Source organism: Streptomyces sp. NPDC042336 (assembly GCF_055581985.1).
Genome location: NZ_JBVJEA010000018.1, coordinates 55,046 through 111,594 on the forward strand (window position 1 = coordinate 55,046; position 56,549 = coordinate 111,594).

At 73.1% G+C, this 56,549-nt stretch carries 51 protein-coding genes (2 of these 51 running past the window's edge); 26 read left to right on the forward strand and 25 right to left on the reverse strand.

Translation table 11 applies throughout. The features are described from left to right. The 6 genes in view from ACZ6IM_RS30395 to cobI are tightly spaced (each overlapping or abutting the next) and all read left to right on the forward strand, a layout consistent with a single transcriptional unit that may run on beyond the window. Positions 1-1,213 carry the 3' portion of a cobyric acid synthase gene (locus ACZ6IM_RS30395; protein ID WP_469560797.1) on the forward strand. 332 nt of this gene lie to the left of the window's left edge, so only the last 1,213 of its 1,545 coding nucleotides appear in the window; its start codon lies beyond the left edge, outside the window; it ends in the stop codon at positions 1,211-1,213. Then, a complete protein-coding gene (cobN, locus tag ACZ6IM_RS30400) occupies positions 1,210-4,863 on the forward strand; it encodes a cobaltochelatase subunit CobN (RefSeq protein ID WP_052841830.1) in 3,654 nt (1,217 codons plus the stop codon). Before ACZ6IM_RS30395 ends, cobN begins: the two co-directional genes overlap by 4 nt. After that, the gene (locus ACZ6IM_RS30405) at positions 4,860-6,869 is read left to right on the forward strand and encodes a putative cobaltochelatase (RefSeq protein WP_469560801.1); all 2,010 of its coding nucleotides are present in this window, start codon (positions 4,860-4,862) and stop codon (positions 6,867-6,869) included. Before cobN ends, ACZ6IM_RS30405 begins: the two co-directional genes overlap by 4 nt. Next, complete coding sequence (gene cobO / locus ACZ6IM_RS30410; protein ID WP_052841832.1) at positions 6,869-7,468, forward strand: cob(I)yrinic acid a,c-diamide adenosyltransferase; 600 nt, start codon at positions 6,869-6,871, stop codon at positions 7,466-7,468. Before ACZ6IM_RS30405 ends, cobO begins: the two co-directional genes overlap by 1 nt. Then, the gene (locus ACZ6IM_RS30415; protein WP_469560804.1) at positions 7,465-8,919 is read left to right on the forward strand and encodes a cobyrinate a,c-diamide synthase; all 1,455 of its coding nucleotides are present in this window, start codon (positions 7,465-7,467) and stop codon (positions 8,917-8,919) included. The genes cobO and ACZ6IM_RS30415 overlap by 4 nt, the downstream gene beginning before the upstream one ends. Further along, positions 8,916-9,647, forward strand: a complete 732-nt coding sequence (gene cobI, locus ACZ6IM_RS30420; RefSeq protein ID WP_052841916.1) for a precorrin-2 C(20)-methyltransferase — start codon at positions 8,916-8,918, stop codon at positions 9,645-9,647. Before ACZ6IM_RS30415 ends, cobI begins: the two co-directional genes overlap by 4 nt. A 23-nt stretch (positions 9,648-9,670) precedes the next feature. Here cobI and ACZ6IM_RS30425 read toward each other — a convergent pair whose 3' ends face one another. Next, entirely contained in the window at positions 9,671-10,399 is a 729-nt protein-coding gene (locus ACZ6IM_RS30425) for a ZIP family metal transporter (protein WP_052841833.1), read from the reverse strand. A 95-nt stretch (positions 10,400-10,494) separates the two neighbouring features. Between ACZ6IM_RS30425 and cobM the strand changes: the two genes are divergently transcribed. The 5 genes from cobM to cobC are packed head-to-tail and all read left to right on the forward strand — an operon-like array spanning position 10,495 to position 16,291. Next, positions 10,495-11,307 (forward strand): precorrin-4 C(11)-methyltransferase, encoded by an 813-nt coding sequence (gene cobM / locus ACZ6IM_RS30430; RefSeq protein WP_052841834.1) that lies wholly within the window; start codon positions 10,495-10,497, stop codon positions 11,305-11,307. Then, positions 11,304-12,539, forward strand: a complete 1,236-nt coding sequence (gene cbiE, locus ACZ6IM_RS30435) for a precorrin-6y C5,15-methyltransferase (decarboxylating) subunit CbiE (protein WP_469560809.1) — start codon at positions 11,304-11,306, stop codon at positions 12,537-12,539. The genes cobM and cbiE overlap by 4 nt, the downstream gene beginning before the upstream one ends. Beyond that, positions 12,536-14,296, forward strand: a complete 1,761-nt coding sequence (gene cobJ, locus ACZ6IM_RS30440; RefSeq protein ID WP_052841836.1) for a precorrin-3B C(17)-methyltransferase — start codon at positions 12,536-12,538, stop codon at positions 14,294-14,296. Before cbiE ends, cobJ begins: the two co-directional genes overlap by 4 nt. Further along, complete coding sequence (locus ACZ6IM_RS30445) at positions 14,293-15,210, forward strand: sirohydrochlorin chelatase (protein ID WP_052841837.1); 918 nt, start codon at positions 14,293-14,295, stop codon at positions 15,208-15,210. The genes cobJ and ACZ6IM_RS30445 overlap by 4 nt, the downstream gene beginning before the upstream one ends. Further along, on the forward strand, positions 15,182-16,291 hold the full coding sequence (gene cobC, locus ACZ6IM_RS30450) for an Rv2231c family pyridoxal phosphate-dependent protein CobC (protein ID WP_469560814.1): 1,110 nt from the start codon (positions 15,182-15,184) through the stop codon (positions 16,289-16,291). Before ACZ6IM_RS30445 ends, cobC begins: the two co-directional genes overlap by 29 nt. Before the next feature lie 323 nt (positions 16,292-16,614). Here cobC and ACZ6IM_RS30455 read toward each other — a convergent pair whose 3' ends face one another. From ACZ6IM_RS30455 to ACZ6IM_RS30465, 3 genes are all read right to left on the reverse strand, one after another. After that, positions 16,615-17,571 carry an SCO1860 family LAETG-anchored protein gene (locus tag ACZ6IM_RS30455; protein ID WP_052841839.1) on the reverse strand — a complete coding sequence of 319 codons (957 nt, stop codon included), beginning with the start codon at positions 17,569-17,571 and terminating at the stop codon, positions 16,615-16,617. A 197-nt stretch (positions 17,572-17,768) separates the two neighbouring features. Continuing rightward, positions 17,769-18,860: an amidohydrolase family protein gene (locus ACZ6IM_RS30460; RefSeq protein ID WP_052841840.1), complete on the reverse strand. Its 1,092-nt coding sequence runs from the start codon at positions 18,858-18,860 to the stop codon at positions 17,769-17,771. Positions 18,861-18,903: 43 nt separating this feature from the next. Continuing rightward, positions 18,904-19,386 (reverse strand): hypothetical protein, encoded by a 483-nt coding sequence (locus ACZ6IM_RS30465; RefSeq protein ID WP_469560817.1) that lies wholly within the window; start codon positions 19,384-19,386, stop codon positions 18,904-18,906. Positions 19,387-19,563: 177 nt separating this feature from the next. Between ACZ6IM_RS30465 and ACZ6IM_RS30470 the strand changes: the two genes are divergently transcribed. The 5 genes from ACZ6IM_RS30470 to thpD all read left to right on the forward strand — a co-directional run bounded on the left by ACZ6IM_RS30470 (position 19,564) and on the right by thpD (position 24,367). Further along, positions 19,564-20,691, forward strand: coding sequence for a pyridoxal-phosphate-dependent aminotransferase family protein (locus tag ACZ6IM_RS30470; RefSeq protein ID WP_469560820.1), 1,128 nt, complete (start codon positions 19,564-19,566; stop codon positions 20,689-20,691). Between the two features lie 329 nt (positions 20,692-21,020). Continuing rightward, positions 21,021-21,533 carry a diaminobutyrate acetyltransferase gene (ectA, locus tag ACZ6IM_RS30475; protein ID WP_052841843.1) on the forward strand — a complete coding sequence of 171 codons (513 nt, stop codon included), beginning with the start codon at positions 21,021-21,023 and terminating at the stop codon, positions 21,531-21,533. A gap of 126 nt (positions 21,534-21,659) precedes the next feature. Beyond that, on the forward strand, positions 21,660-22,931 hold the full coding sequence (gene ectB / locus ACZ6IM_RS30480; protein ID WP_052841844.1) for a diaminobutyrate--2-oxoglutarate transaminase: 1,272 nt from the start codon (positions 21,660-21,662) through the stop codon (positions 22,929-22,931). Between the two features lie 131 nt (positions 22,932-23,062). Continuing rightward, positions 23,063-23,461 (forward strand): ectoine synthase, encoded by a 399-nt coding sequence (locus ACZ6IM_RS30485; RefSeq protein ID WP_030184764.1) that lies wholly within the window; start codon positions 23,063-23,065, stop codon positions 23,459-23,461. A 6-nt stretch (positions 23,462-23,467) separates the two neighbouring features. Continuing rightward, the gene (gene thpD / locus ACZ6IM_RS30490) at positions 23,468-24,367 is read left to right on the forward strand and encodes an ectoine hydroxylase (protein ID WP_052841845.1); all 900 of its coding nucleotides are present in this window, start codon (positions 23,468-23,470) and stop codon (positions 24,365-24,367) included. A 105-nt stretch (positions 24,368-24,472) separates the two neighbouring features. Here thpD and ACZ6IM_RS30495 read toward each other — a convergent pair whose 3' ends face one another. The 4 genes from ACZ6IM_RS30495 to ACZ6IM_RS30510 all read right to left on the reverse strand — a co-directional run bounded on the left by ACZ6IM_RS30495 (position 24,473) and on the right by ACZ6IM_RS30510 (position 28,682). Then, positions 24,473-25,567, reverse strand: a complete 1,095-nt coding sequence (locus ACZ6IM_RS30495) for an aminotransferase class V-fold PLP-dependent enzyme (protein WP_469560824.1) — start codon at positions 25,565-25,567, stop codon at positions 24,473-24,475. A 71-nt stretch (positions 25,568-25,638) separates the two neighbouring features. Next, the gene (locus tag ACZ6IM_RS30500; protein ID WP_052841847.1) at positions 25,639-26,352 is read right to left on the reverse strand and encodes a DsbA family oxidoreductase; all 714 of its coding nucleotides are present in this window, start codon (positions 26,350-26,352) and stop codon (positions 25,639-25,641) included. 86 nt (positions 26,353-26,438) lie between these two features. Continuing rightward, on the reverse strand, positions 26,439-27,047 hold the full coding sequence (locus tag ACZ6IM_RS30505) for a DUF1349 domain-containing protein (protein ID WP_052841848.1): 609 nt from the start codon (positions 27,045-27,047) through the stop codon (positions 26,439-26,441). A 105-nt stretch (positions 27,048-27,152) separates the two neighbouring features. Next, entirely contained in the window at positions 27,153-28,682 is a 1,530-nt protein-coding gene (locus ACZ6IM_RS30510; RefSeq protein WP_469560828.1) for an aldehyde dehydrogenase (NADP(+)), read from the reverse strand. A 122-nt stretch (positions 28,683-28,804) separates the two neighbouring features. On the opposite strand from ACZ6IM_RS30510, the gene ACZ6IM_RS30515 reads away from it, so the two are divergent. The 5 genes from ACZ6IM_RS30515 (at position 28,805) to ACZ6IM_RS30535 (ending at position 32,978) form a co-directional block, all read left to right on the forward strand. Beyond that, positions 28,805-29,578: an IclR family transcriptional regulator gene (locus tag ACZ6IM_RS30515; protein WP_052841850.1), complete on the forward strand. Its 774-nt coding sequence runs from the start codon at positions 28,805-28,807 to the stop codon at positions 29,576-29,578. A 3-nt stretch (positions 29,579-29,581) separates the two neighbouring features. Further along, complete coding sequence (locus ACZ6IM_RS30520) at positions 29,582-30,052, forward strand: GNAT family N-acetyltransferase (protein WP_469560831.1); 471 nt, start codon at positions 29,582-29,584, stop codon at positions 30,050-30,052. 128 nt (positions 30,053-30,180) lie between these two features. Next, positions 30,181-31,635 (forward strand): peptidoglycan D,D-transpeptidase FtsI family protein, encoded by a 1,455-nt coding sequence (locus ACZ6IM_RS30525; RefSeq protein ID WP_052841852.1) that lies wholly within the window; start codon positions 30,181-30,183, stop codon positions 31,633-31,635. 93 nt (positions 31,636-31,728) lie between these two features. Then, entirely contained in the window at positions 31,729-32,304 is a 576-nt protein-coding gene (locus ACZ6IM_RS30530; RefSeq protein WP_469560834.1) for a SigE family RNA polymerase sigma factor, read from the forward strand. Then, positions 32,301-32,978 carry a hypothetical protein gene (locus tag ACZ6IM_RS30535; RefSeq protein WP_052841854.1) on the forward strand — a complete coding sequence of 226 codons (678 nt, stop codon included), beginning with the start codon at positions 32,301-32,303 and terminating at the stop codon, positions 32,976-32,978. The genes ACZ6IM_RS30530 and ACZ6IM_RS30535 overlap by 4 nt, the downstream gene beginning before the upstream one ends. A gap of 12 nt (positions 32,979-32,990) precedes the next feature. Here ACZ6IM_RS30535 and ACZ6IM_RS30540 read toward each other — a convergent pair whose 3' ends face one another. The 14 genes from ACZ6IM_RS30540 to ACZ6IM_RS30605 form a co-directional block, all read right to left on the reverse strand. Then, a complete protein-coding gene (locus ACZ6IM_RS30540) occupies positions 32,991-33,788 on the reverse strand; it encodes an HAD family acid phosphatase (RefSeq protein ID WP_469560838.1) in 798 nt (265 codons plus the stop codon). 129 nt (positions 33,789-33,917) lie between these two features. Next, positions 33,918-35,054: a pectinesterase family protein gene (locus ACZ6IM_RS30545; RefSeq protein ID WP_469560841.1), complete on the reverse strand. Its 1,137-nt coding sequence runs from the start codon at positions 35,052-35,054 to the stop codon at positions 33,918-33,920. A gap of 72 nt (positions 35,055-35,126) precedes the next feature. Next, positions 35,127-36,458 (reverse strand): pectate lyase family protein, encoded by a 1,332-nt coding sequence (locus ACZ6IM_RS30550; RefSeq protein WP_469560844.1) that lies wholly within the window; start codon positions 36,456-36,458, stop codon positions 35,127-35,129. Between the two features lie 41 nt (positions 36,459-36,499). Continuing rightward, positions 36,500-37,300, reverse strand: a complete 801-nt coding sequence (locus ACZ6IM_RS30555) for a rhamnogalacturonan acetylesterase (protein ID WP_469560847.1) — start codon at positions 37,298-37,300, stop codon at positions 36,500-36,502. Positions 37,301-37,431: 131 nt separating this feature from the next. After that, on the reverse strand, positions 37,432-38,802 hold the full coding sequence (locus ACZ6IM_RS30560; RefSeq protein WP_052841859.1) for an ABC transporter substrate-binding protein: 1,371 nt from the start codon (positions 38,800-38,802) through the stop codon (positions 37,432-37,434). Positions 38,803-38,873: 71 nt separating this feature from the next. After that, positions 38,874-40,421, reverse strand: a complete 1,548-nt coding sequence (locus ACZ6IM_RS30565) for a glycoside hydrolase family 43 protein (RefSeq protein ID WP_469560850.1) — start codon at positions 40,419-40,421, stop codon at positions 38,874-38,876. Continuing rightward, the gene (locus ACZ6IM_RS30570) at positions 40,418-41,263 is read right to left on the reverse strand and encodes a DUF6807 domain-containing protein (protein ID WP_469560853.1); all 846 of its coding nucleotides are present in this window, start codon (positions 41,261-41,263) and stop codon (positions 40,418-40,420) included. The genes ACZ6IM_RS30565 and ACZ6IM_RS30570 overlap by 4 nt, the downstream gene beginning before the upstream one ends. Next, positions 41,260-42,417, reverse strand: a complete 1,158-nt coding sequence (locus ACZ6IM_RS30575; RefSeq protein ID WP_052841862.1) for a Gfo/Idh/MocA family protein — start codon at positions 42,415-42,417, stop codon at positions 41,260-41,262. The genes ACZ6IM_RS30570 and ACZ6IM_RS30575 overlap by 4 nt, the downstream gene beginning before the upstream one ends. Further along, complete coding sequence (locus ACZ6IM_RS30580; protein ID WP_052841863.1) at positions 42,414-43,310, reverse strand: carbohydrate ABC transporter permease; 897 nt, start codon at positions 43,308-43,310, stop codon at positions 42,414-42,416. Before ACZ6IM_RS30580 ends, ACZ6IM_RS30575 begins: the two co-directional genes overlap by 4 nt. Then, positions 43,307-44,242, reverse strand: a complete 936-nt coding sequence (locus tag ACZ6IM_RS30585; protein WP_052841864.1) for a carbohydrate ABC transporter permease — start codon at positions 44,240-44,242, stop codon at positions 43,307-43,309. The genes ACZ6IM_RS30580 and ACZ6IM_RS30585 overlap by 4 nt, the downstream gene beginning before the upstream one ends. 107 nt (positions 44,243-44,349) lie before the next feature. After that, on the reverse strand, positions 44,350-46,089 hold the full coding sequence (gene araD / locus ACZ6IM_RS30590) for an L-arabinonate dehydratase (RefSeq protein WP_469560858.1): 1,740 nt from the start codon (positions 46,087-46,089) through the stop codon (positions 44,350-44,352). Then, positions 46,086-46,994, reverse strand: coding sequence for a dihydrodipicolinate synthase family protein (locus tag ACZ6IM_RS30595; protein ID WP_052841866.1), 909 nt, complete (start codon positions 46,992-46,994; stop codon positions 46,086-46,088). Before ACZ6IM_RS30595 ends, araD begins: the two co-directional genes overlap by 4 nt. Beyond that, positions 46,991-47,659 (reverse strand): GntR family transcriptional regulator, encoded by a 669-nt coding sequence (locus ACZ6IM_RS30600; RefSeq protein WP_052841867.1) that lies wholly within the window; start codon positions 47,657-47,659, stop codon positions 46,991-46,993. Before ACZ6IM_RS30600 ends, ACZ6IM_RS30595 begins: the two co-directional genes overlap by 4 nt. 164 nt (positions 47,660-47,823) lie before the next feature. Continuing rightward, entirely contained in the window at positions 47,824-48,426 is a 603-nt protein-coding gene (locus ACZ6IM_RS30605) for a TIGR03086 family metal-binding protein (RefSeq protein ID WP_052841868.1), read from the reverse strand. Between the two features lie 141 nt (positions 48,427-48,567). Between ACZ6IM_RS30605 and ACZ6IM_RS30610 the strand changes: the two genes are divergently transcribed. Next, a complete protein-coding gene (locus tag ACZ6IM_RS30610; protein ID WP_469560863.1) occupies positions 48,568-49,815 on the forward strand; it encodes an MFS transporter in 1,248 nt (415 codons plus the stop codon). Here the strand turns inward: ACZ6IM_RS30610 and ACZ6IM_RS30615 are convergent. The 3 genes from ACZ6IM_RS30615 to ACZ6IM_RS30625 form a co-directional block, all read right to left on the reverse strand. Continuing rightward, complete coding sequence (locus tag ACZ6IM_RS30615; RefSeq protein ID WP_052841917.1) at positions 49,804-50,196, reverse strand: VOC family protein; 393 nt, start codon at positions 50,194-50,196, stop codon at positions 49,804-49,806. The genes ACZ6IM_RS30610 and ACZ6IM_RS30615 overlap by 12 nt on opposite strands. 79 nt (positions 50,197-50,275) lie before the next feature. After that, positions 50,276-51,448, reverse strand: coding sequence for a hypothetical protein (locus tag ACZ6IM_RS30620; RefSeq protein WP_469560867.1), 1,173 nt, complete (start codon positions 51,446-51,448; stop codon positions 50,276-50,278). Beyond that, positions 51,445-52,395 carry a 5-dehydro-4-deoxyglucarate dehydratase gene (locus tag ACZ6IM_RS30625; RefSeq protein ID WP_469560870.1) on the reverse strand — a complete coding sequence of 317 codons (951 nt, stop codon included), beginning with the start codon at positions 52,393-52,395 and terminating at the stop codon, positions 51,445-51,447. Before ACZ6IM_RS30625 ends, ACZ6IM_RS30620 begins: the two co-directional genes overlap by 4 nt. 218 nt (positions 52,396-52,613) lie before the next feature. Here ACZ6IM_RS30625 and ACZ6IM_RS30630 point away from each other — a divergent pair, with 218 nt between their 5' ends. From ACZ6IM_RS30630 to ACZ6IM_RS30645, 4 genes are all read left to right on the forward strand, one after another. Next, complete coding sequence (locus ACZ6IM_RS30630) at positions 52,614-53,423, forward strand: NAD-dependent epimerase/dehydratase family protein (RefSeq protein WP_052841872.1); 810 nt, start codon at positions 52,614-52,616, stop codon at positions 53,421-53,423. Between the two features lie 272 nt (positions 53,424-53,695). Next, positions 53,696-54,466 (forward strand): DeoR/GlpR family DNA-binding transcription regulator, encoded by a 771-nt coding sequence (locus tag ACZ6IM_RS30635; protein ID WP_052841918.1) that lies wholly within the window; start codon positions 53,696-53,698, stop codon positions 54,464-54,466. Between the two features lie 105 nt (positions 54,467-54,571). Then, on the forward strand, positions 54,572-55,942 hold the full coding sequence (locus tag ACZ6IM_RS30640; RefSeq protein ID WP_052841873.1) for an ABC transporter substrate-binding protein: 1,371 nt from the start codon (positions 54,572-54,574) through the stop codon (positions 55,940-55,942). Continuing rightward, a protein-coding gene (locus tag ACZ6IM_RS30645; RefSeq protein WP_052841874.1) for a carbohydrate ABC transporter permease crosses the window boundary here: on the forward strand, positions 55,939-56,549 show its 5' portion. It continues 334 nt past the right edge of the window; only the first 611 of its 945 coding nucleotides appear in the window; the start codon lies at positions 55,939-55,941; the stop codon falls past the right edge of the window. Before ACZ6IM_RS30640 ends, ACZ6IM_RS30645 begins: the two co-directional genes overlap by 4 nt.

Consider the following 56,549-nt stretch of genomic DNA (forward strand, 5'->3'; position numbering starts at 1 on the left):
GCTGCTCGGCACGGTGCTCGACTCGCTGGCCGAACTGCGCGGCACGTACGACGCGGTGATCTGCGAGGGGGCGGGCAGCCCGGCCGAGATCAACCTGCGCCGCACCGACATCGTGAACATGGGGATCGCCCGGGGCGCCGGACTCCCGGTCCTGGTCGTCGGCGACATCGACCGCGGGGGCGTCTTCGCGTCCTTCTTCGGCACGGTGGCGCTGCTGGCGCCCGAGGACCAGGCGCTGGTCGCCGGGTTCCTGGTGAACAAGTTCCGCGGCGACGTGTCGCTGCTGGAGCCGGGTCTGGAGATGCTGCACGGGCTCACCGGACGACGTACGTACGGCGTGCTGCCGTTCCGGCACGGGCTCGGCATCGACGAGGAGGACGGGATGGGGGTCCCCCCGCGCGAGCGAAGCCGAGCGTGGGGGAGCGTCTCCCTGCGCGGGACCGTACGGGAGTCGGTCGTCGCGCCGCCGGTCGGCGAGGACGTGCTGCGGGTCGCGGTCTGCGCGGTCCCCCTCATGTCCAACTTCACTGACGTGGACGCGCTGGCCGCCGAACCCGGTGTCGTGGTGCGGTTCGTGGACCGGCCGGAGGAGCTGGCCGACGCCGACCTGATGATCGTGCCGGGGACGCGCGGGACGGTACGGGCGCTTCAGTGGCTGCGGGAGCGGGGCCTGGCGGACGCGATCGCCCGCAGGGCCGCCGACGGCCGCCCGGTGCTCGGGATCTGCGGCGGCTTCCAGCTCCTCGGCGAGCACATCGAGGACGAGGTCGAGTCGCGCGCCGGGCACGTGGACGGGCTCGGACTGCTGCCCGTGCGGGTGCGGTTCGCCCGCGAGAAGACCCTCACCCGGCCCGTCGGCGAGGCCCTCGGCGAGCGCGTCGAGGGGTACGAGATCCACCACGGGGTCGCCGAAGTCCTGGACGGCGAGCCCTTCTTGGACGGCTGCCGGACCGGGCAGACCTGGGGCACGCACTGGCACGGCTCGCTGGAGTCGGACGGCTTCCGGCGGGCGTTCCTGCGCGAGGTGGCCGCCGCCGCGGGCCGCCGCTTCGTGCCGGCCCCCGACACATCGTTCGCCGCGCTGCGCGAGGAGCAGCTCGACCGGCTCGGCGACCTGATCGAACACCACGCGGACACCGACGCGCTGTGGCGGCTCATCGAGTCCGGCGCGCCACAAGGACTGCCCTTCATTCCACCGGGAGCGCCCGCATGAGCACAGTGCTGTTGTTGTCGACCGCCGACACGGACCTGCTGGCGGCCCGCGCGTCGGACGCCGCCTACCGGATCGGCAACCCGACCCGGGTCGACGTCCGGGACGAGCTGCCGGGCCTGGTCGAGGGCGCGGACCTCGCCGTCGTGCGCCTGCTGGGCGGCAAACGCGCCTGGGAGGACGGGCTGGCCGCGCTGAGGGCCGCCCGCATCCCGACCGTGCTGCTCGGCGGCGAGAGCGTGCCGGACGCGGAACTGATGGCCGAGTCGTCGGTCCCGGCCGGGGTGGTGGCGCAGGCGCTGCGCTACCTGGTCGAGGGCGGCCCGGACAACCTCACCCAGCTCGCCCGCTTCCTGTCGGACACGGTGCTGCTGACCGGCGAGGGCTTCGACGAGCCGCTGAAGATGCCGGAGTACGGCGTCCACGGCTCCCGGGACGTCGTGGCGGGGCGCCCGACGGTCGGCGTGCTCTTCTACCGCGCCCACCAGCTGAGCGGCAACACCGCGTTCGTCGACACGCTCTGCGACGCGATCGAGGCGCGCGGCGCCAACGCCCTGCCCGTGTACTGCGGTTCGCTGCGCGGCGCGGACCCCGGCCTGTACGAGCTGCTGGGCCGGACCGACGCCCTGATCGCCACGGTCCTCGCGGCGGGCGGCACGCACGCCTCGCAGGCCTCGGCGGGCGGTGACGAGGAGGCGTGGGACATCGGGGCGCTGGCCGACCTGGACGTGCCGGTGCTGCAAGGGCTCTGCCTCACCTCCTCCCGCGCCGCCTGGGAGGCTTCCGACGCCGCCCTCTCCCCCATGGACGCGGCGATGCAGGTCGCCATTCCGGAGTTCGACGGACGGCTGGTCACCGTGCCGTTCTCCTTCAAGGAGCAGGGGCCCGACGAGGTGCCGGTGTACGTCGCCGACCCCGAGCGGGCCGGGCGGGTCGCCGGGATCGCCGTACGGCACGCGGCGCTCGGGCACAAGGCGAACGCCGACAAGAGGCTCGCGCTGGTCTTCACGGCGTACCCGACCAAGCACTCCCGTGTCGGCAACGCGGTCGGTCTCGACACCCCGGCGTCGGCGGTGCGGGTGCTGGACGCGCTCAGGGACGCCGGGTACGGGGTCACCGGGTACCCGGCCGAGGGCGACGAGCTGATCCACCGGCTGATCGAGGCCGGCGGCCACGACGTGGAGTGGCTGACGGAGGACCAGCTCGCCGCCGCGCCCGCGCGGGTGCCGCTGGCCGACTACCGGGCCTGGTTCCAGAAGCTGGACCCGCGGCTGCGGGAGGCGATGACCGAGGCGTGGGGCGAGCCGCCGGGGTCGCTGTACGTCGACGGGGACGACATCGTGCTGGCCTCCCTCCAGTTCGGGAACGTCGTCGTCATGATCCAGCCGCCGCGCGGCTTCGGGGAGAACCCGATCGCGATCTACCACGACCCGGACATGCCGCCGTCGCACCACTACATGGCCGCCTACCGCTGGCTGGACAACACCTTCGGCGCCGACGCGATCGTGCACATGGGCAAGCACGGCACGATGGAGTGGCTGCCGGGCAAGGGACTCGGCCTGAGCGCGGGCTGCGCGCCGGACGCCGTCCTCGGCGACCTGCCGCTGATCTACCCGTTCATCGTGAACGACCCCGGCGAGGGCACCCAGGCCAAGCGGCGCGGACACGCCACCGTCGTCGATCACCTGGTGCCGCCGATGGCGCGCGCGGACACCTACGGCGACCTGGCCAAGCTGGAGCAGCTGCTCGACGAGTACGCCCTCGTCTCCGACCTCGACCCGACGAAGGCGCCCGCGGTCCGCGCGCAGATCTGGACGCTGGTCAAGGCCGCCGAGCTCCACCACGACCTGCACGTGGACGACCAGCCGGACGACGACGCGTTCGACGAGTTCGTCATGCACATCGACGGCTACCTGTGCGAGATCAAGGACGTGCAGATCCGCGACGGCCTGCACGTCCTGGGCGGCGGCCCGGTCGGCGAACCGCGGGTCAACCTCGTCCTGGCGGTGTTGCGCGCCTCGCAGGTGTGGGGCGGGCAGGCGAACGCGCTGCCGGGCCTGCGGGCCTGCCTGGCCGAGCACTTCGGCCTGGTGGAGAAGGAGCTGCTGGCCGAGCCGGGCGCCCCCGTGAAGGTGCCGGTGGAGCTGACGGAGCTGGTGGACGGTCCGGCGCGGTCGGCCGCCGACGCGATCGACCTGCTGGAGCAGCTGTGCCGGCGGTTCGCCGAGGGGATGGAGTCCCGGGCCTGGGACACGGCTGCCGTACCGGCGCTGGTGCGCGAGGTGCTGGGCGCCGGACTCCCGGACGCGGTGGCCGTGCTGGAGTTCGCCTGCACCGAGGTCGTACCGCGGCTGGCCCGCACGACGGACGAGATCGGGCACATCCTGCGTGCCCTGGACGGCGGCTACGTGCCTGCCGGACCGTCGGGCTCGCCGACCCGCGGCCTGGTCAACGTCCTGCCGACCGGCCGGAACTTCTACTCCGTCGACCCGAAGGCGATCCCGTCCCGGCTGAGCTGGGAGGTCGGTCAGTCGCTGGCGGACTCGCTGATCCAGCGGTACCTGAACGACACCGGCGAGTATCCGAAGTCGGTCGGCCTCACGGTGTGGGGCACGTCCGCGATGCGCACCCAGGGCGACGACATCGCGGAGATCCTGGCCCTGCTGGGCTGCCGTCCGGTGTGGGACGACGCCTCGCGCCGGGTGACGGGCTTCGAGGTGGTCCCGGTCGCGGAACTGGGCCGGCCGCGCGTGGACGTCACGGTGCGCATCTCCGGCTTCTTCCGGGACGCGTTCCCGCACGTGGTGGGGCTGATCGACGACGCGGTGCGGGCGGTGGCGGAGGTGGACGAGCCCGCCTCGCAGAACTTCGTCCGCGCGCACGCCGACGAGGACACCGCCGAGCACGGCGACCGGCGCCGCGCCACGTCCCGCATCTTCGGCTCCAAGCCGGGCGCGTACGGCGCGGGTCTGCTCCCGCTGATCGACGCCCGCAACTGGCGCAGCGACGCGGACCTCGCCGAGGTGTACGCGGTGTGGGGCGGCTACGCCTACGGACGCGGGCTCGACGGCCGGGCGGCGCGCGGGGACATGGAGACGGCGTTCCGGCGGATCGCGGTGGCGGCGAAGAACGTCGACACACGCGAGCACGACCTCGTCGACGCCGACGACTACTTCCAGTACCACGGCGGCATGGTCGCCATGGTGCGCCACCTGACGGGTGAGAGCCCGGAGGCGTACGTCGGCGACTCCGCCACCCCGGACCAGGTGAAGACGCGGACGTTGGGCGAGGAGACGCACCGGGTCTTCCGGGCCCGCGTGGTCAACCCGCGGTGGATGGCGGCGATGCGTCGGCACGGTTACAAGGGCGCCTTCGAGATGGCGGCCACCGTGGACTACCTCTTCGGGTACGACGCCACAGCGGGCGTGGTCGATGACTGGATGTACGAAAAGCTGTCCGCCGAGTACGTGTTCTCGCAGGAGAACCAGGACTTCATGAGGAAGTCCAACCCCTGGGCGCTGCGCGGCATCACCGAGCGGCTGCTGGAGGCCGCGGACCGGGGCCTGTGGGCCGAGCCGGACGCGGAGACGCTGGAGCGGCTGCGCGCCACCTATCTGGAGCTCGAAGGCGACTTGGAGGGCGACGACAAGTGAGTACCCCGTTCCCGTTCACGGCCGTCGTGGGTCAGGACGACCTGCGGCTCGCACTGCTGCTGAACGCCGTCTCCCCGGCCGTCGGCGGTGTGCTGGTCCGTGGTGAGAAGGGCACCGCGAAGTCCACAGCCGTGCGAGCCCTGTCGGCGCTGATGCCGGAGGTGGACGTCGTCTCCGGGTGCCGCTTCTCCTGTGACCCCGGCTCCCCCGACCCCGCCTGCCCGGACGGCCCGCACGAGCCGGGCGCCTTCGCGTCCCGGCCCGCGCGGATGGTCGAGCTGCCCGTCGGTGCGTCCGAGGACCGGCTGGTGGGCGCCCTGGACATCGAGCGGGCGCTGGCGGAGGGCGTGAAGGCCTTCGAGCCGGGGCTGCTGGCCGACGCGCACCGCGGCATCCTCTACGTCGACGAGGTCAACCTGCTCCACGACCACCTCGTGGACCTGCTGTTGGACGCAGCCGCCATGGGCGCCTCCTACGTCGAGCGCGAGGGCGTGTCCGTGCGGCACGCCTCCAAGTTCCTGCTGGTCGGGACCATGAATCCCGAAGAGGGCGAGCTGCGTCCGCAGTTGCTGGACCGGTTCGGGCTGACCGTCGAGGTCGCCGCCTCGCGGGAGCCCGACCAGCGGGTGGAGGTCGTACGGCGCCGGCTCGCCCACGACGACGACCCGGCCGCCTTCGCCGCGCGCTGGGCCGACGAGGAGGCCGCCGTACGGGCGCGGATCGTGGCGGCGCGGGAACTGCTGCCGTCGGTGCGTCTGGGCGACGGGGCGCTGCGGCAGATCGCGGCGACCTGTGCCGCCTTCGAGGTGGACGGCATGCGGGCCGACATCGTGATGGCGCGGACGGCGACGGCGCTTGCGGCGTGGGCCGGGCGCACGGAGGTGCTCGCGGAGGACGTGCGGCAGGCGGCGCTGCTGGCGCTGCCTCATCGGCGGCGGCGCAATCCCTTCGACGCGCCGGGGTTGGACGAGGACAAGCTCGACGAGACGCTGGAGGAGTTCGGCGGGTCGGACGGGGACGGAGGCGGAGACGACGATCCCGATCCGGGCCCCGGGGGCGGTCCCGGCGGGCAGCCGGAGCCCGACGACGCGCCGCAGGGCGACGGCGACACCGCCGCGCGGCCCGAGGCCGGGGAGGGCGGGGAGCCGCAGCCGTCCGGCGGTGCCGGTGAGCAGTCCCCCGTGCGGGCCGCCGAGCCGTTCCGGACCAGGGTGCTGAGCGTGCCGGGGCTCGGCGAGGGTGCCGCCGGGCGGCGTTCGCGGGCGCGGACCGAGTACGGGCGGACCATCGGGGCCCGGCGTCCCCGGGGGGCGCTGACCAAGCTGCACCTGGCGGCGACCGTGCAGGCCGCCGCCCCGCACCAGCGGGCGCGGGGGCGCAGCGGGCCGGGTCTTGTGGTGCGCCGGGACGATCTGCGGCAGGCGAGCCGCGAGGGGCGTGAGGGCAACCTCGTGCTGTTCGTCGTGGACGCCTCCGGGTCCATGGCCGCGCGGCAGCGGATGAGTGCCGTCAAGGGTGCCGTGCTGTCGCTGCTGCTGGACGCGTACCAGCGGCGGGACAAGGTGGGGCTGGTGACCTTCCGGGGTTCGGCCGCCGATGTCGCCCTGCCGCCGACCTCGTCGGTGGACGCGGCGGCGGTCCGCCTGGAGTCGCTGCCGACCGGGGGGCGTACGCCGCTGGCGGCCGGGCTGCTCAAGGCGCACGAGGTGCTGCGGGTGGAACGGTTGCGGGACCCGGCGCGGCGGGCGCTGGTCGTGGTGGTGACGGACGGGCGGGCGACCGGTGGCCCGGAGCCCGTCGCGCTGGCGGGGCGTGCGGCGCGGCTGTTCGCGGCCGAGGGAACCGCCTCGGTGGTCGTGGACTGCGAGTCGGGGCCCGTGCGGCTCGGGCTCGCCGGGCGGCTCGCGGGTGAGCTGGGCGGTACGGCGGTGACGCTGGACGAGCTGCGGGCGGACTCGATCGCCGGTCTCGTGAAGGACGTGCAGGGCAGCAGGAGGGCCGCGTAATGCCGCAGGGGAAGCCGAGTGTCGTACCGGAGGACGGACTGACGACCCGACAGCGGCGCAACCGTCCGCTGGTCGTCGTGCACACGGGCATCGGGAAGGGCAAGTCCACCGCCGCCTTCGGGCTGGCGCTGCGCGCCTGGAACCAGGGGTGGCCGATCGGGGTGTTCCAGTTCGTCAAGTCGGCCAAGTGGAAGGTCGGCGAGGAGAACGCCCTGCGGGTGCTGGGCGCCAGCGGCGAGGGCGGGTCGGTCGACTGGCACAAGATGGGCGAGGGCTGGTCCTGGGTCCAGCGCGACGCGCAGCTGGACAACGAGGAGAAGGCCCGGGAGGGCTGGGAGCAGGTCAAGCGGGATCTGGCCGCCGAGACGTACAAGCTGTACGTGCTGGACGAGTTCGCCTATCCGATGCACTGGGGGTGGGTCGACACCGACGAGGTGGTGTCCGTGCTGCGTGAGCGGCCGGGGACCCAGCACGTCGTGATCACCGGGCGGAACGCGCCCGACGCCCTCGTCGGCTTCGCCGATCTCGTCACCGACATGTCCAAGGTCAAGCATCCGATGGACGCGGGGCAGAAGGGGCAGAGGGGCATCGAGTGGTGACTTCCTCCGACTCCGTCGTGCCCCGGTTGGTCATCGCCGCGCCTTCGTCTGGCAGCGGCAAGACCACCGTCGCCACCGGGCTGATGGCCGCGCTCGCCGCGCGGGGCCTCGACGTGTCCCCGCACAAGGTCGGGCCGGACTACATCGACCCCGGGTACCACGCGCTGGCCACCGGGCGGGTGGGCCGCAACCTCGACGCCTACCTGTGCGGGCCCGAGCTGATCGGGCCGTTGTTCCTGCACGGGGCGCGCGGGTGCGACATCGCCGTGGTCGAGGGCGTGATGGGGCTGTACGACGGGGCCGCCGGGGAGGGCGAGCTGGCGTCCACCGCGCAGGTCGCGAAGCTGCTGCGGGCACCGGTGGTGCTGGTCGTGGACGCGTCGTCGCAGTCGCGGTCGGTGGCGGCGCTGGTGCACGGGTTCGTGTCCTGGGACCCGGAGGTGCGGATCGGGGGCGTGATCCTGAACAAGGTCGCGTCGGACCGGCACGAGGCGTTGGTGCGGGAGGCGGTGGACTCCGTCGGGGTGCCGGTGCTGGGGGTGTTGCGGCGGGCCGCGCCCGTGGAGACGCCTTCTCGGCATCTGGGGCTGGTGCCTGTCGCCGAGCGGCGTTCGCAGGCGGTGGAGGCGGTTGCGGCGATGGCCGAGCAGGTCGCCGACGGGTGCGATCTGGAGGCGTTGGCCGGGCTGGCGCGTAGTGCCGGTGCGTTGTCCTGTGCGGCTTGGGACGCGGGTGAGGCCTTGGCTTCCCCGCCCCCGCCGCCTCTTCCCGTCCCGTCCCTGGGGGCTGCTGCCCCCAGACCCCCGCTTCGGCCTGGACGGCCTCGTCCTCAAGCGCCGGACGGGCTGAGGGAGCGCGTCGCCGTTGCCGGTGGACCCGCCTTCACGTTCTCCTACGCCGAGCACACCGAGCTGCTCGCCGCCGCCGGGGCGGAGGTGGTCACGTTCGATCCGCTGCGGGACGAGGAGCTGCCCGAGGGGACCGCCGGACTCGTCATCGGGGGCGGGTTCCCGGAGGTGTACGCCTCGGAGCTGTCCGCCAACGAAGGGCTGCGGAAGTCCGTCGCCGAGCTGGCGCTCGGCGGTGCTCCCGTAGCCGCCGAGTGTGCGGGGCTGCTGTACCTGTGCCGCGAGCTGGACGGCTCGCCGATGTGCGGGGTGCTGGACGCCTCCGCCCGGATGTCGGAGCGCCTGACCCTGGGCTACCGGGACGCCGTGGCCGTGTCCGACAGCGCGCTGGCCGGCGCGGGGACGCGGATGCGGGGACACGAGTTCCACCGGACGGTCGTGGAGCCGGGGGCCGGGGCGGCGCCGGCGTGGGGGATGCGGGCGCCCGAGCGGCGCGTCGAGGGATTCGTGGAGCGCGGTGTGCACGCGAGCTATCTGCACACGCACTGGGCGGCCGAGCCCGGTGTCGCCCGTCGGTTCGTGGAGAGGTGCCGGACGTCATGAGCAGCAGGCTGATCGGGGTGGGGGTCGGGCCCGGGGACCCCGAACTGGTGACCGTGAAGGGCGTCAACGCGCTGCGGGACGCCGATGTCGTGGTCGTGCCCGTCATGGACACCGGGGAGCGGGGACGGGCCGAGACGACGGTGCTGCACTACGTGGGCGCCGAGAAGGTCGTACGGGTCGTGTTCGCGCTGAACGAGCGCACCGACCGGGCGCGGCGCGAGGCGGCCTGGGACGCGGCCGGGGAGCGTGTGGCCGGGCTGCTGCGGGAGCACGCGGCCGTCGCCTTCGCGACCATCGGCGATCCCAACGTGTACTCGACCTTCACCTATCTCGCGCAGACCGTGGGCGCGCTGGTGCCGGGGACCGTTGTGGAGACGGTCCCCGGGATCACCGCCATGCAGGACCTGGCGGCACGGTCGGGGGCCGTGCTGACCGAGGGCACCGAGCCGTTGACGCTGGTGCCGGTCACGGCGGGGGCCGCCGTGCTCAAGGAGGCCCTGCACGGGCCCGGCACGGTCGTCGCCTACAAGTTCGGTCGGCAGGCGGCCGAGGTGGCCGAGGCGCTGCGGGAGAGCGGGCGGCTGGACGACGCCGTGTGGGGGTCGGCGCTGGGGCTCGCGGAGGAGTCCGTACGGCCGGCCGGTGAGCTGGACGGGGCGCCGCTGCCGTATCTGTCGACGCTCATCGCGCCCGCGCGGCGCGCGGGCGGGCGGGGCGGGAAGCTGTGAGCGCGCGTGACGGCTCACGCGGTTCACTCGGCGATGCCCACGACCAGCCAGATGAACGCCGCGCCCGCGATCGTGCACAGCAGGGTCGAGCGGGCGGGGTGCTCGTGGTGGGCCTCGGGGAGGATCTCGGCCGCGGCGAGGTAGAGGAGCACACCGCCGAACAGGCCGAGATAGGCGCCGAGCGCGCCCTCCGGGATGGTGAAGAGCAGGGTGGAGGCCGCGCCGACGACGGGGGCGATCGCGTCGGCGACCAGCATCGCGATGGCGCGGCGGCGGGCGTTGCCGTACAGGCTGGTGAGTGTGTAGGTGTTGAATCCGTCCGCGAAGTCGTGGGCGATCACCGCCATCGCGACCGCGGCGCCCATGCCGCCGCCGACCTGGAAGGCGGCGCCGATCGCCACGCCGTCCATGGCGCTGTGCCCGACCATCGCGGCCGCGGCCGTCAGGCCCACCTCGGGCGCGCGGTGTCCGTGCTCGTCGGCGCCGTGTGCGGCACGGCGGGCCGCCAGCAGGCGTTCCACCAGGTGCGCCAGCAGGAATCCGGCGACGAAGAGCAGCAGCGCCGCGGGCACGCCGAACACCTCGTCGCCCGCCGCCTGAAGGGCCTCCGGCAGCAGGTCGAGGCCGACCACGCCCAGCATGAGGCCGCCGGCCAGGCCCAGGACCAGGTGGCGCCGGTCGGTCACGCGCTGTGCCGTCCAGCCGCCGGCCAGCGTCATCAGGAACGCGCCGAGCGCGACGAAGACCGCCATGGGCCCTTGGTATCCGATCACGTCGCGTTCACGCGCGTACGACAGCAGCAACCGCAGTAAATATGCGCAGGACGCACAGGAGAGGACCGAAAACGATGGATTCCGAGGCCAGGGTGACCTTCGTCGGTGCCGGTCCCGGCGCCGCCGATCTGCTGACGTTCCGGGCGGCGCGCGCCATCGCCGAGGCGGACGTGGTGATCTGGGCGGCGAGCCTCGTCCAGGCGGAGGTGCTCCAGCACGCGCGGGAGGGCGCCGAGGTGCTGGACTCGGCGGCGATGTCGCTGGAGGACGTCGTCGCCGTGTACCGGCGGGCGCGCGAGGAGGGGCTGCGGGTGGCCCGTATCCACTCCGGCGACCCGGCGTTGTGGGGCGGTACGCAGGAGCAGCTGGACCGGTGTGCGGAGATCGGCATCGCGACCGAGGTGGTGCCCGGCGTCTCGGCGTTCTCCGCCGTCGCCGCGCTCGCGCAGCGGGAGCTGACCATCCCCGAGGTCGCGCAGTCCGTGGTCCTCACCCGGCTCGGCGGGGGCAAGACGCCGATGCCGCCCGGGGAGGAGGTCCGGGAGTTCGCGAAGCACGGCACGACCATGGCGGTCTTCCTGTCGGCGGCCCGCAGCGGCCAGCTGGTGCGGGAGCTGCTGGAGGGCGGTTATCCGACCGACACCCCGGTCGTCGTCGCCTACCAGGCCACCTGGCCGGAGGAACTGGTCGTGCGGTGCACGATCGGGACGCTGGAGGAGACGGTCAAGGAGCACAAGCTCTGGAAGCACACGCTGTTCCTGGTCGGGCCGGCCCTCGACGCGCACGGCACCCGCTCGCACCTGTACCACCCGGGGCACTTCCACGGCTACCGCAGGGCCGACCCCGCGGCGCGCCGGGAACTGCGCTCGCGGGGTGCGAGCACGTGATCACCGTGGTCGGGACGGGGACCGGCGCGGTGCCCGGCGCGGAGGTCGCCGCGGGTGCGGAGCTGGTCGTCGGCGGGCGGCGACACCTGGACGCCGTACGGCTGCCGCAGGGGGCGCGGACGGTCGTTCTGGGAGCGTTGGCGCCCGCCCTGGACACGGTCGCGGAGTACGTCGCCGAGGAGCGGCCGGTGACCGTGCTGGCCTCCGGTGATCCGGGGTTCTTCGGGATCGTGCGGGCGCTGGCCGAGCGGTTCGGTCCGGAGCGGCTGGAGGTGCGGCCCGGGGTCTCCTCCGTCGCCGCGGCCTTCGCGCGGGCCGGCCTGCCGTGGGACGACGCCGTGGTGGCGAGCGCGCACGGGCGGGACCTGCGGACGGCGGTGCACCTGTGCCGGGCGCACCCGAAGGTCGCCGTGCTGACGGGGCCCGGGGCCGGTCCGGCGGAGCTGGGGGCCGCGCTCGGGTCGGACGGGCGGGTGTTGGTCGTCGCCTCCGCGCTGGGTTCGGCCGAGGAGCGGGTGGAGCGGGTGACGCCCGCCGAGGCCGCCGCCCGGGACTGGGGTACGGCGGTGAGCGTGGTGCTGTGCCTGGACGAGGCGCGGGCGCTGGGGCCGGTGCGGGCGGTCGCGGGGCCGCGGCCCGGGCCCGCCGGGTGGGCGCTGGAGGAGGACGCGTTCGCGCACCGGGACTCGATGATCACCAAGTTCGAGGTGCGGGCGCTGGCGCTGGCCCGCCTCGGGCCGCGCCCCGGAGACCTGGTGTGGGACGTCGGCGCGGGCTCCGGGTCGGTCGCCGTGGAGTGCGCGCGGCTGGGTGCCGCCGTCACCGCCGTCGAGAAGACGCCGGACGGTGTCGGGCGGGTCCGCGCCAACGCCGCCGCGCACGGTGTCGACGTGCGGGTGGTGCACGGCGTGGCGCCCGCGGTGCTGTCCGGCCTGGGCGAGGACCCGGACGCGGTGTTCGTGGGCGGTGGCGGGCGCGAACTGCCCGCGATCGTCGCCGAGTGCGCCCGTCGGGCCCGGCGCTCCGTGGTCGTCGCCGTGGCCGCGCTCGACCGGGTGCCGGCGGCCCGCGAGGCGCTGCTGGGCGCGGGCCTCGACTGCGACGGGGTGCTGCTGCAGTCCTCGCGGCTCGCGCCGCTGCCGGGGGACGTGACCCGGCTCGCGGCCACCAATCCCGTCTTCCTGCTGTGGGGCGTGAGGCCGCACAGCCGTACCGAAGGAGTTGCCCCTTGATCGGCCTCATTTCCGCCACGTCGGCGGGAGCGGCGGCGCGGGACCGGCTGGCCGCGGCCTGGCCGGACCGCACGCGGGTGTACGAGGGTCCCGTCGCGGACGCCGTGCGGTCCGCGTTCGCCGAGTGCGAGCGGCTGGTGTGCTTCCTGGCCACGGGGGCCGTGGTCCGGCTCGTGGCGCCGCTGCTGGACGACAAGCGGACCGACCCGGGTGTGGTGTGCGTCGACGAGGGCGGGCGGTTCGCCGTGTCGCTGGTCGGCGGGCACGGGGGCGGCGCGAACGAACTCGCCCGCGCGGTCGGCGAGGTGCTGGGCGCGGAGCCGGTGGTGACGACGGCGACCGACGCGGTCGGGCTGGCCGGTCTGGACACGCTCGGGCTGCCCGTGGAGGGCGATGTCGCCGGGGTGTCGCGGGCCCTGCTGGACGGCGAGCCGGTGGCGCTGCGCGCGGACGTGGCCTGGCCGCTGCCGCCGTTGCCGGCCGGCGCGGAGGGTGCCTGCGTCGTCCGGGTGACGGACCGTGCGGTGGCACCGTCGGAGGGCGAGGTCGTCCTGCGTCCGCCGTCCCTGGTCGTCGGGGTCGGCGCGTCCAGGGGGGCGCCGGTGGACGAGGTCCTCGCCCTGGTGGAGGCCGCCCTGCGCGGGGCGGGGCTGTCGGCCGCGTCGGTCGCCTTCCTGGCCACCGTGGACGCCAAGGCGGAGGAGCCCGGGATCGTCGGGGCCGCCGAGCGGCTGGGCGTACCCCTGGTGACGTACCCCGCCGACGAGTTGGCGGGCGTCGAGGTGCCCAACCCGTCCGACGCCCCGCTGGCGGCCGTGGGCACCCCGTCGGTCGCGGAGGCGGCGGCGCTGGTGCGCGGGGGCGAACTCCTCGTGCCCAAGCGGAAGTCGGCGGCGGTGCCCGCGATGGCGACCTGTGCGGTGGTACGGCGGCCGGTGCGCGGGCGGCTCGCGGTGGTCGGGCTCGGTCCCGGCGCCCGGGACCTGGTGACGCCGCGGGCGCGGGCGGAGCTGCGGCGGGCGTCGGTGCTGGTCGGGCTCGACCAGTACGTCGACCAGGTCCGCGATCTGCTGCGGCCCGGCACGCGTGTGCTGGAGTCGGGGCTCGGCGCGGAGGAGGAGCGGGCCCGGACCGCGGTCGAGGAGGCGCGGCGCGGGCACGCCGTCGCGCTGATCGGCAGCGGGGACGCCGGGGTGTACGCCATGGCCTCCCCCGCGCTGGCCGAGGCTAGCGACGACATCGACGTGGTCGGGGTGCCGGGCGTGACGGCGGCGCTGGCGGCCGGGGCGATCCTGGGCGCGCCGCTCGGCCACGACCACGTGTCCATCAGCCTGTCCGACCTGCACACGCCGTGGGAGGTCATCGAGCGCCGGGTGCGGGCGGCGGCGGAGGCGGACCTCGTCGTGACGTTCTACAACCCGCGCAGCCGGGGCCGCGACTGGCAGCTGCCCAAGGCGCTGGCCATCCTCGCGGAGCACCGGGAGCCGACGACTCCGGTGGGCGTCGTGCGCAACGCGTCGCGCGCCGACGAGTCGAGCCGCCTGTCGACGCTCGCCGCGCTCGACCCGGCGACCGTCGACATGATGACCGTCGTGACGGTGGGCAACACCGCGACCCGGGAGATCGCCGGGCGCATGGTGACACCGCGCGGCTACCGCTGGCAGGAGGACCCGGCCACCCGCCGTTCCCCCGCCGACGCCTCCCGGACGCCCGTGTCCGGGACGTCCGAATCCGAGAAACCCGAGGAGACCCTGTGACGACCCCGCCCGCCCTGCTCATCGCCGGACACGGCACCCGGGACGAGGCCGGAGCCGAGGCGTTCCGCGACTTCGTGCGCGAGCTGGGCCGACGCCACCCCGAACTGCCCGTCGCGGGCGGCTTCATCGAGCTGTCCCCGCCGCCGCTGGGCGACGCGGTCACGGAGCTGGTGGAGCGCGGGGTGCGCCGGTTCGCCGCCGTGCCGCTGATGCTGGTGTCCGCCGGGCACGCCAAGGGCGACATCCCGGCGGCGCTGTCCCGCGAGCGGGAGCGCCACCCCGGCATCTCCTACACCTACGGGCGCCCGTTGGGCCCCCACCCGGCACTGCTGCGGGTGCTGGAGCGGCGCCTCGCCGAGGCGGTCGACCCGGCCTGGGACCCGTCCGAGGTGACCGTGCTGCTGGTGGGGCGCGGGTCGACGGACCCGGACGCCAACGCCGAGGTGTTCAAGGCGGCGCGGCTGCTGTGGGAGGGGCGTGGTTACGCGGCCGTGGAGACGGCGTTCGTGTCGCTGGCGGAGCCGGACGTGCCGGGCGGCCTGGACCGGTGCGTGCGGCTGGGGGCGCGGCGGGTCGTCGTCCTGCCCTACTTCCTGTTCACCGGCATCCTCCCGGACCGGGTCCGGGACCAGACCGAGGAGTGGGCCGCCGCGAACCCGGAGACCGAGGTGCGGTCGGCCGACGTGATCGGCCCCGAGCCGGAGCTGCTCGACCTGGTGTGGGAGCGGTACGAGGAGGCGGTCAAGGGCGACCTGCGGATGAACTGCGACAGCTGCGTGTACCGGATCGCGCTGCCGGGGTTCGAGGACAAGGTGGGGCTGCCGCAGCAGCCGCACTTCCACCCCGACGACGACGGCGACCACCACCACGGGCACCATCACGGGCATGGACACGCACATTCCCATGCACACTGAGGCCGGGTCCGGGGGCGGCTGGGGGAGCGGCCCGGACCTTCGGCACCACGGGGACGCGGAGGTGCGCGACGCCGGTGCGGCGCTGGTGGACCTCGCGGTGAACGTCCGCGCGGACACTCCCCCGGCCTGGCTGCGTGAGCACGTCGCCGCCTCGCTCGGCTCGCTCGCCGCCTACCCGGACGGGCGGGCCGCGCGGGCGGCGGTGGCGGCGCGGCACGGGCTGCCGGTGGAGCGGGTGCTGCTGACGGCGGGGGCGGCGGAGGCGTTCGTGCTGCTGGCGCGGGCGCTGAAGGTGCTCCGGCCGGTGGTGGTGCACCCCCAGTTCACCGAGCCCGAGGCGGCGCTGCGGGACGCGGGGCACACGGTCGAGCGGGTGTTGCTGCGGGCTGCGGACGGCTTCCGCCTCGCCCCGGCCGCCGTCCCCGAGGACGCCGACCTGGTGGTGGTCGGCAACCCGACGAACCCCACCTCGGTGCTGCACCCGGCGGGCGTACTCGCGTCGCTGGCCCGGCCCGGGCGGACCCTGGTCGTGGACGAGGCGTTCATGGACGCGGTGCCGGGCGAGCGGGAGGCGCTGGCCGGGCGGACGGACGTACCCGGCCTGGTCGTCCTGCGCAGCCTCACCAAGACCTGGGGGCTGGCGGGACTGCGCATCGGCTACGTCCTGGCCGACCCGGAGACGATCGCCGAACTGGAGCGCGCGCAGCCCCTGTGGCCGGTGTCCACGCCCGCGCTGGCGGCGGCCGAGGTGTGCGTGGCGCCGCGGGCGCTGGCGGAGGCCGCCCACGCCGCCCACCGCGTCGCCGCCGACCGGGACCGTCTGGTCGCCGGGCTCGCGGAGTTCGCCGGTGCCGGGGTGCGGGTCGCCGGTCCGGCCGAGGGCCCCTTCGTCCTGGTCGGCGTCCCGGACGCGGCCACCGTACGGCACCGGTTGCGCGGCCTGGGATACGCGGTCCGGCGCGGGGACACGTTCCCGGGGCTGGGCGAGGGGTGGCTGCGCCTGGCGGTACGGGACCGTGCGACGACGGACGGCTTCCTGCGCGCGCTGAAGCATGCGCTGACGGCGCCGGAACCGGCCTGAGCCACGCACCCCGGCCGGCCCCCTCCGCCTCAGCGTCACCTGCACCGGGCCGGGACCGGCATGGCACCCCCGTCAGGCCCGCGGCCCCGGCACCGGCCCCACACACCGGGACACCGAACCACCGCCCGCCCCGGCCAAAGCCCCTCCACGGACACCCCGCCCAGAACCGGCCCCCGGCACGCCCCCTCGCCGCAACCGGCCCGAGGCTCGGCCGGCCTGGCCCCCTCCGCCTCAGCGTCACCTGCACCGGGCCGGGACCGGCGAGGCACCCCCGTCACAGGCCCGGGGCCCCGGCACCGGCCCCCGGCACGGCCCCCTCGCCGTCAGCCTCGCCTGCGGCGGGCCAGGATCAGTGTGGCGCCGCCGGCCAGGACCAGGGCCGCGGCTCCGGTCGCGACGTACGGGGTCGCGGAGTTGCCGCCGGTCTCGGCCAGGTCGGCCTCGGTGCGGGCACCCTGGGGCTGCACGTCCGCGGCGGGTTCGGCCGCGGGTTCGGCGTCCTGCTCGGCCGGGGGTTCGTCGGCCTTCGCCGGGGGCTGCCCGGCCTCGGCCGGCGGGGCGGCCGGGGACTCGCAGGTCGCCTTGGCGAGGGTGACGGTGCCGTCGACCTCGGCGACGTTCAGGTCACCGGGATTGACGGAAACCTTGAGTTCGAGCGCGGTGGCGGCGGCCGTGCGGGAGGTGGTCTCCTCCTTCGAGAGGTCGAGCCGTACCTCGCCGACGCCGGGCACCTTCACGTCCGTCGTACCGCCGGTGGTCAGCGTGACCTTCTTGCCGAGGACGGTCACCGGACCGAGGAGGCCGGCGTCGGCGACCGGCTGCTTCCCGGCCTCGCAGGTCGCCGTGGAGGTCACCTCCTGGACCTCGATCACCGACAGCAGTGGCAGGCCGGGGACGTGGAGCCGGGCGCGGGCCAGCGTGGTGGAGCCCTGGCTCCTGTCGGCGGTGGCCGTCGCCTTCGCCTCGGCGACGTCGGCGCGCAGGACGCTGAACGGCTTTCCGCCGTCGACGCCGTCCAGCCGGGCGGTGAGCGCGGTCTTCTCGGCGTTCCCGGGTGCCTGCACCTCGTTCAGGGTGACCGCGAGCGGGACGTTCACGGTCTTGTTGAGCAGGGAGACGTCGAGCCCGGTGCGCAGCACGGTGGCGCTCGCGCGGCCGTGGTCGCCGGTCGCGTGGGCGGAACCCGCGCCGGCCAGGGTCGCGGGGCCCGCGGCCAGGGCCGTGGCCGCCGCGACGGTGGCGAGACGGCGTGCGGGCATGCGGAAGGTGTTGCCGTTCAAGGTGGTGGGACCCCCAGTGAGACATGCGTGCGGGGCACGCATGAGCGACGTGCTTGGGACCCGCACAGAATGTCCCCGCGTTCACCGAACCGTCAGCGAACTCAGGGCACTTCACCCCTTCGTGGGGTTTTGGCGAACCCTTTCGAATCCACCCCGCGTCTACCCGCACGGGTGTTCCCCGGCGTCACTCCCGTCGGCTAACCGACGACCCGCCCACGGAGCACCACCCGGCGCGGAGCAGCGAGCACGCGCACGTCCGCGCGCGGGTCCTGCTCGTACACCACCAGGTCCGCCGGTGCGCCCTCCTCCAGGCCCGGACGGCCGAGCCAGCGCCGGGCGGCCCAGGTCGTCGCGGCGAGCGCGTCGAGGGGCGGGATGCCCGCGGTGACCAGCTCCGCGACCTCGGCCCCGGCCAGCCCGTGGGCGAGGGCACCGCCCGCGTCGGTGCCGACGAAGACCGGGATTCCGGCGTCGTAGGCGTTGCGCACGGTGTCGTAGCGGCGTTCGTGGAGCCGGCGCATATGGGCCGCCCAGCGCGGGAACCGGGGCTCGCCGCCGTCGGCCAGCGCGGGGAAGGTGGCGATGTTGACGAGCGTGGGCACGATCGCGACGCCCCGCTCGGCGAAGAGGGGGATCGTGTCGTCCGTGAGCCCCGTGGCGTGCTCGACGCAGTCGATGCCGGCCTCGACCAGGTCGCGCAGCGAGTCCTCGGCGAAGCAGTGCGCGGTGACGCGGGCGCCCAGGCGGTGGGCCTCGGCGATGGCCGCCTCCACGGCGCCGCGCGGCCAGCAGGCGGACAGGTCGCCGAGGTCGCGGTCGATCCAGTCGCCGACCAGTTTCACCCAGCCGTCGCCGCGCCGGGCCTCCTGGGCGACGTAGGCGACGAGGTCCTCGGGCTCGACCTCCCAGGCGTAGTTGCGGATGTAGCGGCGGGTGCGGGCGATGTGCCGGCCGGCCCGGATGATCTTCGGGAGGTCCTCGCGGTCGTCGATCCAGCGAGTGTCGGAGGGCGATCCCGCGTCGCGGATGAGGAGGGTGCCCGCCTCGCGGTCGGTCAGCGCCTGCTTCTCGGCGACGTCCTCGGGGACCGCCCCGTGCTGGTCCAGGCCTACGTGGCAGTGCGCGTCGACCAGGCCGGGCAGCGCCCAGCCCTCGACAGTGCGGACGTCGGCCGCGCCGGTGGGGCGGTCGTACGAGATCCGGCCGTCGATCACCCACACCTCGTCCCGGACCTCCTCCGGTCCGACGAGCACCCGACCCTTCACGTGCAGCACCGCGCGATCGCTCATGCCCCGCACCCTAAACGGTGCCCGCACACCCGTCCGGGGCCGGTCACCGGCGCCCGCCGCGCGCTGCCGCACGGGCGCGCAGCTCGGTCGCGTACCCGGCCCCGACGGCGCTCGCGACGGCGGTCAGCGCCAGGACGGCGGTGGCGGGGTTGACGTAGCCGGGGACGTCGTCGCTGGTGTATTCCCCGCCGCCGGTGGTCTCGCAGACGAAGCCCAGGGGCAGGAAGGACACCGACTGGTCGATGACGTGCAGGGCGCGCTCCTCGTACCCGGGCATGCGGCAGGGCGGCGCCGGCGAGGAGTTCGCGCCGCCGCCGGACTCCATGACGGCACCGGTCACGTGCAGCAGCCCCCAGGCGTACGCCGCGAGGGCGGCCGCACCGGCGAACGCGGCGAGGGCGTGCAGTCCCGGCCCGGCACCCGGACCCCGGGCGCGGCGGGCGGCGAGGACGCTCGCGCCGTGGCCGGTCAGACCGACGGCGGACACCACGGCGACCACGACGAGCAGCAGGAGTACGAGGAACACGGGGCCAGTCCATCAGGCGGTGACCGCCTCGGCTGTGACGGAAGCCACGATTCCGGGCGTGGGGGTGTCGCAACGGAAGCACTCCGGCGCGAGTTCCGGCGGGCGCCATGGTTACTCTCGACTCCGTACGCCGTGTACCCGCGCCGCACACCCGCCGTTACCGAAGAGAGCACCGCCGTGACCCATCCCTTCCTGGACCTCCCCCCGCTGAGCGCCGGACGTTTCGCCGCGATCGAGGACCGGGTCGCGCGCCTGCTCGGCACCGGGCAGGACGTGGTGGTCATGCAGGGCGAGGCACTGCTGCCGCTGGAGGGCGCGATCCGCGCCGCCGCGGGCCCCGGCACCGTCGCGCTGAACGTCATCACGGGGCCGTACGGGCAGACCTTCGGCAACTGGCTGCGGGACTGCGGCGCCACCGTGCACGACCTCGCCGTGCCGTTCCACACGGCCGTCTCCGCCGATCAGGTCCGCGGGGCCCTGGCCGAGCACCCGGAGATCGACTTCGTGTCCCTCGTGCACGCCGAGGCGGCGACCGGCAACACCAACCCGGTCGCGGAGATCGGCGAGGTGGTGCGGGCGCACGGCGCGCTCTTCTACCTGGACGCGGTGGCCTCCGTGGGCGCCGAGCCGGTGCTGCCGGACGCGTGGGGCGTGGACCTGTGCGTGATCGGCGCCCAGAAGGCGATGGGCGGCCCGGCCGGGGTCTCGGCGGTGTCGGTGAGCGAGCGGGCCTGGGCGCGGATGGCGGCGAACCCGCACGCGCCGCGGCGGTCGTACCTCTCGCTCCTGGACTGGAAGGAGCGCTGGATCGACGGCGGGCGCAAGGCTCTGCTGCACGCCCCGGCGCAGTTGGAGATGCTCGCGCTGGAGGCCTGCGTCGAGCGCATCGAGGCGGAGGGCCCCGAGACGGTGATGGCGCGGCACGCGTCCGCCGCGGCGGCCACCCGGGCCGGCGCGCTCGCCCTGGGCGGCCTGGAGCCGTACGTGCACGAGGCCGGCGACGCGGCGCCGGTCGCGACGACGCTGCGCACGCCGTCGGACGTCGACGCGTCCGCGCTGGTGGCCCGGGCCCTGGAGTCCGACCCGGCGCTGCCGCTGGCCGCGGGCGGCGGCGCGCTGGCGGGCGAGATGATCCGGGTCAACCACTACGGTCCGGACGCGACGCGCGGGGCCGTGCAGGGCTGCCTGGCGGCACTGGGTGCCGCGCTGGCCGAGCGGGGTGTGAAGGCGGACCCGGAGGCCGCCCGGCGGGCAGTCGAGCGGGCGTGGGGGCGCCCGTCCGGAACCGGTCTTTCACAAGGGTGAATCACAGGGAATTCCCGATAGTCACGCAAGCAGAATTAAAGAATTCCACTCAGCACAGCTTCCCGTATTCTCCTGCCCGCTTTCCTCGGACCTAAACACAAAGATTTCACGACGGCCGACCTTCACATTTCGGACACGTCTCGCACGGGTTACGTGATTGTGACCCGATCCACATGCTGTCCGCTTTGCGGCTTACATCCCCGGCAAAATACCCCATACCGCCGCCGTCTCGCGCGGAAGCACGCGCACGCGTGATAACACACGAGGCGGCCATTCGTAACCCCATGCGGCGATGCAATTTCGAATTTCGCTGGGTAAATTCAATTTGCATGACTGCCGCGCAAGCAGACCTGCAAATCGATCGTCCGAGAGTGGCCGACGGCGCCGCCCTGTGGCGGATAGCGAGGGATTCCAAGGTCCTGGACCTCAACTCCTCCTACAGCTATCTGCTCTGGTGCCGGGACTTCGCCGCCACGTCGGCCGTCGCCCGCGACGAGAGCGGTGAGCCGGTCGGCTTCGTCACCGGATACGTACGGCCGGACCGTCCGGACACACTGCTCGTGTGGCAGGTGGCGGTGGACGAGGCGTATCGCGGGCGCCGGCTCGCCGCCTCCCTGCTCGACGGGCTGGCCGAGCGGACCGTCGCGGAACGCGGGCTGACCACCCTGGAGACCACCATCTCCCCCGACAACACCGCCTCCCAGCGGCTGTTCACCTCGTTCGCCGAGCGCCGCGGTGCCCGGCTGGAGCGCGAGGTGCTGTTCGACACGGACGTGTTCCCCGACGGACCGCACGAGCCCGAGGTGCTGTACCGCATAGGTCCCCTGTCCGCCACCGGCTGACCGGCCGTCCGGACGGCCCGGCACCCCGTGCCAGTCCGGCCCCAGAGACTTCCCGGCGGACCGCACCGGTCCCTGGATCCGTACGACCTTCCTCTCCCACCCTCACCCCACGAGGAGCGATTCGTCGTGACCATCACCCAGCCCGACCTCAGCGTCTTCGAGACCGTCGAGTCCGAGGTGCGCAGCTACTGCCGCGGCTGGCCCACCGTCTTCGACCGTGCGGTCGGCAGCCGCATGTACGACGAGGACGGCCACGAGTACCTCGACTTCTTCGCCGGAGCGGGCTCGCTCAACTACGGGCACAACAACGCCGTCCTGAAACGCGCGCTGATCGACTACCTGGAGCGGGACGGCGTCACGCACGGGCTGGACATGTCGACGACCGCCAAGCGCCGCTTCCTGGAGACGTTCCAGAACATCATCCTGCGCCCCCGCGACCTGCCGTACAAGGTCATGTTCCCGGGCCCGACGGGCACCAACGCGGTCGAGTCCGCGCTCAAGCTGGCGCGCAAGGTCAAGGGCCGCGAGTCGATCGTGTCCTTCACCAACGCCTTCCACGGCATGTCGCTGGGCTCCCTCGCGGTGACCGGCAACGCGTTCAAGCGGGCCGGTGCCGGCATCCCGCTGGTGCACGGCACGCCCATGCCGTTCGACAACTACTTCGACGGCACCGTCGAGGACTTCATCTGGTTCGAGCGGCTGCTGGAGGACCAGGGCTCCGGCCTGAACAAGCCGGCCGCCGTGATCGTCGAGACCGTGCAGGGCGAGGGCGGCATCAACGTCGCCCGGGCCGAGTGGCTGCGCGCCCTGGCCGACCTGTGCGAGCGCCAGGACATGCTGCTCATCGTCGACGACATCCAGATGGGCTGCGGCCGCACCGGCGCCTTCTTCTCCTTCGAGGAGGCGGGCATCACGCCGGACATCGTCACCGTCTCCAAGTCGATCAGCGGCTACGGCCTGCCCATGTCGCTGTGCCTGTTCAAGCCGGAGCTGGACGTCTGGGAGCCGGGCGAGCACAACGGCACCTTCCGCGGCAACAACCCGGCCTTCGTCACGGCGACCGCGACGCTGGAGGCGTACTGGGCCGACGGGTCGGCGATGGAGAAGCAGACCCGGGGGCGCGGCGAGCAGGTCGAGCAGCACATGATCGCCATCACCGAGGAGAACCTCGCCGACATCAAGGAGTACCGGGGCCGCGGTCTGGTCTGGGGCCTGGAGTTCCACGACAAGGCCCGCGCGGGCCGGGTCGCCAAGCGCGCCTTCGAGCTGGGGCTGCTCATCGAGACGTCCGGCCCCGAGAGCGAGGTCGTCAAGCTGCTTCCGGCGCTCACCATCACGCCCGACGAGCTGGACGAGGGCATGAAGACCCTGGCCCGGGCCGTGCGCGAGACCGCGTGACCCCTGTCCGGCGCGACCGTCCCACGGCGGGACCGCCGGGCACCACCCCATGACTCCCGGCGTCTTCGGCCCGCGCGGCCGGGGACGCCGGGGCCCCTGCACATCCTTCATCTAGGAGGCATCGCAATACCGTGATCGTCCGTTCGTTCAAGGAGTTCGAAGGCACCGACCGGCACGTGAAGAGCGCGTCCGGCACCTGGGAGAGCACCCGGATCGTCCTCGCCAAGGAGAAGGTCGGCTTCTCCCTGCACGAGACGATCCTCTACGCGGGTACGGAGACGTCGATGTGGTACGCCAACCACATCGAGGCCGTCGTCTGCACCAAGGGCGACGCCGAGTTGACCGACCGCGAGACGGGGAAGACGTACCACATCACGCCGGGCACGATGTACCTCCTCAACGGCCACGAGCGGCACACGCTCAAGGTCAAGGAGGACTTCCACTGCATCTGTGTCTTCAACCCGCCCGTGACCGGACGGGAGGATCACGACGAGAACGGCGTCTACCCGCTGCTCACCGAGGAGGTGTGAGTCACCGTGACCACCACGACCACGAACGTCACTGATCTCTATCCCACCCGCGGCGCCACCGAGGTGGCGACTCCCCGGCAGGACCCGGTGGTCTGGGGCTCCCCGGACACGCCCGGTCCCGTGTCGGCCGGTGACCTCCAGGCGCTGGACCGCGACGGCTTCCTCGCCATCGACCAGCTGATCGCGCCGGACGAGGTCGCCGAGTACCAGCGGGAGCTGGAGCGGCTCACCACCGACCCGGCCATCCGCGCGGACGAGCGCTCGATCGTGGAGCCGCAGTCCAAGGAGATCCGGTCGGTCTTCGAGGTGCACAAGATCAGTGAGGTCTTCGCCAAGCTGGTGCGCGACGAGCGCGTGGTCGGGCGGGCGCGGCAGATCCTCGGCTCGGACGTCTACGTCCACCAGTCGCGGATCAACGTCAAGCCGGGCTTCGGCGCCAGCGGCTTCTACTGGCACTCGGACTTCGAGACCTGGCACGCCGAGGACGGCCTGCCCAACATGCGGACGATCTCGGTCTCGATCGCGCTCACCGAGAACTACGACACCAACGGCGGCCTGATGATCATGCCGGGGTCGCACAAGACGTTCCTCGGGTGCGCGGGGGCCACGCCGAAGGACAACTACAAGAAGTCCCTGCAGATGCAGGACGCGGGGACCCCGTCCGACGAGGCGCTGACGAAGATGGCCTCCGAGTACGGCATCAAGCTGTTCACCGGCAAGGCCGGCTCGGCCACCTGGTTCGACTGCAACTGCATGCACGGCTCGGGCGACAACATCACGCCGTTCCCGCGCAGCAACGTGTTCATCGTGTTCAACAGCGTGGAGAACACGGCCGTGGAGCCGTTCGCGGCCCCGATCCGGCGGCCGGAGTTCATCGGCGCGCGGGACTTCACTCCGGTGCGGTGACCCGCTTCTGAGACTCGGGCAGGGGCCTTTTCGTGTGGGACGGGAGGCCCCTGCCCGATATTTTTGCTTCCTGCTTCCTGCTTCCTGCCTCCCGGACCTGCCGGGTCAGCCCGCCAGCACGTCGAGCAGCCGGTCCACGTCGGCTTCCGTGTTGTACAGGTGGAAGGCGGCCCGGAGGTTGCCCGCCCGGTCGGAGACCTGCACACCGGCCCGGCCCAGTTCGCCCTGCCGGTGGCCGAGACCCGGCACGGACACGATCGCCGAGCCAGGCGCGTCCACCGGCTCGTGGCCCAGCGAGCGCACCCCCGCGCGGAACCGGTCGGCGAGAGCGGTGTCGTGGGCGTGCACGGCGTCGACGCCCAGCTCCTCGATCAGGGCCAGGGAGTGCCGGGCGCCGGTGTACGAGAACAGGGCGGGGCTCTCGTCGAACCGCCTGGCGGAGTGGGCGAGTTCCTCGACGGGGCCGTAGCAGCTGTCCCAGGGGTGTTCGCCGGACGCCCACCCGGCGAACAGCGGCGTCAGCCCGGCCGCCGCCCCCAGGTCCTCCGGTACGACGAGGAAGGCGACGCCGCGCGGGCACAGGACCCACTTGTAGGCGACGGCGGCCACGAAGTCGAAGTCGTCCGCGGCCGTCGGCAGCCAGCCGTTCGCCTGGGAGGCGTCGATCAGCGTCCGCGCCCCGTGTGCCCGGGCGGCGTCCCGCAGCGCGGCGAGGTCGGCGAGCCGCCCGTCGGCGGACTGCACTGAGCTGACCGCGACGAGCGCGGTGTCCGGCCCCACCGACTCGGCGAGCCGCTCCAGCGGGACGCTGCGCACCTTCAGGTCGCCGCGCGTGTACAGCGGGTTCACCAGGGAGCTGAAGTCGGCCTCCGCGGTGAGGACTTCGGCGCCCGCGGGCAGCGACGCGGCGACGAGTCCGCTGAACGTGGCGACGGACGCGCCGGCCGCGACCCGGGTGGCGGGCACCCCCACGAGGCGGGCGTACGCGGCCCGGGACGCCTCGACGTCGGCGAACATGTCGAGCGGCTGCCCTTCCGCCGCGGCGGCCGCCGCGTCCCGCATGGCCACGAGGGTCCGGGCGGGCAGCAGGCCGGTGCTGGCGGTGTTCAGGTACGTGGTCTTCGGGGCGAACTCGGTGCGGACGAGGTTCTCGAAGCTCTCCATGGCACCACTGTGCTGCCCGGGGACCTCTCCGTCCATTGCGTATTTCTACGCGGTTTCTCCAAGCATCGCTTATGCACGGCCCCTCACCTGGGCCTTCGGCCGGCCCTTCACTCGTGCGGCACCGCGCACCCGTCGGGACCGCAGGCCTGCGCGCCCCCTTCGTCGATCAGCTTCAGCGGCGTGCGCTCGCCCCACGCCTGGGTCAGCGCCTGGGTGAAGACCTCGGCGGGCTGGGCGCCCGAGACGCCGTAGGCGCGGTCGAGCACGAAGAACGGCACCCCGGTCGCCCCGAGCTGGGCGGCCTCGCGCTCGTCGGCGCGCACCTCGTCGGCGTAGGCGGCGGGGTCGGCGAGCACCGCGCGGACCTCGTCCGCGTCGAGCCCCGCGCCGACGGCCAGCTCCACGAGCCGCTCGTCGTCGTTGAACACGGAGCGCTCCTCGGCGAAGTTGCCCCGGTAGAAGGCGTCCAGGAGCGCCTCGTGCCGGCCCCGTTCCTTGGCGAGGTGCAGCAGGCGGTGCATGTCGAAGGTGCTGCCGTGGTCGCGGTCCCGGGTGCGGTAGTCCAGGCCCTCGGCGGCGGCCTGGGCCCCCAGGCCGTCCTCACCGGCCTGCGCCTGCGCCTGGCTCATGCCGTACTTGGCGGTGAGCATCGTCAGCACCGGCTGCACGTCGTCCTTGGCCCGCCCGGGGTCCAGTTCGAAGGAACGGTGGACCACCTCGACGCCGTCCCGGTGCGGGAAGGCCGCGAGCGCCTTCTCGAAGCGGGCCTTGCCCACGTAGCACCAGGGGCAGGCGATGTCGCTCCAGATCTCGACGCGCATGTCTCGGCTCTTCTCCAGGTCGTACGGCTGCGGAGGCCCTCTCCGCCCCATACGTGAACGTTCAAGCAGCGGGTCCCATTCCCCCGTCAGCTGCCGTCCCGCAGGTCCGCCGGCCAGGTCGGCCGGAACTCCAGGTGGTCGTACGTCACCGTGCAGCCCTCCCCCGTCGGCGCCTGGGCCAGGAAGCCGACCAGGGCGGCACCGGTCTCCCGCTCGTCGCCGAGCGTGAAGAGCCGTACGAAGGTCCAGTGCTTCCCGTCGAGGGAGGCGTGGAAGGCGAAGGCCCGTCCGCTCCGGCTGACCCGGAGCCAGACGGAGTCCCCCTCCACGGTGAAGGAGTTGCAGTCGTCCGAGTGCCCCCGGGTGACCACCGTGCAGACGGTGGGCACGTCCGGGGAGTACTCCAGACACAGCTTGGCCCAGGTCCGCTCCCCCACGTGCACGTAGAGCACCCCGGCGTCGAAGGCGCCGCGGAACCCGACGGACACGCGGGCGATCAGCTGGAAGTCCCCGTCGGGCGCCCCCAGCAGCCGCGGCGCGTCGGACACGGACTCCAGCGATTCCCCGGTGGGCGGCACGAAGCGGTCCTGCCGGGCCCCGGCGACCCCGGTGAGCACACCGTCGGCGTAGGACCAGTGCCCTTCGGGTCCGTACGGGCGCAGGGGAAACGGCAGTTCGGGAAGTTCAAGAGTCATGACCTGATCATCGCAGGCCCGGGGCGGGTACCCCAGGGGCGCGGGGAACTGCGCGACAAGCCACAACGGCGCGTCGGACCGCACACAACCCCGCGCCCCACGGCGCTACCGCTCGAGCACCCCGTTGAACCGCCGGGGCAGTCCCAGCGGATTCTCATCCCGCAGCTCCACCGGCAGCAACGCCTCAGGCACCCCCTGATAGGCCACCGGCCGCAGCCACCGCTCGATGGCGGTACCCCCCACCGACGTGGACGTCGAGGTGGTCGCCGGGTAGGGCCCCCCGTGCTGCTGAGCCGCGGCCACCGCGACCCCCGTGGGCCAGCCGTTCACCAGCACCCGCCCCGCCAGCGGCGTGACCTCGGCGAGGAGGGCCGCCGCGGCACCCTCGCCCGCCGCCTCCTCGGCGGAGAGCTGCACGGTCGCCGTGAGGTTCCCGGGCAGGCGGGACAGCACCCCCCGCACCTCCGCCTCGTCCTGGTAGCGGGCCACCACCGTGACCGGCCCGAAGCACTCCTCCAGGAGCAGATCGTGCTCGCCCTCCGCAGCCAGCCGCGCCGCCGGCACCGTGAGGAACCCGGGGCTGACGGTGTGCTCGCCGCCCGCGCCCGGCGTCACCGGGGAGTCCACGTCGGGCAGCGCGGCGCGCTCGGCGACGCCAACGACGAAGTTGTCCCGCATGCGGTGGTCGAGGAGCACACCGGCGTCGGTGGCGCTGACCGCGTCGGTGAGGGACTTCACCAGGCCGTCACCGGCGTCGCCCGCCGGCACGAGCACCAGGCCGGGCTTGACGCAGAACTGCCCGACGCCCAGCGTCATCGACCCGGCCAGCCCCGCGCCGATCGCCTCCGCCCGCTCGGTGGCCGCCGCCTCCGTGACGACGACCGGGTTCAGCGAGCCCAGCTCGCCGTGGAAGGGGATCGGCACCGGACGCGCCGCCGCCGCGTCGAACAGCGCGCGACCGCCGCGGACCGAGCCGGTGAAGCCCGCCGCCGCGACCAGCGGGTGCTTGATCAGCTCGACGCCCGCCTCGAAGCCGTGCACCAGGCCGAGGACCCCGTCCGGGATGCCGTGCCGGGCCGCGGCCCGGCGCAGCACCTTGGCGACCAGCTCGGACAGGGCCGGGTGGTCGGGGTGGGCCTTGACGACGACCGGGCAGCCGGCCGCGAGGGCGCTGGCGGTGTCGCCGCCGGGGACGGAGAAGGCGAAGGGGAAGTTGGAGGCCGAGTAGACGGCGACGACGCCGAGCGGCACCTTGTAGCGGCGCAGGTCCGGGACGGGCGGGGTGGCGGTGTCGTCGGGGTGGTTGACGACCACGCCGAGGAACTCGCCCTCGTCGACGATGTCGGCGAAGGCCCGCAGCTGGTAGCAGGTGCGGGCGAGTTCACCGGTGAGCCGGACCGGACCGAGCGCGGTCTCCGCGTCGGCCACCTCGACCAGGGTGCCCTCGGCCGCCTTCAGCTCGTCGGCGGCGCCGCGCAGGAAGGCCGCGCGGACGGTGCGGTCCGCGAGGGCGTCCCGGGCGGCGTGCGCGGCGCGGACGGCGGCGTCCACCTCCTGGGCCGTGGCTTCTACCGCGACCTGTTCACGCTGCTTCCCGGTACGGGGGTCGACACTCCAGACTGGTGCTGCTGCCACCGCGGGTCCCTCCACGTGCTCGGCACAAGAGTCGTTCGATATACTGAACGCTGTCTCTACTGATGAATATGCTGTTCGAGACTATATCTTCAGCTTCTCGTCGAACGAAGGGGTCAAGGGCGATGTCGGCTGTCGAGACGGGGGGCGGAGCGCAGGTCAAGTCCGCGGTGCGGACGGTTGAGCTGCTCGAGTACTTCGCCGGACGCCCCGGAATGCACTCCCTCGCGTCGGTCCAGGAGGCCGTCGGTTATCCCAAGTCCAGTCTGTACATGCTGCTGCGCACGCTGGTGGAGCTGGGCTGGGTGGAGACGGACGCCACGGGCACGCGGTACGGCATCGGGGTGCGGGCGCTGCTGGTCGGCACCTCGTACATCGACGGCGACGAGGTGGTCGCGGCGGCCCGGCCGACGCTGGACCGGCTCTCCGACGACACGACGGAGACCATCCACCTCGCGCGCCTGGACGGCACCAACGTGGTCTACCTGGCCACCCGCCAGTCCCAGCACTACCTGCGGCCCTTCACCCGGGTCGGCCGCAGGCTGCCCGCGCACTCGACCTCGCTGGGCAAGGCGCTGCTGAGCACGTACAGCGACGAGCAGGTGCGCAAGATGCTCCCGGAGACGCTCCCGGCGCTGACCGAACACACCATCACCGACCGGGAGAAGCTCATCGAGGAGCTGCACCAGGTGCGGGAGCAGGGCTTCGCCGTGGACCGCGAGGAGAACACGCTGGGGCTGCGCTGCTTCGGCGTGGCGGTCCCCTACCGCACCCCCGCGCGGGACGCGATCAGCTGCTCGGTGCCGGTGGCGCGGCTGACGCCCGCGCACGAACAGATGGTGAAGGACGCGCTGTTCGACGCGCGGGACCGGCTGACACTGGCGACGCGTAGGCTCTGACCCATGCACATCGCACTGCGCGAGGTCCACGACAGCGATCTGCCCGTCTTCTTCCGGCAGATGAACGATCCGGAGGCCCTGCGCATGGCGGCCTTCACCCCGAAGGACCCTGCCGACTGGGAGGCGTTCGCGACCCACTGGAGGAAGATCCGGGCCTCCCGCGACGTGGTGCGGACCATCCTCGGCGACGGTGACGTCGTCGGCAGCGCGGCGGTGTACGGGGATCCGGGCGAGCGCGAGGTGACGTACTGGGTGGACCGGGCCTACTGGGGGCAGGGCGTGGCCACGGCCGCCCTGCGCGCCCTGCTCGCCGAGGTACGGGACCGCCCGCTGTACGCGCGTGCGGCGGCCGACAACGCGGGGTCGCGCCGCGTGCTGGAGAAGTGCGGCTTCGTGACCAGTGCGCGGGCGCGGGGGTTCGCGTCGGCCCGCGGCGAGGAGATCGACGAGGTCGTCCTGCACCTCGCGGATTGACGCGCCGAGAACGACTCCCGCGTCCGCGACGCATGAACGGGCGCTGAGAAGCATGAGAAAGATGAGAAAACGGGGCACTCGGGAACGACCGCCCCCCGCCCGTTCGTCCTGTCAGCGGGATGAACGGGATGAACAAGACGATCAGGCGTGCCTCGGTCTTCACGCTGCTCCTGGTGTTCGCTCTGCTGATCAGGGCGACCTGGGTGCAGTTCTACGAGGGCCGGGCGCTCGCGGACAGCAAGGACAACCGGCGGGGCGCGATCGAGACGTACGCGGAGCCGCTGGGGAACATCATCGTGGCCGGCCGGTCGGTCACCGGCTCGGCGCCGACGGAGGGCGGCGACCTCGCCTACAAGCGCACGTACGAGAACGGGAAGCTGTACGCGGCGGTGACGGGCTACGCCTCGCAGGCGTACGCGCCGACCCAGCTGGAGGGCATCTACCAGGACGTGCTCAACGGCACCGATCCGCGGCTGAGGACCGTGATGGACACGGTCACCGGCACCCGGGCCGAGCCGGGCAACGTGGTGACGACGATCGACCCGGCCGTGCAGAAGGCCGGGTTCGAGGCGCTGGGCGACACGAAGGGTGCCGCCGTGGCGATCGACCCGAAGACGGGCAGGATCCTCTCGGTCGTCTCGACCCCCTCGTACGACCCGACGTCGCTCACCGACGCGAACACCGCGGGTGAGGCCTGGAAGAAGCTCACCGGCGACCCGGACAAGCCGCTGACCAACCGCGCGCTGCGCCAGCCGCTGCCGCCGGGCTCGACGTTCAAGCTGGTCGTGGCGGCCGCCGCGCTGGAGGACGGGCTGTACGGCTCGGTGGACGAGAGGACGGACAGCCCCGATCCGTACACCCTGCCGGGCACCACGAGGGACCTCAGCAACGAGAACCCGGACGCGCCCTGCGAGAACGCCACGATCCGCACCGCGCTGCAGTACTCGTGCAACAACGTCTTCGCGAAGATGGCCGTCGACCTCGGCCAGGACGAGCTGCGTGCCATGGCCGAGAAGTTCGGCTTCAACGACGAGACGCAGGACGTGCCGGTACGCGCCTACACCAGCGTGTACCCGAAGGACATGAACCGCTCGTCGACGGCCCTGACGGGCATCGGCCAGTTCGACGTGACGGCGACCCCGCTCCAGATGGCGATGGTCTCGGCCGCCCTGGCGAACGGCGGCGAGCTGGTCTCCCCGCACATGGTGTCGCAGGTCACCGACAGCGGCGGCGACGCGCTGGAGGACCACACCGACGCCGGCTCGAAGCGGATCGTCAGCTCCGCCACCGCCGAGCAGCTGCGGTCGGCCATGCGGACCGTCGTCGAGAAGGGCACGGGCTCCAACGCGCAGATCGCCGGGGCGACGGTGGGCGGCAAGACGGGCACGGCCCAGCACGGCGAGAACAACAGCAAGACGCCGTACGCCTGGTTCACCTCCTACGCCAAGTCCGACTCGTCGGACAAGGAGGTCGCGGTGGCGGTCATCGTCGAGCAGTCCGACGCGGCCCGCAGCGAGGTCAGCGGCAACGGCCTGGCGGCCCCGGTGGCCAAGGCGATGATGGAGGCGGCGCTCAAGGGCTGAGGCGGCCCCTCGGCCGAAGTCGGCCCTCCCCCGCGGGTTCGGTCTGCCGTACGGTGTTCGGCACCGGGGAAGCCGCTGCGAGGAGAGTCCGTCGTGAGGACAGCCGTCGACGCCGCCGCCTCCGCGGAGTTCCACGCCTTCTTCGAACGCCACTACGCCGAACTGGCCCGGCTCGCCCACCTGCTGACGGGCGAGCCGGACGCCGCCGACGACCTCGCGGCGGACGCTCTGCTGGCCCTGTGGCACCGCTGGGACCGGGTTCGCGCGGCCGACCACCCGGTGGCGTACGCGCGCGGTGTCGTCGCCAACCTCGCCCGCACCCGCGTCCGCACCGCCGTGCGCGAGCGCAGACGCGTCGCCCTGTTCTGGTCGCAGCGCGAGGAGCGGAGCGAGAACCCGGACGTCGCGGGCGTGGTGGATGTGCAGGAGGCGCTGCGCCGGCTGCCGTTCCGCAAGCGGGCGTGCGTGGTGCTGCGGCACGCCTTCGACCTCTCCGAGAAGGACACGGCGCTCGCCCTGGGCGTCTCGGTGGGCACGGTCAAGAGCCAGACGTCGAAGGGGGTGGCCGAACTCCAGCGGTTGCTCGGCACCCGGGCGGCTCCCCGTGCCCCTCGGCAGGTACGGGCGGCGATCGCACGCAGCGGTGGCGCCACGGGAGGGACCCGATGACCGGACCGCGGCGGGAGGCGGACGAGCAGCTGCGTGCACGGCTGCGCGAGGCGGGCGGGGCGCACCGGCCCGACCGGAGCCGGATCCTGGCCCGGGTGGAGCGCGGCATGGCGGCCCGAGTCCGCGGGCCGGCCCGTCCGCGGCTGCCGGGCTGGGTGCGGGTGGCCGGGGCGACGGCGGCGGTGGCGGGCGTCCTGGTGGCCGGCGGCTACACCGTGGCCTCGACGGCACCGGAGGCCCCTCCCGCGCAGCGTCCGGCCGCCGCCTCGCCCGGGTCGCGGGAGCCCGGCCCGCTGTGGTCGAGCGGCGCGGTGGACCCGCACAGCAACGAGTTCTGGGCGCAGAGCAACATCACGCTGGGCACGACCACCCCCCTCACCGCGCTCACCGTCGAACTGCGGGTGGCGCAGACCGGCTCGGTGACCTCCACCGGGGCCTGGCGGTCACTGCCGGAGGGCGACTTCACGTTCACCCTCGACGAGCGGGACGGCTTCCTCGTCTACCGGTGGGCGCTCCGGCCGGGCCGCACCGTCCCGGCCGGCGAGTGGGTGTTCGCGGGCCAGTACAACCACGAACGCGGTGGCCGGGACGCGGGCGGCGACCGCTACTCGGCGACCGCCACCGCGGCGTCCGGTACCCGCACGGTCCGGGGCGGCTTCACCCCGGGCGGCTGAGCGGGCGTCCCGCTATTCGACGAAGTACGTCGGGTTGGGCAGCTTGTACGTCCGGTCCGCGTAGCCGCCCTGGAGGTCGGAGTACTGGTCGCCGAAGTTGGCGACGATGTCGTACCCGAGGTCCCGCTCGATGTGCCGGCGGGTGCCCGCCTTGTACTGCACGGTGGTGCACTTCCAGGTGCCCGGGGTGGCGCAGTGGGCCAGGTAGGACGGCGGGTTCGCCTTGTCCTTCAGGAACACGTGGCCGGTGTCGAGGTTCACGTCGGCGCCGGCCTTCCTCAGGTTCTCGACGGCGGCGGCGCGCTGCGCCTCGCCCAGGCCGGAGTTGTAGAAGACCTCGACGCCCTTCTTCTGGGCGTACCGGGCGAGTTCGGGGCTGCCGGGGACCGCCGGGCGGTCGGCGCGGTCGACGTAGGCGGCCCAGGTGGCGCCGTCGTAGCCGTAGTTGTTCTTCTTCTCGTAGTCGAGGCTGAGCAGCAGCGTGTCGTCGATGTCGAAGACGACCGCGGGCCTGGTGTGCCGGTGGTGCGCCGCGCGGGCCGCCCGGTCGATCTGCTTCTTCGCGTCGGCGTCGAGGCGGGCCAGGTCCGCGGCGTACGGGCTGTCCGGGGAAGCCTGGTAGACGCCGTCGGCGTCGAGCGTGGTGCCGTAGTAGGCGTCGATGTCCTTGGCCAGCACCCCGATGTTGTACGGCTCGTGGGTGGAGTTGGCCGTCGACTGGCCGGCGGTGGCGGCGCCCGTGCCGTACAGGACGGCACCGGCGACGGCACAGGCGGCGGTGACGGTCGCGATGCGCAGTGGTTTATGCATGACACAGGTTTCTACGCGCGTCACCCCGGCGGGCGCGAGACCCGTGGCCGGATCCGCGCCCCCGTATCTGGCAAAAATCGCGTCAAGCAGGTCAAGTGCCGGACGCGGCGGGCCGGTCGACGCCGCCGGTCAGCGCCGCCGGCCGTACGGCCGCCAGTCGCCGAGGTACGCCTCCCGGGTGTGCGCGGCGGCCTCGGCCCGGGTGAGCTGGGGCCGGTTCTCCGGGACGGTGGCCGCGGCGCCGGGGCCGGTGTTGCGGTACTCGCGGAACCGCTGCTCCTGCCAGGGGTAGGCGTCCCGCATGTCGGCGTACGGCGCCACCGCGTCGATGCCCGCGCCGAGGTGGGTCTCGCGCACGGTGAGCATCGGGCGGGCGGTGGTGTCGGAGCTGGGCACCCAGGGACGGGCCAGCTTGTAGTAGCCGTCGGGGGCCTCGCTGCTGACGCGGCCGCGGATCACCAGGTAGCCGCGCGGGTTGGCGCCCGCCGTGGACGGCGCGAACACGAAGCCGTAGGGGGCCGCGTCGAGGTCGGGGCGGACCAGGGTGCGGAAGTGGCACTGCTCGTACACCGCGGTCGCCCGGCCGAAGACGAAGTCGACGTCGCCCTCGACGTAGCAGCGCTCGTAGTACTGGCGGGCGAAGAGGCCGAGGTCGCGGGTGTCGGCGTAGAGGGTGTCCTGGTGGCCGAGGAAGCGGCAGTCGTGGAAGGCGGACCGGTCCCCCATGACCTTGACGGCGACCGCCTGGGTGCCGGTCCAGTCGGGCTGGTCGGAGCGCAGCCAGTCGTTGGCGAAGGTGATCGCGCGGGCGGTGAAGCCGTCGGCGCGCAAGGTGGTGGTGGCCGATCCGCTGGTGCCGTAGGTGCCGGAGCCGTCCGGCTTGGGGGTGCCGGCCGCGTTGTCGTACACGATGACGACGTCGCGCGGGTCCCCGGAGGCGCCGAGCCAGGTGGCCCCGGTGCGCCCGGTGTCGACGGAGACCGTCTCGCGGTAGGTGCCGGGGGCGAGGACGAGTGTCCAGCCGTCGCCCTCGGCGGCGTCGACGGCGGCCTGGACGGAGGTGAAGTCGCCGCGGCCGTGCGGGTCGACGTACAGGGTCCTGGGGGTGCGGCGGGCGGCCGGTGAGCCGTACCGGCCGAAAGGCCGCGGGTGCGGGTGCGGTCGGGTGCCGGCGGCGGCCGGGCCGGCGGCCGCGAGGCCGAGGGCGGCGCCCGCGCCGGCGGTCGCCAGGAGGAAGCCTCTGCGGGACGGGGCGGGGCGGTGCATGCGGGTGCTCCTTCGGGTACGGGGGGGTGGGCCGGGGCGGTGCGGGCGCCCCGGCCCGGTTCGTGGGACGGGTCAGCGCAGCCGGCCGGCGCCCGCGCCGTGGTCGACGACGAAGGGGACCGCCAGGGACGGGAGGACCTTGGTACGCAGCGTGGGCGTCCAGCCCGCGCCGGTGCGCAGGGGGACGTCCGGGTTCTCGGCGTTGTGCGCGGCGATCAGATCGACACCGCGGCCGTTGACGCGGTTGTGCGCGGCGCTCAGCGGCGAGTCGTTCCAGCGCTTGAGGACCTTCGCGGGGCTGACGCCGGCCGGCAGGGTGAAGGCGTTGTACTCGGCGACCAGCGCGGACTCCTTGCCGACGCCGAAGCTGTAGGCGTAGTCGTCCGAGGCCACGAAGTGGTTGTTGTAGACGTCGACCTGGCCGAAGCGGACGCGGGGTGCGCGCTCGACGAGGTTCTTGAACAGGTTGTGGTGGAAGGTCGCCCTCAGGTGGCCGCGGTCGACGGCGGCGGTGGACTCGCTGTCGCTGTTGCCGATCAGGATGGTCTTGTCGTGCTCGGTGAAGACGTTCCAGGACGCGGTGACGTAGTCGGCGCCCTTCACGATGTCCAGCTGGCCGTCGTGCTGCTGGTAGAGCATGCCGAAGTAGGTGGGCGCCGCGCTGTCGGGGTGCTCGCCGTCGGTGAAGGTGTTGTGGTCCAGCCACACGTGCGTCGACCCGTGGACGACGGCGCTGTCGTACTCGGAGTTCCAGTTGCCCTTGTCCCCGTCGGTCGGGTCCCACTGCGGGAAGCAGTCCACGGGGCTCTCGAAGGTCAGGTTGCGGACGATGACGTTGTCCACGTCCTTGATCTGGAGGCTGGCGCCCTTGAGCGCGGCGCCCCGGCCGACGCCGACGATGGTGGTGTTGGAGGGGACGTTCGCCTTGATGGACCGGTCCTGTTCGGCGGCGGAGGCGCGGCGCAGGCCCTCGGGGCTGTCGTCGGGCTCGGCGCTCAGGTCGGTCTCCCTGCCCCAGCTCTCCGGGGAGTACTTCTCCAGGTAGGCGTCGAAGTCGTAGCCGGGCGCGGCGAAGGCCTCGCAGCCCTCCGAGACGGCGTCGACGGTGCCCTCGACCTTGATGATCCGCGGCGCGGTGCCCTCGACGGCGAGGGCGGCCCTGAACTCGGCCCAGGTGGAGACGGTGTACACGCGCTCCGCGTCGGCGGCGGCGCCGCCGGTGGTGCCGGTGCCGTGGGAGGCCCAGCCGTCGCCCGCGGGCAGCGTCTGCCGGGCGGTGTCGCGGGGGTGGTGGCCGGGGCGGGCCTCGGCCGTGGCGGCCGTCAGGCTCAGTACGAGGGCGGTGCAGCCGGCGAGGGCGGCGGCTCTCTTCGTGGCATGTACATGCCATCTACGGGTGCTCATGCTGCGGCTCTCCCTTTGTTCTCGGGTTGGTGTGCGGGGTGTTACGCGGTGGCCGGTGCGGGCCAGCCGATCCAGGACTCGGGGATCTCCTGGTCCAGCCGGCGCACGTCCCGGTGCGCCAGGACGCGCCCACGCAGCAGCTCCCGGGCGACGAGCCGGGCGACCGCGATCGCGCCCGGCGGGTTGAAGTGGGTGTTGTCCTGCTCGGTGGCGGTCCAGTTGAAGTACGCCTTGGTCCCCTCGGCGCCGAGCCGCTGCCACAGCGCGAGCGACAGCGCCTGCACGTCGAGCAGCGCCACGCCCTCCCGCCGCGCCAGCGCCCGCATCGCCGCCGGGTACTCGCCGTGGCTCGGCTGCGCGGTACCGTCCGCGTCGAACCGCCGCCGCTCGACCGGCGTGGCCAGCACCGGCCGCGCCCCGCGGGCCCGCGCGCCGTCGACGTACCTGAGCAGGTACTCCTGGTACGTCGTCCAGGGCTCGGTGTAGCGGGCAGGGTCCTCGTCCTTCTCGTCGTTGTGCGCGAACTGGATGAGCAGGAGGTCGCCGGGCCGGATCGCACCGAGGACGACGTCGAGCCGCCCCTCGTCGACGAAGCTCTTGGAACTCCGCCCGTTCACGGCGTGGTTGGCGACCTCCAGCTCCTTGCGGAGGAAGAAGGGCAGGGCCATGCCCCACCCGGTCTCGGGCGCGGCGTCGGAGTACTTCTGCGCCGCGGTGGAGTCCCCGGCGACGAAGACGCTGCGGGCACGGCGTCCGCCGGCTCGGGCGGTGCCGGTGGCGGCGAACGCCAGGGGAATGGAGGAGACGGCGGCTGCGGTGACCTGTCTTCGGCTGAGTGACACGCCGGTCTGCCTTTCAGTAGGGGGTGGGGCGGTCCCCCAGGGGCGCGGGGGACTGCGCGACAAGCCACGGGCGGCCCGCAGCCCGCGACGAACGACGGACCGCCCACGGCGAAACCCGGAACCGGAGCCGGCTAACCCATCTGCTCCGTCCACTCGGCCTGCGCCTCGTTCAGCTTCTCGGCCAGATCGTCCAGGAAGTCCTTCGCGCTCATGTCACCCAGCAGCACCTTCTGGAACGCCGGCTCGCTCTCCGACTTGGACACCGTGTTCCAGTCCGGCAGGTAGTACGGCAGCTGGACGATGGTCGTGGACCCGTCGTTCAGCGCCTCGGCCGCCAGCTTCGTCGGCTCGGCCTTCTGGATCCACGCGTCCTTGGCGGCCTCGGTGTTGGACGGCACCTGCCCGGCCGACTCGTTGAACTTCGAGTTCTGCTCCTTCGCGGTGGCGAACTCGATGAACTTCCAGGCGGCCTCCTTGTTCTTCGAGCTCTTGAACATGCCGAGCCCGTCGACCGGGTTGGAGACCTGGACCCGCTTGCCGGAGGCACCGACCGGCTGCGGGATGCCGCGGAACTTGTCGACGCCGAGCGCCTTCACGTGGTCCTGGTAGGAGCCCAGGTTGTGGTTGAGCATGCCGATGGTGCCGGTGTCCCACTGGGCGACCATCTTGGCGAAGTCGTTGTTGACGTCGGCGGCCGGCGTGGCCTTCTTGTAGAGGGCCGCGTACTTCTCCAGCGCCTCGACGTTCTTCGGGTCGTTGACCGTGGTCTTCTTCTTGTCGGCGTCCCAGAACGAGGTGATGCCGGACTGCCCGTACATCGCGTCGAAGGCCTGGGCGATGGATCCGGAGCCGCCGCGGATGGTGTAGCCGAACGCGTTCTTGCCCGTGTCGGTCAGCTTCTCGGCCGCCTCGTAGAACTTGTCCCACGTCGTCGGCGCGTCCAGCCCGGCCTTCTCGAACAGGTCGGTGCGGTAGTAGAGGACGCCGTTGTTGGCGGAGCTGGGCATCGAGTAGAGGGTGCCGTCGCCACCGCCGGCGGCCTTCAGGGACTCGACCATGTCCTTGTTGAGCTTGTCGCTCAGGGAGGACTTGGCGAGCCGCTCGTCCAGCGGCTCCAGGGCGCCCTGGGCGGAGAAGCCCGCGAGCATCGACGCCGTCACGCCGCCGACGTCCGGCAGGCCGCCGCCCTGGATGGCGGTGTCGACCTTGGACTGGTACTCGGTGGCGGCGATGCCGACGTACTCCACGTCGATGTCCGGGTTCGCCTTCTCGAAGTCGGCGATGATCTCCTTCCAGACGGCCGTGCGGATGCCGCCGTTGTTGTCCCAGAAGACGATCTTGCCCTTGCCGCTGCCCTCGGCCCCCTTGTCGCCGCCCGTCCCGCTGCCGTCGTCACCGCAGGCGGTGGCGGTCAGCGCGAGCACGGCCCCCAGGGCGACGGCGGCGGAGGTCCGGCGCCTGGCTGTGCCTTTGTCTCTGCTGCTGAGCATGCTGATCCTCATTGGTCGGCTCTCTTCTTCTGGATCCAACAAAGCGGTGGAACGGCGAAGCGGTGGAACGACAGCGTGGGGGTTCAGTGGGGCCCGGCGCGGAACCGCGTGAAGGTGGCGGTGCCGGCCGGTCCCGGTCCGGCGGGTGCGAGGGCGAACAGGCCGAGCAGTGCGCCGACCCAGCGCCAGGGGGTGGCGGCGAACTCCCGGCCGACGGGATGCGGGCCGTCGCCGGGGGCGTCGTCGCCGAGGTCGTAGGAGAAGCGGCAGCGCGCCCCGGGGACCGTCTCGATCCGCAGCCGGGCCCGTCCCCCGGGTGCGGGGCGGGGCCGGTCGGCGTCCCGCTCGGCCTCGGCCACCGACTCGGCGAACCGGTGCACCAGGTGCACCGTCCCGTCGGTGTCCCGCTGGAGCCCGATCCAGCGGTAGGCGTCGCCGAGCACCGCGAGTCCGGCCCGTGCGCCGGGCTCCGCGCTGTCCAGGCGCAGCTCGACCTCGATCACGGAGGGCTCGCCGGGGAAGCGCTGGGTGAGGACGCTCGGCACCAGGCGCAGGTCGTGCGCGTCGGCCGAACGGACGCAGGCGAGGCGCAGCCCGTCCCCGGCGTGCTGGGTGGCCCAGCCCTCGCGGGGGTTGGCGGTCCACGACCACTGGCGGCCGAACCGTCCGCCGGGGAAGTCGTCGTCGGCCGCGGGCGCGGCGGGCGGCTGCGGGGGCAGGGCGGGACGCGGGTGCGTGGTGACCGGGGCGCCGTCGTCCCCCAGGACCGGCCAGCCGTCCGGGTCGTCCCACCGCATCGGCTGGAGGTGGACCACCCTGCCGTACGCGCCGCGCTGCTGGAAGTGCAGGAACCAGTCCTCGCCGGACGCGGTGCGCACCCAGCCGCCCTGGTGGGGGCCGTTGACGTCGGTGTCCTTCTGTTCCAGGACGACCTTCTCCTCGTACGGGCCGAAGAAGTCGCGGGAGCGGAAGGCGCCCTGCCAGCCGGTCTCCACCGATCCGGCGGGGGCGAGGATCCAGTACCAGCCGTCGTGCCGGTAGAGCTTGGGGCCCTCCAGGGTGAACCAGCCGGGGAGGCGGTCGGCGTCGACGATCACCTTGCCGTCGTCGAGGAGTCCGGTGCCGTCGGGGCGCATGCGGTGGCCGGTGAGACGGTTCTTGATCCCCGAGCGGGAGCGGGCCCAGGCGTGCACGAGGTAGGCCTCGCCGGTCTCCTCGTCCCACAGGGGGCAGGGGTCGATCAGGCCCTTGCCCCCCTTGACCAGGTGGGGCGCGGTCCACGGGCCCCGGATGTCGGGGGCGTTGACCTGGAAGACGCCCTGGTCCGGGTCGCCCCAGAAGATCCAGAAGCGGCCCGCGTGGTGGCGCAGGGACGGTGCCCAGACGCCGCAGTCGTGGCGGGGCCGCGCGAACTCCCGCTCGGGTTCCAGGCGGTCCAGGGCGTGCCCGACCAGGGTCCAGTGGACCAGGTCCCGGGAGTGCAGGAGCGGCAGGCCCGGGACGCGGCCGAAGCTGGAGGCGGTCAGGTAGAAGTCGTCGCCGACGCGGACGACGTCCGGGTCGGACCAGTCGGCGTTCAGGACGGGGTTGGTGTACGTCCCCGCGCTCTCGGGGGCGGTCCCGGCGGTCACGGGCTCACCGCCTTGCGCACGAGGGCGGCGGCACCGTCGGCGTCGAGGCGTCCGTCGGCGACGACGGTGACGATCCGGCGGACCAGGGTGTCGCCCGGGGCGATGGCCACCCGGTCGTCGTGGGCCAGCGAGGAACCGACCCCCGGGTACTGCTCGGTGCGCACGAACCACGGGTCGCGCCGGGTGCGTTCGGTGGCTCCGGCGACGACCAGCGACCAGGTCTCCCCGGTCAGGGCGAGCCAGTCGGCGCGGCCGCCGTGCACCTCCCGCTCGCCCTCCCGGTCGGCGGTGAAGACCGTGGGCGCCGCGCTCTCCTTGCGGGCGCGCCAGAAGAAGCCGCCGTAGGCCGCGCCGGGGCGCCCGTTGGTGGCGGGGCTGCCGAGGGTGAGCGGGTGGGGGGTGATGTTGGTGAGGGAGAAGGTGAAGTCCAGCGCCCAGGCGGCGCCCGTGAGTTCGGTGGCCGCCACCGTCCGGCGCTCGCGCAGCAGCTCGGTGCCGGCGGCGACCCAGCGCAGCTCCTCGACGAAGCCGTCGGGGTCGCGGAGCTGGAAGGCGGCGTGCCGCTGGGTGCCGTGGTTGTCCAGCTCGGTCGGCCCCCGGTCGCGGACGAAGGTGCGCCCGCCCCAGAAGTTGTGCCCCTCGACGTCGGGAACGGCGACACCGACGCCGAGGTGATGGAGGTGGTCGGCGGGGCTGAACTCGGTGACGGCGGTGCCGGCCAGGGTGGTGACGGGGTGCAGATAAGGGCGCGGGGAGAGCCGGTGGGGCAGTTCGGGCCGGGTCACGTACCGGGCGACGGGGCGGCCCGCCACGCGCAGCACCGGGGAGTCGTTGCCGGTCATCGGGTGCTCACCTCGTATCGGGCGTGCTCGGTGCGCGGCGCCCAGGGCGCGCCCAGTTCGGAGTAGAGGCTGAGGGTGTCGGCGGCGGCGGCCACGAGGCCCTCGATGCCGGGGACCACACGGCGTCGCTCGCCGGGGACCCGGTGCCAGGCGGCGTCGGGCAGCGGCTCCGGGTCGGGGGCCCGGCGGATCGCCTCGACGACCCGCATGAAGGCGCCCGTCTCCTCCGGCGGCACCAGCAGCGGTGCGCCGGTGGTGAGGTGGTCGACCAGGTTCTCCAGCAGGTCGGTGCGGTCGTGGTGGAACTCCTCGGGGCCGTGGCCGCCGCGCTGGAGCAGGACGCGGTCCTGCTTGTACCAGAAGGTGACGCGTCCGCTTGAGCCGTGCACCAGGACGTACGGCTCGTCGGCGTGCTCGGCGCACAGGGTCGCGGCGACGGTGACGCGGTGTCCGCGCGCGGTGCCGATCCGCACGCAGGAGGTGTCGTCGGCCTCGATGTCGTTGGCGTGGCTCAGCTCGGTCTCGATGCCGGTGACGTCCTCGGCGCGGGCGGTGCCGCCGAGCGCGAGGGCGGTGGCGACGGCGTGCGCCAGCGGGTTGGTCAGCGCGCCGTCGATCACGTCGGCGCCGTTCAGCCGCCGCTTGCCCGACCAGGGCGCCCGGCGGAAGTAGGCCTCGTCGCGCACCCATGCCCCGGCCCCGCCGACACCCACGACCTCGCCGATCGCGCCCCGGGCGACCAGCTCGCGGATGGCCGGTACGGCGTGCGAGCCCAGCGACTGGAACCCGACCTGGCAGGCGACGCCCGCCTCGGCGACCCCGTCGGCCATCCGCCTGAACTCGGCGTACGACGGTGCCGGGGGCTTTTCGAGCAGCAGGTGCACGCCCCGGCGGGCGGCGGTCAGGGCGAGGTCGGTGTGGGTGGGGATCGGCGTGCAGATGACGGCGATCCGGGCGCCGGTGGAGTCGAGCAGGGCGCCGAAGTCGGCGGACTGCTCGGGGAGTTCTCCCCCGGCCTCCTGTTCGGTCAGCGGGGTCAGCTCGCAGATGCCGGCCAGCCGGACCAGTCCCGCCCGCTCCAGGCGGCGGATGTTCGCGACGTGCCAGCGGCCGTGGCCGCGGGCGCCCGCGAGGACGACGGGAACCGGGCTCATCCCTTCACCGCCCCCGCGCTGAAGCCGGTGATCAGCCACTTCTGGATGAAGGCGAAGACGATCACGACGGGGACGGCGGCGACGATGCCCCCGGCGGCGAGTGCGCCGAGGTCGACGCTGTCCGCGCTCATCAGGGAGTTGAGGCCGACCGGGATGGTCTGCTTCTGCTGGTTGTTGAGGAACATCAGGGCGAACAGGAAGTGGTTCCAGGAGTGCACGAAGGCGAAGGAACCCACCGCGATCAGGCCCGGCCGCAGCAGCGGCAGTACGACGATCCGGAAGGCCCGGAACCGGCCGCAGCCGTCGACCCAGGCGGCCTCCTCCAGGGAGTACGGCACGTTCTTGATGAAGTTGCTGATCAGGATGATCGACAGCGGCAGCTGGAAGACCGTCTCGGCGATGATGACGCTGCCCAGTGAGTTGATCATCTGGAGCCCTGCGAAGATCTCGAACAGCGGCACCAGGAGCAGCGCGCCCGGCACGAACTGGGAGCAGAGCAGGGCGAGCATGAAGACCCGCTTGATCTTGAAGTCGAACCGGGCGAGGGCGTAGCCGCCGGCCAGCGCGACGAGCGTGGTCATCACCAGGGTCGCGAGCCCGACGTACACGCTGTTGGTGAAGTAGGTGCCGAAGCCGCGGTCGGTCCACACCTTCTCGAAGTGCTCGGTGGTCATCGGCCAGGGCACGAGTGAGGTCGAGCCGGCCGGGCGCACCGCGAAGAGCAGGATCCAGTAGAACGGGATCAGCGTGAAGACCAGGTAGATCCCGAGCGGCAGGTAGATCTGCCAGCGGGGCACCTCGTCCCAGGCGGGGCGCTTCCTGCCGGGCCGCGGCGGTGCGGGGGCGACCGGCGCGGGGGCGGGGGCGGCCGCGGTGGCCTCCTTGGTGATCATTTGTTGTCGCCTCCGAACTTGCTCAGCCGCAGGTAGACGATCGAGCAGAAGAGCAGGATCACGAACGCGACCGTGGTGAGGGCCGACGCGTAGCCGAAGTCGTGGGCGTCGACGCTGGTGTTGGCGATGTACAGGGGCAACGTCGTGGTCTCGCCCGCGGGTCCGCCGCCGGTCAGGGTGTAGAGCAGGTCGACGTTGTTGAACTCCCACACCGCGCGCAGCAGCGTGGAGAGGATGATGGCGTCCTTCAGGTGCGGCAGGGTGATGTGCCAGAACTGCTTGAGCCGGCTCGCCCCGTCGACCTCGGCGGCCTCGTACAGGTCCTTCGAGACGGACTGGAGGTCGGCGAGGATGAGGATCGCGAAGAAGGGCACGCCGCGCCAGAGGTCGGCGACCACCGCCGCGGAGAAGACGGTCGAGGTGTCGGAGAGCCAGCTGGTGCCGTACGAGCCGATGCCCATGTCCGCGAGGTAACGGGTGACGCCGGTCTGGGAGTTGTAGAGCAGCACCCAGATGGCGGAGGTCAGCACGCCGGAGACGGCCCACGGGGAGAAGACCAGGGCCCGCCCGACGCCCCGGCCGACGAAGGTCTGGTTGACGATGAGGGCCAGCGCGAGACCGAACAGCAGCTGCAGTCCGACCTCGACGAAGACCCACTTGGCGCTGAAGACGAGGGTGTCCCAGAACACCGGGTCGTCGGTGAAGATCTTGACGAAGTTGTCGAAGCCCGCGAAGCCGTTCCGCCACGGCTTGGTGGGGTTGTACTCCTGAAGGCTGTAGTAGAAGACGCTGATGACCGGGTAGGCGATGAAGCCCAGCATCAGCAGGGCGGCCGGTCCGATCAGCAGGTACGGGAGCCTGCGCGGCGTGGCCGAGGCACGGCGCCGCCGGGGTGGCGCGGGCGGTTTCGCCACGGCTGCGGCTTGGGCCATGACAGTTCTCCGTTCTAGTACGTCTACGTCGTGCGGGGCGTTCGCGGAGCTGATAGGAAGCGCTTTCTCGATGGGTACGGGAGTGCCGGGTCCCGCCGTCGGCGGGTTCAGCCGGCGTAGGGGTCGCGCACCGTGCCCGGGCGGGCCAGGAACTCGAAGTCGCAGCCGGTGTCGGCCTGGGTGATCTGTTCGTTGTAGAGCGCGCCGTAGCCCCGTTCGTAGCGGGCGGGCGGTGGTGTCCAGGCGGCCCTGCGGCGCTCCAGCTCCTCGTCGTCCACGTTGAGCCGGAGGGAGCGCGCCTCGACGTCGAGGGTGATGGAGTCCCCGGTGCGCACCAGGGCGAGCGGGCCGCCGACGTACGACTCGGGGGCCACGTGCAGCACGCACGCGCCGTAACTCGTGCCGCTCATCCGCGCGTCGGAGATCCGGACCATGTCCCGCACGCCCTGCTTGAGCAGGTGGTCGGGGATGGGCAGCATCCCGTACTCCGGCATGCCCGGGCCGCCCTTGGGTCCGGCGTTGCGGAGCACCAGCACGCTGTCGGCGGTGATGCCCAGGTCCGGGTCGTTGATGGTGCGCTGCATGGTCCTGTAGTCGTCGAAGACGACGGCGGGGCCGGTGTGCTTGAGCAGGTGCGGCTCGGCGGCGATGTGCTTGATGACGGCGCCGTCCGGGCAGAGGTTGCCGCGCAGGACGGCGACCCCGCCCTCGGCCGCGACGGGGTTGTCGCGGGTCCTGATGACGTCGTCGTGGTGGACGAGGGCGCCCTCCAGCTGCTCGCGCAGGGTGTCGTGCGCGACCGTGGGGCGGTCCAGGTGGAGCAGGTCGGTGATGCGGGAGAGGAAGCCGGGCAGGCCGCCGGCGAAGTGGAAGTCCTCCATCAGGTACGTCTGTCCGCCGGGGCGGACGTTGGCCAGGACCGGAACGGTGCGGGCGATGCGGTCGAAGTCGTCGAGCGTGAGGGTGACGCCCGCGCGGCCCGCCATGGCGATCAGGTGGATCACGGCGTTGGTGGAGCCGCCGAGGCCGAGCACGGTGGTGACCGCGTCCTCGAACGCGTCGGCGGTGAGGATGTCGCTCAGCCTGCGGTCCCGGTGGACCAGTTCGACGATCCGCAGCCCGGCCGCGGCGGCCATCCGGTCGTGCCCGGAGTCGACGGCCGGGATGCTGGAGGCACCCGGGACGGTGACGCCGAGCGCCTCGGCCGCGGCGGTCAGCGTGGAGGCGGTGCCCATGGTCATGCAGTGGCCCGGCGAACGGGCCAGGCCGCTCTCCAGTTCCTGCATCTCGCAGTCGCCGATGAGGCCGGCCCGCTTGTCGTCCCAGTACTTCCACATGTCGGTGCCGGAGCCGAGGGTCTCGCCGCGCCAGTGCCCGGGGAGCATCGGCCCGGCGGGGACGAACACCGCGGGCAGGTCCACCGTGGCGGCGCCCATGAGCAGGGCGGGCGTGGACTTGTCGCAGCCGCCCATCAGCACGGCGCCGTCGACCGGGTAGGAGCGCAGCAGCTCCTCGGTCTCCATGGCGAGGAGGTTGCGGTAGAGCATCGGGGTCGGCTTCTGGAAGGTCTCGCTGAGCGTGGAGACCGGGAACTCCAGCGGGAACCCGCCCGCCTGCCACACTCCCCGCTTGACCGCCTGGGCGCGGTCGCGCAGGTGGACGTGGCAGGGGTTGATGTCGGACCAGGTGTTGAGGATCGCGATGACGGGCTTGCCCAGGTGCTCCTCGGGCAGGTAGCCGAGCTGGCGGGTGCGGGCGCGGTGGCTGAAGGAGCGCAGGCCGTCGGTGCCGTACCACTGGTGGCTGCGGAGCTGTTCCGGCGACTTCCGGCCGGTCGGGGCCGTCATATCGACCACCCCGCGGCGATGGCGGCCACCTCGGCCCGCTCGCCCTCGGGCAGCGGCTTGCTCGGCGGGCGCACCTCCCGGCGGCACAGGCCCAGCGAGGCGAGGGCCTCCTTGACGACGGTGACGTTGTTGGCGGAGCCGTTGGCGGCGCGCAGTTCCTCGAAGCGGCGGATCTGCTCCCAGACCTTCATGGCGGCCGGGTAGTCGCCGGACCGGAGCGCTTCGATCATGTTCAGCGAGACGGCCGGGGCGACGTTCACCAGGCCCGAGGTGAAGCCGGTGGCTCCCGCGCTGAAGTACGAGGGCGCGTACGGCTCGGCGAGCCCGGCGACCCAGACGAAGCGGTCGAGGCCCGCGTCGCGGGCGAACGCGGCGAACTTGGAGGCGTCCGGCACGGCGTACTTCACGCCGATGACGTTGGGGCAGGTGTCGGCGAGGTCGGCGAGGCGGGCGCCGGTGAGCTGGGCGTTGCGGATGTAGGGCACGACGCCCAGTTCGGGCACGGCCTCGGCGATGGCGCGGTGGTAGTCGACCCAGCCGCCCTGGGAGACGTAGGGGTGGACGGGCTGGTGCACCATCACCATGGAGGCGCCCAGGTCGCGGGCGTGCCGTGCGGAGGCGACCGCGGTCGGCACGTCGTGGCCGACGCCGACCAGGATGTCGGCGCGCTCGCCGGCCTCCTCGATCGTCAGCTCGGTGACCAGGCGCCGCTCGGCCGGGTCGAGGGCGTAGAACTCGCCGGTGTTGCCGTTGGGGGTGAGGGTCGTGATGCCACCGTCGAGGAGACGACGCAGCAGGGCCCGGTAGGCGGCGGGGTCGACGGTGCCGTCCTCGGCGAACGGGGTCACCGGGATCGCCACCACGTCGGCCAGGGCCGCCCGCTGGGTCTCGAACGTCGCTGTCATGCCTGACCGACCTCTTCCTGGGCCGCGGTCCCCGCTTCGGGGAAGGCCCGCTCGACGAACGACGCGATGTGCGCGTGCAGGGCGCGGGCCGCGCCGTCCGCGTCACCGGCGAGGGCGAGGGCGAGGATCTCCTGGTGCTCGCCGGCCTCCCGCTCCCAGGAGGGGTCGGCTGCCCAGGCGACCGCGGAGACGAGGGCCGCCTGGTCGCGGACCTCGTCGAGCATCCGGCCGAGCAGCGGGTTGCCGCAGGGCAGGTACAGGGCGCGGTGGAACTCGCGGTTGGCCAGCGACCGTTCGGCGGTGTCCGTGGCCCGGTCGGCCTGGGTGAGCGCGTCCCGGGCGGCGTCCAGGGAAGCACCGCGGCGCACGGCGCGCTTGAGCGCCTCGGGCTCGAGGAGCAGCCGGACGTCGTAGACCTCGCGCGCCATGTCCGCGTCCACCATGCGCACGGTGACGCCCTTGTACTGGCTCATCACGACCAGTCCGGTACCGGCCAGCGTCTTGAGCGCCTCGCGCACCGGTGTCTTGGACACCCCGAACTGTGCGGCGAGGTCGGTCTCGACCAAGGCCTGGCCGGGCGTCAACCGGCCGGTGAGGATGCGGCGTTTGATCTCCTCCAGCACGTACTGCGTGCGGGAGGGGATCGGCGTGGGCACAGAGGTCATGCGCGCCTCTCGGAATCTCGCGTCGGATGCGCGGACAGATCTCGGACATCAGATCTCGCGTATCGCGTCTCATATATGACGTACGGAGTACGACGCGTTGAAGGTAAGAGGGGCGCGGGGCCACGTCAATGCTTCTGACAAAGGAAGTTGGGTGGGGCCGGCGTTCACCGGTCGGTGCGGCTCCAGCCCGGGTCGCGTCCGCTCAGCCCCACGGTGCGCTCCAGCAGCGGCGCGTCGGCGGGCACGGCCACGACCGGCCCGAACATGCCCTGGTCCCGCTCGGACTCCTCCGCGGCGGCGGCGAGCAGCCCGTGCGCCGCCTGGAGCGCGGCCGCGTCGGGGGCGTACTCCTGGCCGGTCGCGCGGGCCAGGTCCCAGCCGTGGATCACCAGCTCGTCGGCGACGACGGCGCCGGCGACCGCGCCGGGCAGGTCGATGCCGCCGGCCCGGGTCATGCCGGTCCACGCTTCGGGGTCGCGCCACGCCTCGGCGAGTTCCCCGAGCGCGGCGGCGAGCCGCTCGCGCCAGCCGGGGCCGATGTCCGGCACGGACGCCTCGGGGCTGGTGTCGGTCGTGGCGCCCAGGTCCTTGCGCGCGGCGTCCCGGAAGGCGACGGCGAGACCGGTCAGGTGGCCGAGCAGGTTGCGCACCGCCAGGTCGGGGCAGGGCGTCGGGTCCGCGAGCCGGTCGTCGCGCACACCGTCGGCGAGGCGGGTGAGGATCCGGGTCTGCGGTCCCAGGTCGAGGGTGGTGGTCTCGGCGGTCATCGGCTGCTCCCGAGGGTGTGTGTGGCCGGCGCTGTCGGAGGGTGGACTCATCGCCTCCGCGAAACTCATCGGCCGCCGGGTCCGGTTCCAGGGCATGTGCCCGATGCCCGCGGCCGGGCCTTACGCCCACGCTGAACAGCTATGACGACGTCAGGAACGAGGAAATCCGCGGGACCGGACGGCCGCTGGCCCGTCGTCCGCGTCGTGCGCGACCGGAACGCGGGCCTGTGTCTCGCGGGGGTGGTGGTGTCCGGCTTCGGCACCTCGGCGCTGTGGCTGGCGGCGGGCGTGTGGGTGAAGGACCTCACCGGCTCGGACGGGCTGGCGGCGCTGTGCATGCTCGCGATGTGGGCGCCGACGCTCGTGGGCCCGGCGCTGGGCACCCTGGCGGACCGGGTCAGCCGCAGGCCGCTGCTGATCGCCGCGAGCCTGCTGATGGCCTGCCTGCTGCTCACGCTCTTCGCCGTGGACTCACCGGACACGCTGTGGCTGCTCTTCGCGGTGCTCTTCGTGTACGGCGCGGCGGGCGTCGTCCACGACGCGGCCGAGTCGGCGCTCGTCGCCGCCGCCGTCGACCCGGGGCTCCTCGGCGACTTCAACGGGCTGCGGACGACCGCCAACGAGGGCATGAAACTGGTGGCGCCACTGGCCGGGGCGGGGCTGTACGCGGTGTACGGCGGACCGGGCGTGGCGCTGCTGGACGCGGTGACGTTCGTGCTGGCCACCGGCGTGTACGCCGCCCTGCGGGTACGGGAGGCGCCGCCGGAGCGCCCCACTACGCGCTGGCGCCGGCGTACGGCGGAGGGCGCCCGGTACCTGTGGGGGCACCCCGGCCTGCGCCCGCTCGTCCTCGCGGGCGGCGTCACCATGCTGTGCGCGGGCGTCAACGGCGCCACGGCCTACGCCGTCGTCGACGCCCTCGGGCACTCCCCCGCGTACGCCGGTGCGCTCTACGCCGTCCAGGGGGCCGGGTCGGTGGTGGTGGGGCTGCTCGCCGGGCCGGCCGTGCGGCGCCTGGGCGGGCGGCGCTTCGCCGCCGCGGGGATCGCCCTGTTTGCGGTGGCGGTGGCGGTGCGGGCGGCACCGTACGACGCCGTGGCCCTGGCCGGCGGCGCGGCGATCGGCGCGGGGCTGCCCGCGGTGCTGATCGCCGCGCTGACCGCCGTCCAGCACGAGACGCCGGGGCCGCTGCTCGGCCGGGTCACGGCGACGGCCAACTCCCTGGTCTTCGCGCCCAACGTGCTCGGACTCGCCGTGGGCGCGGCACTGGTGGAGCTGACCGGCCTGCGCCTGCTGCTGCCGGTCGTGGGGGCGGTGCTGCTGGCCACGGCGCTGGCACTGGCGCCCGCGCGGAGGCCGACCGGCCGGCGCACGCCGTCAGCCTCGTAGGGCCAGCCACTCCTGGAGTTCCAGGAGGTTTCCCGCCGGGTCCTCGAGGTGGGCGACCCGCATGCGGTCCGTCATGGGGGCCGGGCCGTGCAGGAGTCCGGCCCCCCGCGCGGTGATCTCCTCGCAGTAGCGGTCCAGGTCGTCCACGCGCAGGACGACGAGGGACCGGTGGCCGGCCGGCTCGGCGGTGAGTCCGCCCAGCACCTGGGCCAGCTGCGCGCGGTCCTGCAGGGCGATGCCCGCGGTGCCGCCGTCGGGACTGAACTTGGCGTACGGGCCGTCCTCCGCCTCGAACTGCGGCTTCAGCCCCAGTACGTCCCGGTAGTAGCGGTAGCAGCCGGGGAAGTCCGTGACCAGGAGGCGGACCTGGGCGAGTTCCATGGGCATCCTTCTGGAGAGCGCGACGAGGGCTTCCGGGGGCCGGTCGGAGACGACCGGCCCGGCCGCCCCCGTCCGCACCCTACGCGAGGGTCGCGAGCCCCGCCCGCACCCCTTCCAGATCCCCGTCCGAGGCCAACCCCGCGTGGTACAGCCGCAGTTCCGTCGCCCCCAGGTCGCGGGCGCGGGCGGCGTCGGCGGCGAGGGTGCGGGGGCTGCCGCCCATGCCCGAGACCACCGTGAGGTTGGCGGCGAGGACGGCCCCCTCCCCGGCCCGTTCGGCGAACGGCGTCAGCAGGCCCGCGCCGCCCGTGCAGGGCACGACCACGCCGTCCGCGACGGACAGGATGTGCGCGGGGTCGACGCCGGCGTTGGCACCGCAGTGGTAGGACACCGGGTCGGCGTGCAGCAGGACCTGGAAGCCGTCGGGCGCCGCGGCGCGGACCGCGGAGACCGCCGCCTCCTGGAGCGTGCGGGCCCGGTCGTCCCGCCACGCGCGCGTGGCGTTCGCGGGCGCCGCTCCCAGGAGCTTCTCGACGCCCGCCCAGCCCCCGTCCGAGGGCGCCGCGCCCCGCCACACCGGCTCCAGCGCGGTGCGTACGGCGGCGACGAGTTCCTCGGCGTCGAGGCCCTGGGCGCCGTAACCCGCCCGGCAGTCGGGGCAGAAGCACAGCGACATCAGGTACTGCCCGGCGTCCCCGAGCCCCACCCCGCCGGTCTTGTCGTGGGCGTGCAGGTGGGCGAGGCCGTACCAGCCCAGCGACTCCAGTTCGGTGCCGTGCGCCCCGGGCCGCACCGCCGCCTCGGCGGCCAGGCCGGTGAGGTACGCGCGTGTGGCGGGCCGCGCGATGCAGGGCGCCCAGGGGTAGCGGTCGCCGTAGGCGTTGACGACGGAGGTGTGCGGATGCTCCGCACCGAGGCGGGAGTTGTGGGCGAGGACGACCCAGGTGTGCACCTTCAGGCCCGCGTCCGTGAGGGCGGCGGCGGCCTCGCCGTAGGCGTCGCCGGGCGCCCAGTCGCCGGACCCGTACGGGCGGAGTGCGCGGTTCTGCCAGCGGTCGGCGTCCGGCGGGTAGAGGACGGCGGCGTGCTCGGCGGTGACGACGCGGTGGCGCGGGTGGCGCGGGGTGAGGGCGCGGGTGGAGTGGTAGGCGGCGGCGAGCGTCACCTGGGCCACGCCGAGGTCCCCGATGCGCGCGGGGGCCTCCGGGTCGCCGTTCACGTCCCAGGGGTAGAGGAACGCCGACGCCCTCACCGGCCGGCCCCTTCCCCGAGCAGCGCGTGGCCCCGCTCGATGATCCGCGCGAGCTGTTTCACGTGCTCCTCGGCCGGCTCCTCCAACGGCGTCCGCACCTCCCCCACGTCCAGGCCACGCAGCCTTACGCCCGCCTTGACCAGGGCGACGGCGTAACCGCGGCCCTTGGCGCGCAGTTCGACGAACGGCCGGTAGAAGCCGTCCAGCAGGCGGTGCACGGTGGCGTCGTCGCCCTCGCGCAGCGCCCGGTGGAAGGCGAGGGCGATCTCGGGGGCGAAGCAGAACACGGCGGACGAGTAGAGGGTGACACCGAGCGCACCGTAGGCGAGCTGGGTCTGCTCGGCGGTCGGCAGTCCGTTGAAGTACAGGAACTCCTCGCCGGGCAGCTCCGTGCGCACCGCGCTGACCGTCCGCTGCATGAGGTCGAGGTCGCCGAGCCCGTCCTTGAGGCCCACGATGCCGTCCGTGCGGGCCAGTTCGACGACGCTGTCCGGGGTGAACACGGCGTTGTCGCGCTGGTAGACGATCACGGGCAGCGCGGTCGCCGCGGCCACCTCCCGGTAGTGCCGCACCAGTCCCTCCTGCCCGGCGAGCACCAGGTAGGGCGGCATGGCGAGCAGCCCGTCCGCCCCGGCCTCCTCGGCGAGGCGGGCGTAGCGCACGGCGAGGGCGGTGCCGTAGCCCGCGCCCGCGAGGACGGGCACCCGGCCCGCGCTCTCCTCGACGGCCGCGCGGACGCAGGCCGCGAACTCCTCGGGCGTCAGGGCGTGGAACTCGCCGGTGCCGCAGCAGGCGAACACGGCGGCGGCACCCGCCTCGACCCCGCGGCGTACATGGGTGCGGTAGACGTCGAGGTCGAGCCCGCCGTCGGGTCCGTACGCCGTGACGGGGAAGAACAGCGGGCCGCTGGGCGCGGTGAGCCGAGTGGCGAGAGGGGCTGAGGTCACGGGCGCTCCCCATTCCATATCTATGACCTGTGTCTACATTTCTGAACGCGACCACGCTAAGCCGCCCCGCGAACACCGTCAAGCAGGCGCCCTCTTGACGCGTGACCACCCGCTCCTTAGCGTGTCCACACATCTGAACGTCAGGCACACACCAGCACGCGTGCGCACGCCTGCCCCGCTGCGCCGCCCCTGCACAGACCGACCTAGGAGTCCCGAGGATGCCCGCTCCCCGCACCGTCCTGCTCACCGGCGCCGCCGGCGGCCTCGGCACCCTGATGCGGGAACTGCTGCCCGGACACGGCTACGAGCTGCGCCTGCTCGACCTGCGCCCGGTCGAGGGCGAGCCGGACGCGATCGTCGCCGACCTCGCCGACCGGGACGCCCTGCGCGAGGCGGTCCGGGGCGTCGACGCGATCATCCACCTCGCGGGCATCTCCCTGGAAGCCTCTTTCGAGAAGATCCTCAAGGCCAACATCGAGGGCACGTACAACCTGTACGAGGCCGCCCGCGAGGAGGGCGTCGGCCGCGTCGTCTTCGCCTCCTCCAACCACGCCGTCGGCTACACCCCGCGCCCGCGGGGCGACGACCCCCTCGTCCCCGTCGACACGCCCCGCCGCCCGGACACCTTCTACGGCCTGTCCAAGTGCTTCGGCGAGGACCTCGCCCAGCTCTACTGGGACAAGCACGGCATCGAGACCGTCTCCGTCCGCATCGGCTCCTGCTTCCCCGAGCCGACCAGCGTGCGCATGCTCTCGGTGTGGATGAGTCCGGCGGACGGCGCCCGCCTCTTCCACGCGGCCCTCACCGCCGAGAACGTCGGGCACACCGTCGTCCACGGCTCCTCCGCCAACACCCGGCTGTGGTGGGACCTCACCTCCGCGCGGGCGCTCGGTTACGAACCGCGGGACGACTCCGAGCCGTACGCCGACAAGCTCGTCGCCGAACAGGGCGAACTGGACCCGGACAACCCGGCGCACGCCCGCCTGGGCGGCCACTTCGTGACCGACCCCCCGATCTGGCCGTACTGACCGGAAGACGACCCCACGAGAAGCGGACGGGCACCGAACGGGCCCGTCCGCTTCCGCATGCGGGCATCCGCACTGCCCGTTCCCACCCCGCTCCGCGCTCCGCCCCAGGTCCGAGACGGGCACCCGGCACCGCAAACGGGCGCACACGGGCAGTATCGGGTCCACAACAGGCCTGGTCAGTGCCGCGCCGCCGCTGTAGAACTTCCCCCAAGGACCACACGGGCCCGAACGGGCAACCACACGGCGACGAGGCGGTGAGGCGGGTGTTCGGCATGAACACGAGGACGACGGAAGAGCGTCGGCACGAGATCGTGCGGGTCGCCCGCGCCACCGGCTCGGTCGACGTCACCGCCCTCGCCGCCGAACTGGGCGTCGCCAAGGAGACCGTACGACGGGACCTGCGCGCCCTGGAGGACCACGGGCTGGTCCGCCGCACCCACGGCGGCGCCTACCCGGTGGAGAGCGCCGGGTTCGAGACCACGCTCGCCTTCCGCGCCACCAGCCACGTGCCCGAGAAGCGCCGGATCGCGTCCGCCGCCGTCGAACTGCTCGGCGACGCGGAGACCGTCTTCGTCGACGAGGGCTTCACCCCCCAGCTCATCGCCGAGGCGCTGCCCCGGGACCGGCCGCTGACCGTGGTCACCGCGTCCCTGCCGGTCGCCGGCGCGCTCGCGGAAGCCGGTGACACCTCCGTCCTGCTGCTCGGCGGCCGGGTCCGTTCGGGCACCCTGGCCACCGTCGACCACTGGACGACGAAGATGCTGGCCGGCTTCGTCGTCGACCTGGCCTACATCGGCGCCAACGGCATCTCCCGCGAGCACGGCCTCACCACCCCCGACCCCGCGGTCAGCGAGGTCAAGGCGCAGGCCATCCGGGCCGCCCGCCGCACGGTGTTCGTCGGCGCGCACACCAAGTTCGGGGCGGTGAGCTTCTGCCGCTTCGCGGACGTCGGCGCCCTGGAGGCCATCGTCACCAGCACCCTGCTGCCCACGGCCGAGGCCCACCGCTACTCACTGCTCGGCCCCCAGGTCATCCGCGTCTGAGCACCGCCCCGGCCCCACCGGCCCCCGCACGGCACACCCACCCCTTCCACCGCCCTATATCTCCTTACATCTGCCCATACCTCCCCATACGTTCAGGAGCGATCCATGCGAACCCAGAGCCGACGGAGGCCGCGAGCCACGCTCGCCATGGCCGCCGCAGGGACGCTGCTCGCCCCGCTGCTCACCGGCTGCTGGGTCGGGGCGGGCGGCGCCGGATCCGGCGGCAACGCCATCAACGTCCTGATGGTCAACAACCCGCAGATGGTCGAGTTGCAGAAGCTCACCGCCGACCACTTCACCAAGGAGACCGGCATCAAGGTGAACTTCACCGTCCTGCCGGAGAACGACGTCCGCGACAAGATCAGCCAGGACTTCGCCAACCAGGCCGGCCAGTACGACGCCGCCACCCTCTCCAACTACGAGATACCGATCTACGCCCGCAACGACTGGCTGCACGAGATGGACTCCTACGTCGCGAAGGACCCGGCCTACGACGAGCAGGACGTCCTCGGCCCGATGCGCGAGTCCCTCACCGCCGAGGACGGCAAGCTCTACGGCCAGCCCTTCTACGGCGAGTCGTCCTTCCTGATGTACCGCAAGGACCTGTTCGCCAAGGCGGGCCTGGAGATGCCCGAGCACCCCACCTGGACCCAGGTGGCCTCCTTCGCCGAGAAGCTGGACGGGTCCGAGCCGGGCATGAAGGGCATCTGCCTGCGCGGACTGCCCGGCTGGGGCGAGCTGATGGCACCGCTGACGACCGTCGTGAACACCTTCGGCGGCACCTGGTTCGACCAGGACTGGCAGGCCCGGCTCGACTCCCCCGAGTGGCAGAAGGCGACGAAGTTCTATGTCGACCTGGTCCGCGAACACGGCGAGTCCGGCGCCGCCCAGTCCGGCTTCGCCGAGTGCCTGAACAACATGACGCAGGGCAAGGTCGCCATGTGGTACGACGCCACCTCCGCGGCCGGCTCCCTGGACGCCGCCAAGTCCCCCGTCAAGGGCAAGGTCGGCTACGCGCCCGCCCCGGTGGAGAAGACGGACTCCTCCGGCTGGCTCTACACCTGGGCCTGGGGCATCCAGAAGGCCTCCCGCAACGCCGACAAGGCCTGGAAGTTCGTCTCCTGGGCGTCCAGCAAGGAGTACGAGCAGCTGGTCGGCGACGAGACCGGCTGGTCCAACGTCCCGGCCGGCAAGCGCGCCTCGACGTACGAGAACCCGGCCTACGTCAAGGAGGCCGCCGCCTTCCAGGAGATGACCAGGAAGGCCATCGAGGGCGCCAAGCCCAAGGACCCCGGCGTGCAGCCGCGGCCCGCGCCCGGCATCCAGTTCGTCGGCATCCCCGAGTTCACCGATCTCGGTACCAAGGTCTCCCAGGAGATCAGCGCGGCCATCGCCGGACGCCAGTCCGTCGAGGAGGCCCTGAAGAAGTCCCAGCAGCTCGCCGAGAAGATCTCCGAGGAGTACGAGGGACGATGACCGCCACCACCACGGCCCCCTCGGCCGCACCCGAGCACGCCCGCCCCACCGTCCGCCCGCCGTCCAACCGGCTGCGCGCCTGGGCCACCCGTGCCCCCCTCCTCCCCGCCCTGGTCTTCATGGTCGTGGTCACCCAGCTGCCCTTCGTGGCGACCCTGGTGATCTCCTTCTTCGACTGGAACGCCCTCTACCCGGACGCCCGCCACTTCACCGGCTTCGCCAACTACGGCGACGTCCTCGGCGACCCGGCCCTGCGCAAGTCGGTGTGGACGACGATCCTGCTCACCGTGGCGGTCGTGCTGGTCAGCCTGGTCCTCGGCCTGGCCCTCGCCCTGCTCCTCGACCGCAGGTTCAAGGGCCGCGGCGTGGTCCGCACCCTCCTGATCGCCCCGTTCCTGGTGGTCCCGGTGGCAGCGGCGCTGCTCTGGAAACACGTCCTCTACAACCCCGAATACGGCCTGCTCAACGGCCTGTTGCACTACGTCGGCGGACCGCAGCCCGACTGGATCTCCAACACCCCGCTGCTGGCGGTCGAGGCCTCACTGGTGTGGCAGTGGACGCCGTTCATGATGCTCATCCTGCTGGCCGGGCTGCAGAGCCGGGACCA

Excerpts from the sequence above, each read along its gene's own strand:
- cobN (WP_052841830.1), top strand. The coding sequence starts at position 1,210 with ATGAGCACAGTGCTGTTGTTGTCGACCGCCGACACGGACCTGCTGGCG.
- cobO (WP_052841832.1), top strand. The coding sequence starts at position 6,869 with ATGCCGCAGGGGAAGCCGAGTGTCGTACCGGAGGACGGACTGACGACC.
- cobI (WP_052841916.1), top strand. The coding sequence starts at position 8,916 with ATGAGCAGCAGGCTGATCGGGGTGGGGGTCGGGCCCGGGGACCCCGAA.
- ACZ6IM_RS30425 (WP_052841833.1), bottom strand. The coding sequence starts at position 10,399 with ATGGCGGTCTTCGTCGCGCTCGGCGCGTTCCTGATGACGCTGGCCGGC.
- cobM (WP_052841834.1), top strand. The coding sequence starts at position 10,495 with ATGGATTCCGAGGCCAGGGTGACCTTCGTCGGTGCCGGTCCCGGCGCC.
- cobC (WP_469560814.1), top strand. The coding sequence starts at position 15,182 with ATGGACACGCACATTCCCATGCACACTGAGGCCGGGTCCGGGGGCGGC.
- ACZ6IM_RS30460 (WP_052841840.1), bottom strand. The coding sequence starts at position 18,860 with ATGAGCGATCGCGCGGTGCTGCACGTGAAGGGTCGGGTGCTCGTCGGA.
- ectA (WP_052841843.1), top strand. The coding sequence starts at position 21,021 with ATGACTGCCGCGCAAGCAGACCTGCAAATCGATCGTCCGAGAGTGGCC.
- ACZ6IM_RS30495 (WP_469560824.1), bottom strand. The coding sequence starts at position 25,567 with ATGGACGGAGAGGTCCCCGGGCAGCACAGTGGTGCCATGGAGAGCTTC.
- ACZ6IM_RS30500 (WP_052841847.1), bottom strand. The coding sequence starts at position 26,352 with ATGCGCGTCGAGATCTGGAGCGACATCGCCTGCCCCTGGTGCTACGTG.
- ACZ6IM_RS30505 (WP_052841848.1), bottom strand. The coding sequence starts at position 27,047 with ATGACTCTTGAACTTCCCGAACTGCCGTTTCCCCTGCGCCCGTACGGA.
- ACZ6IM_RS30515 (WP_052841850.1), top strand. The coding sequence starts at position 28,805 with ATGTCGGCTGTCGAGACGGGGGGCGGAGCGCAGGTCAAGTCCGCGGTG.
- ACZ6IM_RS30520 (WP_469560831.1), top strand. The coding sequence starts at position 29,582 with ATGCACATCGCACTGCGCGAGGTCCACGACAGCGATCTGCCCGTCTTC.
- ACZ6IM_RS30525 (WP_052841852.1), top strand. The coding sequence starts at position 30,181 with ATGAACAAGACGATCAGGCGTGCCTCGGTCTTCACGCTGCTCCTGGTG.
- ACZ6IM_RS30535 (WP_052841854.1), top strand. The coding sequence starts at position 32,301 with ATGACCGGACCGCGGCGGGAGGCGGACGAGCAGCTGCGTGCACGGCTG.
- ACZ6IM_RS30540 (WP_469560838.1), bottom strand. The coding sequence starts at position 33,788 with ATGCATAAACCACTGCGCATCGCGACCGTCACCGCCGCCTGTGCCGTC.
- ACZ6IM_RS30545 (WP_469560841.1), bottom strand. The coding sequence starts at position 35,054 with ATGCACCGCCCCGCCCCGTCCCGCAGAGGCTTCCTCCTGGCGACCGCC.
- ACZ6IM_RS30550 (WP_469560844.1), bottom strand. The coding sequence starts at position 36,458 with ATGAGCACCCGTAGATGGCATGTACATGCCACGAAGAGAGCCGCCGCC.
- ACZ6IM_RS30560 (WP_052841859.1), bottom strand. The coding sequence starts at position 38,802 with ATGAGGATCAGCATGCTCAGCAGCAGAGACAAAGGCACAGCCAGGCGC.
- ACZ6IM_RS30570 (WP_469560853.1), bottom strand. The coding sequence starts at position 41,263 with ATGACCGGCAACGACTCCCCGGTGCTGCGCGTGGCGGGCCGCCCCGTC.
- ACZ6IM_RS30575 (WP_052841862.1), bottom strand. The coding sequence starts at position 42,417 with ATGAGCCCGGTTCCCGTCGTCCTCGCGGGCGCCCGCGGCCACGGCCGC.
- ACZ6IM_RS30580 (WP_052841863.1), bottom strand. The coding sequence starts at position 43,310 with ATGATCACCAAGGAGGCCACCGCGGCCGCCCCCGCCCCCGCGCCGGTC.
- ACZ6IM_RS30585 (WP_052841864.1), bottom strand. The coding sequence starts at position 44,242 with ATGGCCCAAGCCGCAGCCGTGGCGAAACCGCCCGCGCCACCCCGGCGG.
- araD (WP_469560858.1), bottom strand. The coding sequence starts at position 46,089 with ATGACGGCCCCGACCGGCCGGAAGTCGCCGGAACAGCTCCGCAGCCAC.
- ACZ6IM_RS30595 (WP_052841866.1), bottom strand. The coding sequence starts at position 46,994 with ATGACAGCGACGTTCGAGACCCAGCGGGCGGCCCTGGCCGACGTGGTG.
- ACZ6IM_RS30600 (WP_052841867.1), bottom strand. The coding sequence starts at position 47,659 with ATGACCTCTGTGCCCACGCCGATCCCCTCCCGCACGCAGTACGTGCTG.
- ACZ6IM_RS30605 (WP_052841868.1), bottom strand. The coding sequence starts at position 48,426 with ATGACCGCCGAGACCACCACCCTCGACCTGGGACCGCAGACCCGGATC.
- ACZ6IM_RS30610 (WP_469560863.1), top strand. The coding sequence starts at position 48,568 with ATGACGACGTCAGGAACGAGGAAATCCGCGGGACCGGACGGCCGCTGG.
- ACZ6IM_RS30615 (WP_052841917.1), bottom strand. The coding sequence starts at position 50,196 with ATGGAACTCGCCCAGGTCCGCCTCCTGGTCACGGACTTCCCCGGCTGC.
- ACZ6IM_RS30630 (WP_052841872.1), top strand. The coding sequence starts at position 52,614 with ATGCCCGCTCCCCGCACCGTCCTGCTCACCGGCGCCGCCGGCGGCCTC.
- ACZ6IM_RS30635 (WP_052841918.1), top strand. The coding sequence starts at position 53,696 with ATGAACACGAGGACGACGGAAGAGCGTCGGCACGAGATCGTGCGGGTC.
- ACZ6IM_RS30640 (WP_052841873.1), top strand. The coding sequence starts at position 54,572 with ATGCGAACCCAGAGCCGACGGAGGCCGCGAGCCACGCTCGCCATGGCC.